We start from the raw sequence: 57,249 nt of genomic DNA on the forward strand, positions 1-57,249 counted from the left end.
GTCCGATGACCGGAAGCCGGGTCTGGCCGTACCAGACAGCACCGTGCCCAGCCTGGGCACGGAAGAAACCATCCGCATAACCAAGCCCCAGCGTGGCGATCCGTGTGGACTTCGTGGCTGTCCACCCCAACCCGTACCCGACGCGGTCTCCGGCTTGCACCGTCCGGATCTGCACGATCCGCGCATCGAGCGAGACGACCGGATTCAGGACGCGACTTCCCTCAAAAGGCGCGATCCCATACAGAGCCGCACCCGGACGGATCAGTTCAAAATGGTAGTCCGGGCCAAGGAAAATCCCCGAAGAGGCTGCCAGAGAGCGCGGCACGCCCGGAAAGCCGGCCGCCATTTCCACGAAGCGCTTCCGCTGCATCCCGTTGGCGGGATTGTCCGGCGTATCCGCGCAGGCCAGATGGCTCATCACCAGTTGCAGGTTCAGCCCTTCGAAAACCGAGCGGTCCTGAAGGTCCTCGGCAGTCAGGCCAAACCGGGACATCCCCGTATCGAACTGGAGCGCTGCGGGAAAGGCACAGCCCTTTTCCCTGCAGAGCCGCTGCCAGCTTCGAACCTGTTCAAGATCGTTGAGGACGGGAATCAGGCCATGGGCCTGCATGCTGCCTTCACAGCCGGGCATGAAACCGTGCAGCACGAAAATGCGGGCTTCGGGAAGGGTGACTCGCAGGGCGATCCCTTCGTCAAGATGTGCGACAAAGAATGTCTTTGCGCCGCGGGCCACAAGAACAGGAGCCACCCGATCCGTCCCCAGTCCATAGGCATCGGCTTTGACGACGGCCGCACATTCCGCGCCGGCGCCAAGAGCGGCAACGAGATCGTAATTCCCGGCGATAGCCTGTAGACTGACGCCCAGCCAGGCTCCGGCCCGTGCAGATGCTTCGTTTTGAAAAACTGTTTGCATGTGGCTGCCCAAAAGACTGCAATGCTTTCTTATGGCACTCCAGTCTCATGAAGCAACGGCACGGCCCTCTTTTCACACCGGGCTTTTCACATCAGGAATTCTGCGCAACAAGACGCCATGCACTGCATGCGAATGCAATCTTCAGTCACAAAAAGTGAGTTCAGATTTCCGGGGAAACGCCTATTTCTGGTGCCCAACGGAGTTAACGGCAAGACTGTCACGAAAGTTTCCATAAATTGATGTCAGACGACTCATCGTCTTCTCAGGCTGTAAGACCAGGTGGTGTCCAGCGTGTCATGAGCAATCTGGGCGTTCTTCTGGGAGGACGCGCAGTCAATGCCCCGCTGAGCCTCATCCATATCTGGATGGCGACCCACCTGCTGGGGAGCTACAGCTTCGGACTCGTCGCGATGATGTATGCCTTCGCGCGAACGATGGGCGACATCGTGGATTTCCAGTCCTGGCAGACCGTTCTGCATTATGGCCTGCGTCCCCTGACGCAGGGTGACCGTCGCGGTTTCCAGAAAATCGTCTCCTTCAGTCTGCTGCTGGACAGCTTCGGCGGTCTGCTGGGTTTTGGCGGGGGCGTCCTCATCAGCCTTCTGGCCATGAATCTTCTGGGCTGGCCGCCTGAGATCCACGTCATCGGCGTCGTCTACTGCATCTCCATCCTTTTCATGGCATCCGCCACTGCAACGGGCCTTCTGAGGGTTTTCGACCGGTACGACCTGCTGGCCGTACAGGGCACCGTGGCCACCATCGTCCGCGTGATTGGAACGGCTTCGATGGCTCTGGGCTGGGCATCGGTAACGGCGCTTGCCAGTGTCTGGATGGCCGCAGAAGTGACGGCCTGGGGTACGATCTTTTTCATGGCGGCCCGCGAGATGTATCGCCGGGACCTGATCCGCGGTCTCTTCCATGAAATGCGCGGCATCCTGCCCGAGATCCTGAGCGGACAGTTTTTCCGCACCTATCCCGGGATCTGGCGTTTCGCGCTGAACACGAACCTCAATTCCACGCTCGCCCTCGCCTTCGGCCATATCGGCACCCTCGTGGTCGGCGCCTTCGTCGGCCCGACGAGCGCCGGCTACTACCGGATTGCAAGCCAGATCGCGGCGGGGATCGCCAAGCCCGCGACCCTGATCCAGACGACCGTCTATCCCGAAATGGCCCGGCTGTGGCGCGACAGGGCCATGAACCGGCTGTATCGCCTGACGGGTCAGATTGCCCTGATGGCTGGCGGAATCGGAACGGCCCTGCTCCTGCTCACGCTGTTCGCCGGACGCCCGCTCCTGCAGCTCTATATCGGCCATAAGGGGGCGACAGAAGCCCTTCCCGTCACGCTGTGGCTGCTGGCCGCTGAAGTAGTCACCGTCTGGGGCCTGCCGCTGGAGCCGCTGCTGTTCACGACGAACCGCTCCGGCGCCGCGATCGGTGCCCGTATTCTGGAATGTACCTTCTTCCTCCCGGCCCTGGTGATGATGGTTCGTCATTACGGGCTGAGCGGCGTCGGGCCGGCGACATTATGTGGCGTCACCCTTCTGATCACGATCCAGCTTGTCTTCGTGATCCGCACGGCCCGCAGTCCGCAGGGGCTTGCGGCATGAAGGTGGCATTCCCTCTCATCGGCCAGCGTCACCAGACCCTGCACGCCCTGCCCATCGCGCTGGAAGTTTCCGCGCGCCATCCGGACGTTGCGGTCCATGTCTCGTGCCTGACCGTGAGCCATCTCGAACTGGCACGCTCGCTGGCGACGCTCTATCCGGAAGCCCGGGTGCAATTCGATCTGCTCCCGATCTCCCCCAAGCTCCGCCGCCGGATTGAACTGCACGGGCTTCGGGTGGTGGATCGTCTGATCGGGCTTTTCGCGTCCCGGCACTATTTCCGGACCTTCGATGCGATCATCGTGCCGGAAGCGACGTCCCTGCAGCTCCGCCACATGGGCGTGCGGCGTCCGAAAATGATCTGGACGGGCCATGGCGCCGGTGACCGCGCGATCGGCTTTGCCCGGCATCTCGGAAAGTTCGATTTCCTGCTGGTTCCCGGACGCAAGGTGGAGCAGCGCATGCTGGAAAAGGGCATCATCCGCCCCGGCGCCTATCATCGCGGCACCTACGCCAAGTTTGATCTCGTGCGCCGCATGGATGCGAAACGGCCGAAACTCTTCAACAACAACCGGCCGACGATCCTGTATAATCCGCATTTCCTGCGCCGCCTGTCCTCATGGCCGGAAATGGGGCATCAGATCCTGCAGTTCTTTGCCACGCAGGATCGCTACAACCTTGTTTTCGCACCGCATTTCCGTCTCTTCGACAATCATCGCGAAGAGGGGGAAGCCCTGAGGCGCCAGTATGGGCATCTGTCGCACATGCTGATCGACCCGGGAAGCCACCGGAGCATCGACATGACCTATACGATGGGGGCAGACCTCTATCTGGGGGATGTCAGCAGCCAGGTGGCCGAGTTCATGATCCGCCCGCGCCCTTGTCTCTTTCTCAACGCCCACCATGTCAAATGGCGTGGAAATCCGGACTACCAGTTCTGGACGCTGGGGCCAGTGACGGAAAATGTATCGGATCTGGGCTCCAAGATAGAGAATGCTTTCGAAACGCATCCTCGTTTTCTTGAGGCACAGCGCCAATATGTATTAGAGACATTCGAAACACTGGGCGCTGAGCCCACTGCTCCCGCTGCCGCGGATGCAATTGTCGATTTTCTGAAAAGGGCTGCCTGATGTCAGGTAATCCAAACGGAGCTAGTCCAGGTTTGACCGAGGCCAACCAGAACCCAACCGCCAATCCCGTTCCGACGCCAAGCCGCTCCGGCCTGGAAAGACGCTACGGAGATTTCCCCAGCTTTGCGGCCGCCCTTGATTACGCGGCCCAAGGCGAGAGCGGATTCAACATCTATTCCGGCCGGGGGCAGCTTCTCGAGGCATTGCCATACCGTCTGCTGCGCGAGCAGGCCCGTTCCATGGCCTGCCGCCTGCTGGGTCTGGGTCTGGTCCCGGGCGATCGCGTCGCGATCGTGGCGGAAAGCGATGGTGACTTCGCCCGGATCTTCTTCGGCTGCCAGTATGCAGGTCTGGTTCCGGCGCCGCTCCCCCTGCCGGTCGCCTTCGGCGGACGCGAGGGTTATGTGACGACGCTGCGCGGCATGATCCAGAGCGCCGCAGCCCGCGCCGTTGTGGTGCCCGACGTGATCGGAAGCTGGACGGCGGATATCGTCGATGGTCTCGACCTGGTCTTCGGCGGCTCGCCCGCTGACTTGTACCGTCACGCCGAAGCCCGTGTCGAACTGCCGGAAATTGCCCCGACAGCCCTGTCCTATCTCCAGTTTTCCTCGGGGAGCACACGCTTTCCGATGGGTGTTTCGGTCACGCAGGCGGCCGGCATGGCCAATGCCCGCGCCATCGCCCGCGACGGTCTTCACGTCTACCCGGCCAAAGACCCGCGCGATGACCGCTGCGTCTCCTGGCTGCCGCTCTATCATGACATGGGGCTGGTCGGCTTCTTCCTGACGCCTCTGACCTGCCAGCTTTCCGTCGATCTGCTGCCCACCCGCGAATTCGCGCGTCGTCCCCATGTCTGGCTGGACCTGATTTCCCGCAACCGCGGCACGATCGCCTATAGCCCGTCCTTCGGGTACGAGCTCTGCGCCCGCCGCAGCGGTCAGGCCGATCTGGACCTGTCGTGCTGGCGCATTGCCGGCATTGGCGGTGACATGATCCGCCATCATATCCTCGAAGGCTTTGCGGAGCGTTTCGCATCGAACGGCTTCCGGGCCACGTCCTTCGTCGCGAGTTACGGCATGGCTGAGGCAACTCTCGCCATCAGCTTCGCCCCGCTCAACACCGGCATCCAGACCGACACGATCGATCTGCGCCGTCTTGAGAAGGATGGCATTGCCGAGCCGTCCAATGACCCGTCCCATCCGCTGCGGACCTTCGTCCTGTGTGGTGAGGCCCTTCCCGATCATCAGATCGAAGTCCGCGACGCCGCAGGACATGATCTGGCGGACCGGCAGGTTGGCACCGTTTACGTGCGTGGACCGAGTCTTATGTGCGGCTATTTCCGCCGTCCCGATGAGACCGAAGCCGTCCTTGATGCGAATGGCTGGCTGAACACGGGTGATCTTGGCTATCACCTCAATGGCCAGATCGTCGTTACTGGCCGCGCCAAGGACCTGATCATCATCAACGGCCGCAATATCTGGCCGCAGGATCTTGAATGGTCCGCCGAAAGCGAGATCCCCACCCTGCGTTCGCGTGACGTGGCCGTCTTCTCCGTGGATGGCGACGAAGGCGAGAAGATCGTGGCACTCGTCCAGTGCCGCGCGACCGAGGATGAGAGCCGCAATCAGCTCCGCGACGAGGTCACGAGTCTGTTCCGCCGCCAGCACGGTGTGGATGTCGACGTCATTCTTGTGCCGCCCCGCACGCTTCCCCAGACCTCGTCTGGCAAGCTGACCCGCGCAAAGGCCAAGACCATGCTGCTCTCCGGTCAGTTCGAACAGCAGCCCGAAACCACGTCTTCGGTCGCCTGATCCCGAACCGGCTCCATCTGCCCTGCTGCCTGAAAAGGCAAAGGGGTGGCGAAAGGGGCCGGTTTGGAGCATAAGGCTTGCCCAAGATTGCATAGACACCGAGAGTTGAAGTCCATGACTGACAGCGTCGCCGGTATTTCCGGAATGATCATTGAGAAACTGCTTGCCAATCCGAAAGTTCCCCGGGACATCGATGGCAACAGCAAGATTGTCGAAGACCTGGCCTTTGACAGCCTGGCCGTCATGAACTTCGTCATGGAAATCGAAGACGAGCTCGACGTCTCCGTCCCGCTCGACAAGCTGGCCGATATCCGCACCATCAACGACCTTGCCGGCTGCCTGCACACGCTGAAGGTCGCCCACGCGTGACGGATATTTTCGCCAAGCACCAGGGGCTGCGCGAAGCCTATGAGGGCCTGACCGCAGCGTCGCCCCGGAACCCGTTCGAGGTCGTAATCGAGCGGCCGATCTCCGCAAGTGTCGGGATTATCGAAGGGCGCGAGACGCTGCTGTTCGGGACCAACAACTATCTTGGTCTCAGCCAGTCGAAGAAAGCCATCGAAGCAGCCGTGGAAACGGCTGAGACAATGGGGGTCGGCACGACGGGCTCCCGCATTGCGAACGGGACCTTCGGTCTGCACCGCAAGCTGGAGGCAAAGCTCGCCGAGTTCTTCCGCCGCAAGCACTGCATGGTGTTCTCGACCGGCTATCAGGCCAATCTGGGCACGATCTCAGCTCTGGTGAACAAGGACGACGTCCTGCTGCTCGATGCGGACAGCCATGCCAGCATCTATGACGGCGCCAAGCTGTCCGGCGCGCAGGTCATCCGCTTCCGCCACAACGATCCGGTCGATCTGGAAAAGCGTCTGGCACGCCTGAAGGACCACACGGGTGCCAAGCTCATCATCGCCGAGGGCATCTACTCCATGACGGGCAATGTCGCCCCGCTGGACAAGTTCGTCGACATCAAGACGCGCCACGGCGCGTATCTGATGGCTGACGAGGCCCATTCGTTCGGCGTTCTGGGCGCGCATGGCCGTGGTGTTGCGGAAATGCAGGGCTGCGAGGACGGGATCGACTTCGTGGTCGGCACCTTCTCCAAGTCCCTCGGGACGGTGGGCGGCTACTGCGTCACGAACCATGACGGCGTGGACCTGATGCGTCTGTGCTCGCGCCCCTACATGTTCACGGCGTCCCTGCCCCCGGAAATCATCGCAGCCACCATGGCGGCGCTTGAAGACATGCAGGCCCGTCCGGAACTGCGAACGAAGCTTCAGGAAAATGCAGCGCGTCTGCATTCCGGGCTTCAGAAGGCTGGCCTCAAAACTGGCGAGCACGTCTCCCCGGTTGTCGCCGTGACGCTTGAGACAGTGGAACAGGCTGTAGGCTTCTGGAACGCGCTGCTGGAAAACGGGGTCTATGTGAACCTCTCGCTCCCACCGGCCACGCCTGACAACCGGCCGCTGCTGCGCTGCTCAGTCATGGCGGCCCATTCCCCCGAGGAAATTGACCGCGCCGTTGCAGTCTTTGGCGAAGTCGCCAGACATTTCGGGCTGTAATCCATAAAAAAAGGGGGATCCACCGGATCCCCCTTTTTTTATTTCAGGCCTTCGAACGCCCCAGAAGGCCCCGCGCACGCCACAGAAGCCGGGGCAGCATCACAATCGGATGCCGGCTCTCGAAGGGCGACAGCTGCATGTCAAAACCCGTGTGGCGCTGGATCTTCCAAGCCAGATAGGACGCGCCGTTTTCAAACGTGAAGGCGGCCTTCAGCAGTCTGGCCACATTGCGTGGCCGTCCGGATGCCTGGATCAGCGCCCAGCGACGGGCCGCTTTCCGGCGAAGCTCCTCGTGGATGACGGGTTCAAGCCTGTCGCCATGAGCCGAGAACTGAAGATGTCCCCGTGCCCACCCCAGCGTCAGCAGGGCAGCGTAACGCGCCTCCTGCCCTTCAAGAATGCTGTTACCCCGTCCCTTCTTCTCGACCCGCAGTTCGGACGCATAGGTATGGGCAAAAAGGGTCTGCCAGAAGCCAAGCGCCGTCATGGACACATCGCCCAGAAGAGCCGCCCAGCACGCCGCCGTCGTCACACAGCGTGCAATCAGGGACAGGATGGCATCCGCGCTTTGCGGATCCCGCACCCAGACCAGCCGCACGGGCTGACAGAACCGCGCCCAGATTGTTGTGTCGAGCGCGCCGAGCCCCGTTCGGGCTTCGAACTGCGCCTGTGACAGTACTGCGATCTTTGCTCTCAGAACCCGGCCGTCATGACGGAATTCGGAATAACGGACATTGGGCGGCAGGACGAGATTGCCGGTCCGGGCCACCAGTCCGCCCGCAAAACCCGCGGCGTCTTCGGTAATGATATAGAAATCGAGAATACCGTCCGGATCAGCTTTACGCAGAAGCGAGCCATAGAACAGTATGCCCAGCGGCAGGAGAGGACAGGCACGGGCCAGCGCATCGGCAAAGGCGACCACACCCGGATCCACCGGCGTCGTCAGTTCACCGATCAGGCGCTGTTCGAGCGTGTCAGGCATGAAGGAACCGGAAGCGCGATGCCTGCTCCAGACGCAGGACACCGCCCGGCGCCGCACTGAAGACCTCGCCATCGAGCACGAAATCGCTTTCCGTCACCAGCATCATGTCGTCCGTCCGGCCACTGACATAATCCGGGTGACGACGCAGCCAACGCGGTGCACGTCCGCACAGAAGAGCGACTGTCGCCCGGAGCAGACTGTCCGGCCAGGCGCTTACATCCAGATAACGCAGCCCTTCGACATTGGGCTCTGCATCCCAGAAGGGCCAGATCCCGCGGGACAGGCGCGAAAGCCCTGTCGTCAGGAACATGAAGCTCTGCCCGTCATAGACATGGCCGCCGGTCTCGATCCTCAGCGGATCGCCCCGGAGCCACTCCTCGCGGCTTTTGCGAAACATGAGGCTGACAAATGTCGAGAGCAGCGTGATGCCGACCGCAAGATCATGGGGCGCGAAACGCAGGACGGTCGGCGAATGGGCAATGCGGACAGCGCGCGCATATCCCGCGCAGCCCCCGAACAGGCCAAGCACGGGCATCCGGTCGGTTCCGGGCCAGGACAGGCGGATCGGGGTTCGCACGCTGGAGCGCAGGCCGCCCTGCCGCAGACGCTGGATCGCCTCCATTCCGCGCAGGCCGAAACCGACATCCCCGGCAATAAGGTTCGTGTTGCCAGACGCCAGGACCACGATATCCGGGAGCCTGTCCGCAGGATAAGCGCGCGCGATGGCGGTCAGGGCCGTGCTGACCGTCCCGTCGCCGCCATCGATGAGGATGGTGTCGATCCCACGCTCACAAAGCTGGCGGACATGTTCGGTTGTCCCCTCCCGACTATCTGAAGGCACGAAATCCTTCCCCAGAAGGGCCTGGGCCTCGACAGCAAAACTGGAACCGTTCCGGCGGTTTTTCCGGCTACGGGCATTATGGATCAAGGCAATGCGCACTAGGTGAGGCAATCTTCGTATGGCGTTCGGCTATGCGGGCGGGTCTAGCACGGCTATGATGGAACTGCCAGAACATGGCATCCCGGCACGCCCGGATGCCGGCTTCTGACGTGGATACTGACAAGGCCCTTTTCTGATCATGACCCCTGACCTGCCCGCAGATCCCCTCTCGTCGCGGCAAACGTCCCCTGTCACCCCCACTGTCACACTGGCCCATATTTCGGACCCGCACCTGCCCCCGCCCCCGGTTCACTGGCGTGAGGCGCTCAACAAGCGCGCCCTGAGCCTTCTGTCATGGAAGAAGCACCGCCGGTACGTCCATCTCGAACAGACCTGCACAGCCCTGGTAAAAGATATCGGGCGCTCGGACGTGGACACTATCCTCGTCAGCGGGGACCTGACCAATTTCGGAACGCCCGACGAGTTTGCCGCGGCTGCACGCTGGCTCGATGCCCTGCCGGCTCCTGCGCTCGTGATTCCCGGCAATCATGACTGCATGGTCCGCCAGCCGGCCTCGGCCGGTCTGCGCCAGTGGGAGCGCTGGTCCGCGCGGCAATATCCGTATGTCCGCATCCAGAACGGGGTTGCGATCGTCGGCGTCAATTCCGGCATTCCAACAGAGCCGTTCATGGCCTACGGGCGGGTCGGCCGCAGGCAGCGGGACCGGCTTGAGGCGCTTCTGGAAGAGCTGGGCAAAGAGGGGTTGTGCCGGGTCGTGATGATCCATCATCCGCCCCGGCGTGGACTCGTACCTTGGCGCAAATCCCTGCTCGATCACCGTGAAGTCGCCGCCGTTTTCAGGCGGGCTGGCGCGGAGATCGTGCTGCACGGGCACTCCCATGACGCAACGCTGACCCATATCGCCGGAACCGACATTCCACTTCTCGGCGTGGCGTCCGCCTCCCTGACGGATGAACGCCCACACCGGCAGGCTTGCTGGAATCACCTGAGCATCCACCCATATAGGAAGGGCTGGACGATCACTCTGGCACGTCACCGGCTCAATGGCTCCGTCAGTGAACGGGCGTCATGGAACCGTTCGGGAAGGACAGAGGCGTGAAACAGCGGGCCAACATTCTGGACCGTTATCTGCTGACGCAGATGGCGCCACCATTCGCTATTGCGCTTCTGGCAATGCTGGTCGCGCTGCTGCTGGAACGCCTGCTGTCTCTGTTCGACTATCTGGCTTCAGCCGGAAGTTCGCTTGGAACATGTATCGCGCTCCTGACGGATCTTCTGCCCCATTACTTCGGCATTGCCCTGCCCGCGGCGCTGTGTATCGCGGTGTTCCTCACCATCCGGGGCATGAGCGACAACAACGAGATCGACGCGCTTCAGGCCGGGCGGGTCTCGCTGATGCGAATCAGTCGCCCTTTCATGATCGTAGGGCTGCTTCTCGGGGCGGCGAGCGTGTTCCTGTACGGCTATATCCAGCCCGTGGCCCGCTATGACTATCGCGCGGGCTTTTATTTTGCCGAGCATACCGGCTGGGCCCCGCATCTGCAGGCGGGAATGTTCGCCTCCACGTCCAGCAAGGCCGTCATGACGGCCGACAGTGTCAGCCATGCCGGCACCCGCCTCAGACGGGTCTTCATCCGGGAAGTGAATGCCAACGGTGTGGCTCACATCATCACGGCCCGGACCGGCGCGCTGACCATTTCGGAAAAGACCCGCAGTACGCGCCTCGACCTGTGGAACGGGGAAATCGTGGATGATCCGTTCCAGGCCACCAAACCCCACAAACCGACCGTGACCCATTTCGAACACGTCGTCCGCGTTATCGACCGGCCGAACAAGGAAACCTCTTTCCGCTCCCGCGGTGCCGACGAGCGCGAACTGACCCTGTTCGAACTGGCGCATGACCTGCGTTATGGCCTGCCCGGCATCGAATACCGCACACTCCGGGCGGAAATGGATTTCCGTATGGCCCGCGCAATCGCCATCCCGTTCATTCCGCCGCTGGCGGTCGCGCTGGCCATCAGCGCCCGGCGGAGAAAATCCGTCTGGGGACTGATTGCGGTAGCCGTGATCCTGATCGGCTTCGACCAGACGCTCATGTTCGGCCACAGCCTCGCCTCGACCGGACGTCTTCCGATCTGGCTGGCGATCTGGGTACCGGAACTGCTGTTCTGCGTGGGCTGTCTGGCAGCCCTGCTGCGCCGTTCCCGAGGGTCATGGCGGCGACGCAAGCTCACAAGGGCACCAGCATGAGCGACTCCACACCTGCCATGCCCCGCCATGTCCTGATCAAGGCACTCAACCGCGCCCTTCTGGGGCGGTTCGCGCTGTGCGGGGCCGTCCTCGTCTCGCTGCTGGAAATCCTGGCTCTTCTTGAAAAGACGACGCCGATCCTGAACCGGCATCTCGGCTTTCGCGGTATCCTGACCTTCGCCTTCCTGCACCTGCCTGCCCTGAGCATCGACATCCTGCCGCTCGCCTTCATGGTGGGCGCGCTGTTCCTGCTCACGCAGATGACCCTGTCGAGCGAAATCTCAGCCCTGCGGGCAGCCGGGCTTTCAACGCCCGCGCTGTACCGTCTTCTCCTGCCCGCAGTGCTGATCGCGGGGATCGGGGGAACCTGCGCCCAGTACTGGCTGGTCCCGGTCTGCGAGAACGCTCTCACGACATGGTGGAACCGCACGGACCCGCTCGCGGGGCAGGACGGGCAACCCGAGGACAATATCCTGTGGTTCCGCGCAGGCCCCACGCTGGTCCGGATCGGGCAGATCGCCCAGGGCGGCACGTTCCTGCGGGACGTGACGATCTATCACCGTGACAGCACGGGCCTGCTGACCGGCACCGAACACACGAACGTCCTGACATACCGTGACGGGCAGTGGCATCCCGATGGTGCGCAGGATCTTTCCCTGACCAATGACAAGTCGTTCGTAAATGTTACAAAGGGCGACAGCACCTTCGTCATTCCGGCCACACCCTCGGTCATAATGACGCTTTCGCAGAACGGAGCGACCGTCACGCCAGCGCAGGTCAGCGCCATTCTTCACAAGGGCGCACCCGCAAGTCTACCCCGGGCCACGTATCGTATGGCCCTCTTCAGCGGGATGATTTTACCTGTCGAAATTGCAGTAATGCTTCTATTGACGCTCCCGGTGATCTATATCCCTCCGCGTGCAGGACTTCGAAATCCACTGCCAGTTTATGTTCTGGCCGCTGGAATGGGTTTCGTCATCCTGCAGGGAATGATTTCCGCACTCGGAAACGCGGGAACGCTGCCAGCACCGCTGGCCGTCAGCGTCGGACCGCTTCTGGGCACCCTTCTCGGGCTGACCTGGCTTTTGCGGATGGAGGAACGATGAGCAACTTCAAGGCGCCCTGGCGCAACATGTCCGCCATCAGGACGGGTCGCAGCTTCGATCTGGGAAAGATGAACCTCCCGCAGTTGTGGTTCGCCTATCTGACCTATCCGACGATCCTGCTCTATTTCGCGCTGATCGCAGTGTCCGCTTGGGCCGCCCTGCATTTCTCGACAGCGCTCTGGGCGACGCTCATTCCCGTTCCCGTCGTAATCGTGGTCTATCCGCTGGCCTGGTATGCGATCCACCGCTTCATCCTTCACGGGCGGTGGCTGTACCGCAACCACTGGACCGCTTCCCTATGGAAGCGCATCCATTTCGACCACCATCAGGACCCGCATCTGCTGGACGTGCTGTTCGGCTCCCCGCTGAACACGGTACCGACCATGGCGATCATCACAATGCCCATCGGCGGACTGATCGCGGGATGGAGCGGTGCGTTCTGTGCGCTTTCGACAGCGCTGGTCATGACCTGCATCTACGAATTCTTCCACTGCATCCAGCATCTGGCCTACAAGCCGCGCTGGAAATGGGTGGCTGACATCAAGCAGCTTCACGTCCTGCATCATTTCCACGATGAGGACGGCAATTACGGCATCACGAACTACGTGCCAGACCGCCTGTTCAGCAGTTTCTACCGTGAGGCCCGTGACCGGCCCCGCAGCAAGCACGTCTTCAACCTCGGTTACGACATCGAGGAAGCCCATCGTTATCCGTGGGTCATGGACCTGACGGGCTCCCCCCCGCGAGACCGTCCCGATGGCGCACGTCCGGCATCCGCTCGTGCGGCAACCGACCGTAACCGCGCGGCATGACGCTTCCGGTTCTGGTTCTCGCCGGGTCCCGGGACGGCGAGAACGATGTGCTTGCGAAACTCGGTCAGGTTTCCCACAAGGCACTGCTTTCCGTCGCCGGTCAGCCCATGCTGGCCCGCGTGCTCGATACGATTGCCCGCACGCCTGGCCTTGGCCCCGTCACGATCAGCATCGAAAACCCGGACTGCATCAGGGATCTCGCAGGTGACGCCACGATCCTGCGTTCCGCCCCTTCTCCCAGCGAGAGCGTGGCTGAAGCTATTGCCCGGATCGGCACGCCCTGTCTGGTGACGACAGCCGATCATGCGCTTCTGCGCCCGGAATGGATTCAGGAGTTCCTCGCCAAGGCACAGGGCTGCGATCTTGCAGCCGGCGTGGCGCTGCGTGCGACGGTGGAGCGCGACGTGCCCGGCACGAAACGGACCTATATCCACCTCTCTGACATGAGCTTTTCCGGCTGCAACCTGTTTCTGATCAATACGCCGAAGGGTCGGAATGTCATTGAACTGTGGAAGCGCCTTCAGCAGAACCGCAAACGCCCGCTCCGGATGGCTCTGACACTTGGGATCGGGACCCTGCTCCGGGCCGTAACCCGTACACTCGATTCCACGGCCCTGTATCGACGCATCCGGACGCTGACGGGCGCAAATGTGCGTCTGGTGACGCTCTCGGACGGGCGCGCGGCCGTGGACGTGGACAAACCCTCGGACCTGACGCTGGCTGAAAAAATCCTGGCCCGGACGACGCCATGAAAATCGCCTACATCATCAATTCCCTCGAATGTGGCGGCGCACAGCTTCCCATTCCGGACATCGTATCCGTTCTAAAGGCCCGGGGCGGGGATGTGACCGTCTTCGCCCTGGCCCGCAAGGACGGACTCGCCATCCCGCTGATCGAAGCCGCCGGCATCCCCGTGCGAGTCCGGGAAGGCACGACGCGGGACCATATCGCGGCCTATCGCTGGCTGCGGGACGAGATGGAAGCGTTTCAGCCGGACCTGATCTGGACGTCGCTAAGCCGCGCCACGCTTCTGGGACAACTGGTAGCCCTGCGCCACAAGACCCCGACGGTTCACTGGCAGCATTGCGGGCGTCTGAAGAAGGCCAACGCGTTCCTGCTGAGGCTGTGCCGCCCCTACACGACGCTCTGGGTCGCCGACTCCCAGTCCGTCATCACCTTTGCCGCGAAGGAACTCGGCCTTACCGACAATTTCGTCGCCTGGCCCATTTTCCGCGCCAATCCGGACGCTCCTGTGGCCACGCCGTGGAAAGACGGCGAGGTCGTGCGCGTCGGGTCGCTGGGACGCCTGAACCCCGTCAAGGCGTATGACATACTGTGCGAGGCCGTGGCTCTTCTGAAAGACCATCCCGACCTGCCGCCGTTCCGCCTTCAGATCGCAGGTGATGGTCCCGAACACGCAGCGCTTCAGGCCCGCATCACGGCCGGGAATCTGCCGATCGACCTTCTGGGCTACGAATCAAAGCCGTTTGATTTTCTGAAAACACTGCATCTTTACGTCCAGTCGTCGCACTGGGAGGGCATGTGTGTCGCGGGGCATGAAGCCATGTCCTGTGGCCTTCCGGTCGTCGCCACCCCTGCGGGTGAGCTGCCATCGAGCATTCTCGACGGCGAGACGGGACGCATCGTGCCGTTCGACAATGCCCCTGCGCTCGCAGCAGCCCTGGCAGACCTGATCGGCAGACCAGCCGATCTTGCGGCGATGGGTGCCCGCTCCCGCAAACGGGTGCTGGAACGCTTCGGGCCTGAAGCGTTCGTCAGGCATGGCAATGCCGTGCTGGATCGTATCCCGGGCTTCTGAGCGCCCGGGATACGCGCTTCTCAGGCGCGGAAGATCCGGCGCTTCAGATTGAGCAGGTCCCGTCTGGGGCCAATCCCGATTTTCTTGACGTCAATCAGCGTTACCTGCCCGGCTGCGGACAGGGTGTGCATCCCGTCCGGATACCGCTTCCGCAAAGACGCCGGGATGGAAATGGACAGGCCGGGCGAGACTTTCGGCAGCCCCCGTTCCAGCCCTTCGATTTCCAGCAGCCGGATCCCGCGGCCATAGGTTCCGCGACAATCCTGTGTAGGCAGGAAGATCTTTCCATCCACAAGAACCGGCGTGCCCCCGGGACGTGCCCCTGCCCGATCGTTCAGGAAAAGCCCGAGGTTTTTCCATGGCCCCATCAGGGTGTCCGCCACGGAAATGTTCAGAAGGCTCTGCCGTTCGTCCTTGCTCCCTGCAGGCGTCCAGAACATCCACCAGCGACCGGCATACTGAAATGGCGTGGCATCGATCGCGGCTTCGGGGAAATCGAACGCCTCGACCCGCTCCCACTCACGCGGAAACGATTTTGCCCGATAGAGCGAAAGACGGCCCGAAGCGCTGGCCTCGGGCAGCATATAGACCTCGCCCTCATGCGCGAACACGAACGGGTAGGACAGATGCCAGGGCTCCTGCAGAACGGTTTCGCGCGACAGTAGGCGGCCTGTTCCATCATAGATCAGGACTTCAATCGTTCCGGAGGGGCTGCGATAATCGAAAGCCTCCGCAAAAACATGCAGCTTTCCGTCCCGCCAGAATCCGAACGGATCAGCCAAAAAACGATGATCCCCGATATCAGGCAGAGTCGTGATGGGAAAGCCGTTCAGACTGGCCGCTTCGACCACCTCAGCCAGAGGCGCGTGAACGATGGCGCATCGCCAGTGATCCGTTCGCAAAAATGGCATGAGGCACTCTCCCGTAAAAATACAGCTTCAAAAAAAGCCTGCCGGGGCAGACGTAGAGCGCAGATCGGGGCAGGATGGAACCATGAGTACGGTTCTTGCCGAAAATCCCGCTGCAACATCCTGTGGCCTGCCGGAAACGCAACTGGCCATCCGGCGCGCCGTCCTCGGATTGTGCCGGACAATGAACTGGGCCGCCATCAATGAATTCGCCCTTCCCGCCGCGGGACGCCGCGCGGACATCATGGCGCTCCTGCCCGATCATTCCCTGACCTGCATCGAGATCAAATCCGGCCTGCGCGATTTCCAGACCGATCAGAAATGGCCCGAATACCGGGACTGGTCCGACCGGCTGTTTTTTGCGGTGGATGACGGCTTTCCGCTGGATCTGATTCCGCCGGATGTGGGCCTGATCGTCGTCAGCGTCAGCGCCGTCCCTGCTGCCCTGCGCGACAGTATTCTGGCAGAATGCACGATCATTCGGGAGCCCGCTCTCCACAAGCTGGCTCCCGCACGGCGGCGCACGCTGCTGCATCTGTTTGCGACAACGTCCGCAAGCCGTCTCATGAGCCTTGAAGACCCCGCCATTACGGCATCCCTCCGCGCTGCACGGCGCACAGACTAGGACAGTTCCATGACCTTCGATCCGATTGCCGTCCGCCTCGAAGCCGCCCGCTCCGTCGTGCGGGACGCCGCCCGGCTGGCCCTCTCCCTGCGTCCCGCTCCCGGTGGGCCGACTGGGACGCTCAAGGGGCGGCAGGACTATCTGACCGAGACGGATGGCGCCGTCGAAGCCTTTGTCAGCCGCCGCATCCAGGAGCTTTTCCCCGAGGATGGTTTTCAGGGCGAAGAAAATGGTGCAACGCGTCAGGGCGGCTTCCGCTGGGTCGTGGACCCGATCGACGGCACCTCCAATTATGCGCGGGGCCGTGACCGCTGGTGCGTGTCGCTCGGTTTGCTGGACGGAGACGAACCCGTAGCTGGCGTGATCGATGCTCCGGCGCTTGGCGAAGTCTTCACGGCCCAGAAGGGCAAGGGCGCGTTCCTGAACGGCAAGCCGATCAAGGCGTCCCCCATCACGAACACGCAGGAAGCCATGATCGAAATGGGCTGGTCCGCGCGCGTGGCAACTGAAACCTTCAACCAGAAGATCGCCGCCATCATGGCGCTCGGCGCAATGCCGCGCTCCGGCGGATCGGGCGCGCTGGCCCTGGCTGATGTGGCCTGCGGGCGCTCCGACGGATATCTGGAAATCGTCATCCAGCTCTGGGATGTGGCAGCCGCACTGGTCATCCTTTCGGAAGCCGGGGCCGCAGTGTCGCCTTTTCTTCAGACAGGCGGCCTGACGGGCGGGGCAACCATTCTTGCCGCCGCGCCCGGCATTGCGAAGGCCCTGTCAGCCGCCGTTGAGGTGGAAATTTGACATCCCTTCCGCCCCGCACTCGTGATTTGGCCGCATTTGGCGCATAGTGCGGGGAAATATTCCTACGATGACTGCAGAAGGTATCCTCCATGACCCTGTCCGGTCTCCTGCGTAAGACCATGCTCGTCGCTTCGGGCTGCGCCGCCCTGTCAGCCTGTTCCGATGCTCCCCAGACCACGGCCAGCCAGCAGCAGATCATTGTCGATCGTGCCACGCTGGCGGTTCAGGATCTCTTCACGGGAACAACAGCGCAGTCCCGCTCCCAGAAGCTTCTGGCAGAAGCCAAGGCGGTCATGGTTTGCCCGTCCGTGCTGAACATGTCCTTCGGGATCGGCGGCTCGGGTGGTCGCTGCGTGCTTCTGAGCCGCGACGCCCGCGGATCATGGTCCGACCCGGCATTCTACCGTCTGGGCACGGCCTCGATGGGGCTTCAGCTTGGCGTGCAGAGCACGGAAACGATCCTCTTCATCATGTCCCAGCGCGGCATCCAGGCCATTCTGGACAGCCAGTTCAAGTTTGATGCCTCTGCGTCCGCTTCCTTCGCCAGCATCGGCTCGGGTCTGGAGGACAGCACGGCTGGCGCACACAACACCGACATCTACGCCGCCCAGAAGAACGAGGGCCTGTATGCCGGAGCTGCGCTGGGTGGTTCCAAGCTGACCGTCGATAGTGGTGCCAACCGGGCCTATTACAACCAGACCGTCGGCCCCGAGGACATCATTGTGACGATGCGTGTCAACAACCCGTCTGCCGATCCGCTGCGCCGCGCCCTGATGTCCGTGGCGAAGCTGCCCGTCAGCAGCGCAGCCACATCCCGCGTGTCACAGGCGGCCACCGCCGCGCGCACGACCGCCACGCAGGACGTCGTCGGCAACAACCCGTATCCGACAACTTACGATTCAACGCGCCCGTATTCCGCACAGGCGTCCAGCGTGCAGAGCCAGACCCTCGCCCCGCTGAAGCATTGAGGCAACCCTGCCGTCCTCTCCGGAGGACGGGAGTTCAGTTCTGGTTCTGGGGTGTCGCCGACAGATGCGCGCGATAGGCGCGGATGTTTTTATCCTGATCGGCGAGCGTCTCGGCAAAATTATGCCCGCCCGTCCCCGTCGCCACAAAATACAGCATCTTCCCGTCAGCCGGATGCGCTGCGGCGTCCAGTGAGGTCGGTCCCGGCGAACAGATGGGGCCGGGCGGCAGTCCCGCCTGAAGATAGGTGTTGTAAGTCCCCGGGGTCTGCAGATCCTCATGGGTCAGCGGCGCGTCCAGCGTTCCTGCGCCATTGCTGAGCCCGTAGATCACGCTCGGATCCGTCTGAAGCCGCATACCCAGTTTCAGGCGGTTCAGGAACACGCGTGCCACCATTGGCCGCTCGGACGGCACGGCCGTCTCACGCTCGATCAGCGATGCGAGAACCAGCAGTTCCTGTGGAGACTGGATCAGCCCGTCCAGCGCCTCGACATTGCGGCCGTCCCAGGCTGCGGCGAGCTTGGCCGCCATCATTTTTTGCAGTTTCTCGGCCAGAGTCTGCCGCGACGTCCCCCAGACGTAAGAGATTGTCTGCGGGAAGACGCTGCCCTCGGCAAGCGTGGGCAGCTCGCCGCTCAGCGCCGGAGCCTTGTTCAGAATGGCCGTAATCCTGAGGGCCGTCAGCCCCTCGGGCACCGTAATCTGATGGGAAACTGGCTTGCCGTGACGCAGGATTTCAAGGGTATGCGCGACCGAAACCCGGGCCGGAAACTGGAGTTCCGCCGCATGGATCTGGCCATCGCGATGCGTCAGGAACGCGGCAATCCGGAAAAACGTGCCAGATGCCCAGGTCGGGGAAAGGATCCCGTCGTCCTGGAGCGCCTTTGTCACACGGGCATTGTTGCCATGCGGAATGACGAAAGTCTTTTCGTCCTGCAGCGGTCCGGGATCGGTGTAGTGGCCGTAACCTGCGGCCAGTCCTGCGACGAGAAGCAGTGGCGCCCCGAAGAGCGCCAGCTTGCGGCCAGCCTTTGGCGGAAGAACAAGCTTCCGCGGTTCCTCGCCGTCCGGCTGACCTTCAGACATTGAAAACGAACCCTTCCTCAGTCCTTGAAGCGCTTGAGGATGATGCTCGCATTCGTGCCGCCAAAGCCGAAGCTGTTGGACAGGGCAACGTCGATCTTGCGCTGCTGGGCCACATGCGCCACGCGGTCGATGACGCTTTCACGCGCAGGATTGTCCAGGTTCAGCGTGGGTGGCACGATGCCGTCACGGATGGCCTGAAGGCAGAAGATGGCCTCGACCGCACCGGCCGCACCCAGAAGATGGCCAATGGCCGACTTCGTGGAAGACATGGCCAGACGCTTGGCGTCATCACCAAAGAAGCGCTCGACGGCATCAAGCTCAAGGTCATCCGCCATGGTGGAGGTGCCGTGAGCATTGACGTAGTCGATATCGGCCGTGGTCAGGCCACCGCTGTTGCGCAGCGCAGCCTTCATGGCACGGAAAGCGCCGTCATGGCCTTCGGCAGGAGCCGTGATGTGATACGCATCACCGGACATGCCGTAGCCGCCGATCTCACCATAGATCTTCGCACCGCGACGCTTGGCATGCTCGAGTTCCTCAAGAACGACCACACCCGCGCCCTCACCCATGATGAAGCCGTCACGGTCCTTGTCCCACGGGCGCGAAGCTTTCGTCGGATCATCGTTGGAGCCGGTGGAAAGCGCACGGGCCGAGCAGAAGCCGGCAATACCGAGCGAGCAGATCGCGGCTTCCGCACCGCCAGCCACCATCACGTCGGCATCGCCATACTGGATGAGGCGCGAGGCATCACCGATGGCATGAACGCCGGTCGCGCAGGCCGTCACGACAGCATGGTTCGGTCCCTTGAACCCGTAGCGGATCGAAAGGTGACCGGAAATCAGATTGATCAGGGCCGAGGGAATGAAGAACGGCGACAGACGGCGGGCCTTGCCGCTCGAAACCGTCAGGGAGCCGTCATAAATCGTCTGGAGACCGCCGATACCCGAGCCGATCATCACGCCCGTAGCGCAGCGACCGTCCTCGTCCTCAGGCTTCCAGCCTGAATCCTCGACAGCCTGGATGGCTGCGGCAAGGCCCAGATGGATGAAGCGGTCCATCTTCTTCTGGTCCTTGACCGGCACCCAGTCGGACAACGTGAGACCGCCTTCCGCCGTCGGGCCGTCCGGAACCTGTCCGGCGACCTGGGCAGGAAGTTCGGAGGGATCGAAATGCGTGATCCGGCCAATGCCGGACTGTCCTTCGATCAGCCGCTTCCATGTCAGTTCCGCGCCCACAGCCAGTGGGCTGACAACACCGATACCGGTTACGACGACACGCCGCCCGTTAGTTGCAGTCCCGCTCATCGATGCCTCTTGTCTCACGTTATGTCCGGGTCTTGCAGCCAGGCCTCAGGAAAAGGCCCGGCTGGTCTTCCGCCTCGTATGACGAGACGGGAATCCGGAGCCGGAAAACCGGCTCCAGTCAGCCTCAGGCTGCCTTCTGCTTCTCGATGTAGTCGATGGCATCCTTGACGGTTGCGATCTTCTCGGCTGCATCTTCCGGGATCTCGACGGAGAAGGCTTCTTCGAAAGCCATGACCAGCTCGACCGTGTCGAGGCTGTCAGCGCCCAGGTCGTCGATGAACGACGCGTCCGGCGTTACCTTGCTTTCGTCCACACCGAGGTGCTCGACAACGATCTTCTTTACCTTGTCAGCAATATCGCTCATCTGTTCGTTCCTTCTGCCCATCCGGGACCCTTTTGCCCGTCCGGTGCGTTACATCAAAACTCGTACTGCCATCTGCCAGTCCGGAAGCCCGGAGGTTCCTCCAGCGCAGGACCGCCCCCTTCGCAGGGGAGGCGTTGCCGCCGGAAGAACCGGACATCAGCCTTCAGCAGGCCGGGCAAAGCAGCGCGCGATTAGCATGCTTTAACCAAAAAGGCCAAGCATTCAGACCATCGCCATGCCACCATTGACGTGCAGGGTCGTACCCGTGACCCATGCCGCCTCATCGGAAGCCAGATATACTACTGCGGACGCCACGTCACCAGTATTCCCCATCCGGCCGAGCGGAATGGAGCTAACCAGCTTCTCGCGCACGGTTTCCGGCAGCACATCCGTCATCGGCGTTTCGATGAAACCGGGGGCGACGACGTTGACCGTCACGCCTCGCGGACCGGCTTCCTGCGCGAGCGACTTGCTCATGCCCACGATACCGGCCTTGGCGGCGGCATAGTTGGCCTGACCGGCGTTGCCCGTCGTCCCCACCACGGAGGCGATGGAAATGATGCGCCCCGCACGACGGCGCAGCATGCCCTTGAGCGCAGCACGTGCCAGACGGAACGGGCTTTCCAGATCCACACTCATGACCTGCGACCAGTCGCTGTCCTTCATGCGGATGGCGAGCGTATCGCGCGTCAGGCCGGCATTGTTGACCAGAATGTCCAGCGGCGCGCCCGCAACGGCTTCGGCCTTGGCAACGAGGCCATCAGCTTCGGCCGGGTCGGACAGGTTGGCGGCGGCGATATGGGCGCGCTCGCCCAGGCTGTCAGCCAGTTCCTGAAGAGCGGCTTCGCGCGTGCCGCTGAGCACGACCGTCGCACCCTGTGCATGAAGCTGACGGGCAATCGCAGCGCCAATGCCGCCGGATGCACCCGTGACGAGAGCAGTCTTGCCGGAAAGAGAGAACATGATCGGTTGTCCTTACAGGGTCTTGAGCAGGGCTTCGATTTCAGCGGGCGTCCCGGCATTGCTGGTCGCCAGTTCCGGAGCAATACGACGGGCCAGACCGCACAGGACCTTGCCTGCGCCAAGCTCGTGCATGTTCGTCACGCCCATGGCCACCATCGTCTGCACGCTCTCGCGCCAGCGTACCGTGCCCGTCACCTGCTTGACCAGCAGATCGCGGATCACGGCAGGGTCAGTCACCTTGGCAGCCGTGACGTTGGCGATGACGGGAACGGACGGAGGATTGAGGGTTGCGGTCGCCAGTGCCTCTTCCATTTCCCGCGCAGCCGGAGCCATCAGCGACGAATGGAACGGTGCGGAGACCGGAAGCTTCACGGCGCGCTTGATGCCATGCTCCTTGGCGACGACAATAGCGCGGTCAATGGCGCTCATGACACCGGAGACCACGATCTGGCCACCGCCATTATCATTGGCGATTTCAAGCGTTTCGCCTTGGGCGGCCTCGTCACAGATCGCACGAGCCTGCGACGCATCCACGCCCAGAAGAGCAGCCATACCGCCCTCCCCCGCCGGAACCGCACGCTGCATGGCCTGTCCACGCAGACGCAGCAGGCGCGCGCCTTCGGCAATTCCCAGCGTACCAGCGGCGGCAAGCGCGGAATACTCACCCAGCGAATGACCGGCCACCAGAGCCGCCTTGTCCGCCAGTTTGAAGCCACCTTCACTTTCCAGCGCACGCACGGCGGCCAGCGAGACCGCGAACAACGCCGGCTGGGCGTTCTCGGTCCGCGTCAGTTCATCCGCATCGCCGGAGAACATGAGGCGCGACAGATGATCGCCGAGCGCCTCGTCCACTTCCTGAAAAACGGCGCGGGAGGATGCAAAAGCCTCATTCAGGGCCTGACCCATCCCGACGGACTGGCTCCCCTGTCCCGGAAAGACGAACGCGTGAACCGACATGGATCCCCCTGCTGGCAGTGAAATTAAGGTTTCGGGTGATGCGTCCTTGCGGGCCATCTGTCAAATCCCGCGTCATTTTTTCCGTTTGAGCGTGAAGAACTCGTTGGTCGGCACCTTCACGCGGATCATGGAAAACGGCCGGTCGGAGCGGAATACCGTCCCGTCCTGATAGTCCTGCGGCCGAAGAATGAAGGTGTAGGGCACGGATCCCTGATTATCGACCAGAAGCCGCGCCGTCCCGTTCTCCACCGCTTCAAAACGCGCCCCCGGAGCAACATCGACCTTCAGGCGATGGGCGTCCGGGGCCAGAAAGGCGAGGATCACGCCAAAGAAGTCCCGGATGGCGGCGTTGATCTCCCCCATCCAGACCCCGGCCTGCTCTTTCGTGAAAGAGGGCGTGGGCAGAGGAGCCACCTCGATCGCCAGTTCAAGCTGGACTTTCCGATCGGGCGGCAGGGTCAGCAGAACGGGCGGATTTTCGGCCAGAAGCGCATCGGAACGGGGAAAATGCATGTCCCGGTCCTGCCCTACAAAAAGCGGAATATCGCCGCCTTTGGCATGGAGCACGACATGCGCTTCGGACGGGACGGCATGATCCGGCAGGATATCGCCCAGAAAATGTAACGACAGGTCCTTCCGCGCACGTTCGGGCAGACGGTCGAACCGGTCATAGACCCAGTGGATGCCCTTGTAGCTGCCGACGCGCATCGCATGCTGCCCTGTAACAGTCACAGTCTCCGTTGTCTGGGCAGGTGCAGCGGAGAAAGACATGAGCACAAGAGCTGTGAACAGGGCCACACCGATACTGGCTTTTCTCAAACCTCTCTCCTCACGTCCCGTCGCTTCATGACAAATGATGACTATCCGATCTTCTGCATCACGATCAGGACCTGTGGCAACCGCACGGGGTTGTCCATGTATTCAACCAGGCGGAACAGACCGCCCCAGGCCTTGATAATGTAATTGCGCGGAATGATCGCCTCGCCATAATGCGACTGGGGCTGCGGTGGTTTCGAGGACGCCGCATGCAGGAAGCGTCCGGCCTCGAATTCCGCATTGGCGCGGGCCTCGTCGATGAAACTGTCCGCGCAGACTTCATGCCAGGGGTGTTCAAGCCTGATGCCCGACGCGCGCTTGAGCCTCTGCTCGGCGCAGAAGGCGATGAACCTGCGGCTCTGCGTCGTCATGACCAGCATGCCGCCCGGCTTGAGCAGACGATGGAACTCTCGCACCCAGTGCCCGGCCAGAAATTCATCCAGATGCGAAAACACGGACCATGACGTGATCAGGTCAAAGCTTTCGGACGTCAGGAGCATCGGCGGCACCAGACTGCTCCCCAGGAAGTTGAGCGCGGGATTAGCCCGTCGCGCCGCCATAAGAAAACGGTCCGTGGTTTCCGCGCCGTACAGATTGCCCGGCCGGATATCCTTCATGAACAGCCGTGCGATGCGTCCCCAGCCACAGCCAAAATCCAGCAGCGTCGTCTCGGGGCGGACTGGTCGCCCGGCATAGGCGCAGTACGCCTTGATTTCCCGGAAGAAGACATGCGCCTCATGGATGGAAATTTCCCCGTGATGCCCATGAATTTCCCGCTGAAGGTCATCCGGCGGAAATGAGGGCATCGTCACACCCTGGATTTCGGGGATATGGACGGACGACACCAGGACCTGAAGCCATTCCTCGTCGCTGATGCCACCAAAGGTCTCAAAAACGGCGCTAATGCTGTCCGGGTGGTTCATCAAGTCCTGCCGAGGCTTCTTCGTAACGTTTATTTAACGCATCCTCGCAGGCGCGGAAACAGATGACCAGAGCAGGTTTATGAAAATTATCCTTACCCAGGACAGGCCCCGTCCCCTTTGACACAATCCTGTGTCAGGCCTGCCGAACAGGCGATTTTTTGTGGAATACGGAAAGCAAAGGGTCGATGGTTCCCGCCGTCATGCCAGTCAGCTGCCGATGACGGACAATCGAAGGATCTTTTTTCAATGTCCCTTTCTGGAAAAATCGCCGCAGTCACGGGTGCAGCCCAGGGTATCGGCAAGGCCATTGCACTTCGTCTGGCCAAGGATGGCGCGGATGTCATCCTGCTCGACGTCAAGCAGGAAACGCTTGCCGAAACCGCAAAGGAAGTTGAAGCCCTCGGCCGGCGCGCTGTGGCCCTGACGGCCGATATCAGCAACCGCGACCAGTTCCGCAGCACACTGGCCGATGCTGCGAAGACGCTCGGCGGCCTGGACATCATGGTCAACAATGCCGGGATCTGTCAGGTCAAGCCGATCCTGGACATCGAGCCTGCGGAAATCGAGAAGATCTTCAGCATCAACGTTCAGGGCGTGCTCTGGGGCATGCAGGCGGCTGCCGCCCTCTTCAAGGAGAAGGGCACCAAGGGCAAGATCATCAATGCCTGTTCGATCGCCGGGCATGAAGGCTATCCCCTTCTGGGCGCCTATTCCGCAACCAAGTTTGCCGTTCGCGCCCTGACACAGTCGGCAGCCAAGGAACTTGCCTCCTCGGGCATCACGGTCAATTCCTATTGCCCGGGCATCGTGGGCACGGACATGTGGGTCACGATCGACAAGCGCATGGCCGAAATCACCGGTACGGAAATCGGCGCGACCTACAAGAAATACGTTGAAGGAATTGCTCTTGGCCGCGTGGAGACGGCGGACGATGTGGCGGGCTTCGTTGCCTATCTGTCCAGCAGCGACGCCGATTACATGACGGGTCAGTCCGTCCTGATCGACGGTGGTCTCGTTTTCCGCTGAGATTATAAAAAAGGGGGCCGGTTTCCCGCGCCCCCTTTTTATCAGCGACCGATGAGACGGCCGCGCTGCCAGGCTTCGGCAGCCCCTTCCGGGTCCTGCCCTTCAACGGAAATGACATAGTCCAGGGCGCTCATGACCCTGTTGCCGAGCATCATTTCCGAAAGCTCGTCGAGCAGATCGCTGTCCGCCTGACGGGCCACGTCTTCACGCATGATCATCCGGGCCGACATTTCGCCGCCCAGCAGATGGGCCGGATCTTCGATCACGGTCAGCAGATCCGTATGGAAGACCGCATGAGGCTGTGTCGCCACGACCAACGGCTTCTCTCCGGCATCGCGGGCCTTTTCCAGACGCTCGATCAGCGCCCCTTCCCCGATGCTTTCAATCGGCAGTACCGACAGGGCCGGAAGCTGCTTGAGGGCTTCTTCCAGCGCCTGACGGCTGTCATCGCTGACGATGATGCGGTCTACATCCGCGGATGTCAGCGTCCCGACGGCACCCAGCGGCGACAGGGCCGCAAAACTGACGACAGGCTGGTACAGATCGCCCAGAACCCGACGACCCGGACCGGCAAATTTTTCGTCCCGCGGGAACCATGCGGAGACGAGAAGATCGACTTCCGCCCCTTCGAGAGCGTCCTCGATATCATCGGGGTCCAGATCGACATATTCGACCTCGACCTCGTAAGCCTCAAGAACGCGCGCGACCGCGCTGGCACAGCCCGCATGCAACGAGGTGTACAGATGGCCGATCGTCATTTGCGTCATGAGAATGGGTCCGTCAGGTAGAAAAAGTAAAACGTGAGACCGTGATTAGGCCCCACGTTCCGATTTGTCACGACCTTACCAGATCTTTACGCGCTGATCCGGTGCCAGATAGAGCTTCTGGCCGGGCTTCACGTCGAACGCATCATACCAGGCATCGATATTGTGAGCCGGGATGTTCACGCGCGTGATGGCCGGGGCGTGCTCGTTCGACAGCATCTGCTGACGCAGCGCATCCGGACGATCCTTTTCACGCCAGACCTGGGCCCAGCCGAGGAACACGCGCTGGTCGCCGGTCAGACCGTGCACGACCGGCGCGGGCTTGCCGTGCAGCGAGTCATGATAGGCCTGCAGACCGAGGTTCAGCCCGCCGGAATCCGCGATGTTTTCGCCCATGGTCATCTTGCCGTTCACATGCGCACCCGGCAGGACTTCCTGTGCGTCGTACTGCGCGCCCAGACGGTCGGCCAGCTTCTGGAAGGCATCCGTGGAGGCCTTGGTCCACCAGTCGCTCAGACGGCCATGCTCGTCGTAATGACGGCCCTGGTCGTCGAAACCATGGCTCATTTCGTGACCGATCACGCCACCAATGGCACCGTAATTGACGGCGACATCACCCTTCGGATCGAAGAACGGCGGCTGAAGGATCGCGGCCGGGAACACGATCTCGTTCATCGTCGGATCGTTGTAGGCGTTCACCGTCTGCGGCGTCATGCCCCATTCGTCACGGTCAACGGGCTTGTCGAGCTTGTCCAGGTCGTGCTGCCAGTTGAACGCCACGCCACGCACGGCATTGCCGTAGACGTCGCCCTTGCGGATCTCGAGCTTGCTGTAATCCCACCACTTCTTCGGATAGCCGACCTGAATGGCGAAATGATCGAGCTTGTTCAGGGCAGCCTTGCGGGTCGGCTCGTCCATCCAGCTGTTGTGTTCGAGGCGCTCGTGGAAGGAGGCCTTCACTTTCTGCACCAGATCCGTGATCTGGGCCTGTGCGGAAGGCGGGAAGTAACGCGCGACATATTCGCGGCCCAGAGCCCAGCCCAGCGCACCATTCGTCACGCGCACAGCGCGCTTCCAGCGCGGGGACTGCTGCGCCACGCCAGACAGCGTATGGCTGTTGAACTCGAAGGACGCATCATAGAACGTGCTGGACAGATAGGCCGCAGCATTGTCCCCGAGATGGAATGCGAGCCAGGCACGCAGCGTTCCAATATCCGCCCCCTTCAGCACCGTGGCCATGGCCTTGATCCCGGCCGGCTCACGCACGTCGATCTTGCGGTTTTCCAGCCCTTCGGCCGGCAGACCGGCACTGATCAGGAACGTGGCCCAGTCGAAGTCTGGCGCAAGCTTCTGAAGCTCGGAAACCGGCATCGGATTGTAGGTCTTGAGCGGATCGCGGGTCTGGTCACGCGGGACCTCGACCTTGGCCAGCGCGGTTTCAAGATCGACGACGGCCTGAGCGTTCTTCTCGGCGTCCGGCCAGCCCTCAAGCGTCAGCATCTTGGCGATATAGGCCTGATAGGCCTTCTTCTTGTCCGCCAGCTTGGGGTTTGTGTAATAGCTCGTGTCCGGCAGGCCGAGACCGCCGCCAACGCCGATGCTCATGCCCTGATCGAGCATCAGCATGTAATGCTCGGGGTCCTTCTGGTCCTGCTCCACGCCGATCTGGAATGTCGTGAAGGCCATGGATTTGAGCGATGATCCGAATGCCGCGGCCAGACCCTTGCCGTCATTGACGTTCCGGATGGTTTCAAGGTCGGTAGCAAGCGGCTTGCCACCCAGGCGGTCAACGGCCTTCTGGTCCAGGAAGCTGGCGTAATAGGTGCCGATCTTGCCCATATCGTCCGTCGGCTGGTCAGCAACCTTCTTTGCGGCTTCGTCAAGAATGGTCTTCTGACGCGACAGGGACAGCTCATAGAGGATACGGAACGGGCCGTAGCTGCTCATGTCGCCGGGGATCTTGAGGTTCCTGAGATAGGTGCCGTTGGCATACTCGAAGAAATTGTCGCCCGGCTGGACGGCGCGGTTCATCCCGGCTTCGTCAAAGCCCCAGCCCGCGTTGTACCCGGCAGCCTGCGCGCCAGAGACCATCAGTCCTGCTGCCAGGGCAAACAGGCTGGCTCCGTGTTTCAGAGCATGTCGTGACGTAAGGAATCGTTTCACATCAAACCTCATTCCAGAGTGGTGCCCCAGAATGAGGTATAAAATATCATTTCGTCAAAAGGACGGTTAGGTCAGTTCTATAATCAGCGGGAGTGACGCGTCTTTTTCGCCTTCGGATCGGCCCCGGCAGATGTAACGGCAGCCGCAACCGTATAATCGAAAGCGACAACTTTCTCGAGATACGGAGCAGCGAATTCCTTGAAGGCCTCGTGGGCCGGATCAAAAAACGCCGGGTCCGTCAAGACCGGCTTGCCGACATAATAGTTCCGGTCACCTTCGGACCGGAACGTCACGAGAAACGCCTGCTGCAGACCGGCATCAGCCCCTTCCCCGCTGCTCTGGAAACCGGTTTCAATACTGGCGACGACCGGCTTTCCGTCAGCGCGACGGCTGTCCTGCACCAGATGCAGGAAACGGCCCGACACTTCCGCGCGCTGGGCGGTGGTTGAGTCCTTGGTATAGCGGAACATCACCATGTGCCGGACCAGACCGACACGCCAGTCGGGCGCGGTGAACTGCGCGTAGCCAATCTGCTTGGCAAGCTGCTGGGCAGACAGGGTGGCAGGACTGAGCATATCGGTTTTGACCGGCCCGGATGAGGCGATCGGCAGGGAATAGGGGTCCGCCTTTGCGGCCGGAAACTGATACAGCCCGACGGCACAGAGTGCCAGGGTGGCCCCATAGACGGCACGACGGGAGAAAAGGGCGGAAACGGTCATCTCGATCTCCGGACGCAGGGTGAAAAACTGCTGCCTTTCATGGCACAACCGCCCCGTTTCGTCTCGTTTTTTCAGTATCCCAATGTTTCGTTTCCGGACTCAGGCTTCCACGGCCTTCTGGAAGACCTTCCGGCGCCACTGCATCAGACGATAGACCAGGTTTGCAGCCAGCTTCTGCCAGCGCGAATGCGGCGTGAAACCGATGGTCTTGAAGATCATCGCCGTCACCCGATCGATATGTCTGGGCTTGTAGAAGCCCATGGCCTTGGACATGTAGGCCGCGATGCAGCGCTGGTGGTCGTAAGCCATGCCCGGCGGTTCGTTGGTCGTATGATAGGCCGAGGCCAGCTCGTCGTCCTCGCTCTCGGTCACGCGGCCCAGCGCAATCCGGGTCCGTGCCCAGACGCCCAGCTTCTCGCGCTTCAGATAGCGGCGCATGTGATCGTAGAACAGCTTGAAATGCCGGTATTCGTCGGCCGCGATCTGCTTGCAGATGGCTTTGAGCAATGGCTCGTCCGTCGCATCGGCCAGAGCCGTGTAGAAAGACGACGTACCGGTCTCGACCATACAGCGTGCGATCAGTTCACCCGTGCGGGAGCCACGGATCGAGGCGTCCACATCCGCATCGATCTGGTACGACGCACGGTAGCGGTCGAACGCCTTTTCATAATCCCAGGACGGATCAGCGAGCATGGCCCAGCGACCAAGCGCATCCCCGTGCTGCACTTCCTCGACGGCCCAGTTCTCGGCCGCCTTGCTGAAATCCGGATCCCCCACGAAGACGCGACGGAGATACTGGGCGTAGTCGAGACCGTTCTTTTCCACCACGGAAGCCGCCTTCACGAGGGGGATGATCTCGGGATCGACGCGGGAAGGATCAAAGGAATTCCAGTCCATCTGATCGATATGCCAGTGTTTCATTCTGCGACCTCGTCCGTTTTCCGGCTCATCAAGAGTGACGATGAGATGACACGATGGGACAATTTTGGGTAGGTGTGATGCAGCAACCCTTGGAGATTGATCCGTGACGGCCACCACCATGACCAAGCCAGACGTCCGCCACGACTGGACCCGCGACGAAGTCGAAGCCCTTATCAGCCTGCCTTTTCCGGAGCTGATGTACCGCGCACAGACCCTGCACCGCCGGTACTTCGACCCCACGAAAGTGCAGATTTCCACGCTTCTTTCGATCAAGACGGGCGGCTGCCCGGAAGACTGCGCCTATTGTCCGCAGAGCGCGCTGCACGAAAAAAGCGTCAAGGCCGAGCGCCTGATGGCCGTGGAGTCCGTCATGAAGGAAGCACGGGCTGCCAAGAAAGCCGGTGCGGGCCGATTCTGCATGGGAGCAGCCTGGCGCACACCGAAGGATCATGACCTCGACACCGTCTGCGAAATGATCGAGGGCGTAAAATCCCTGGGGCTGGAAACCTGCGTCACACTCGGAATGCTCGACGCGCAGCAGACCGAACGTCTCAAGAATGCGGGGCTGGACTACTACAACCACAACCTCGACACGTCCGAAGAGTTTTACGGCTCCATCATTTCCACCCGCACCTACCAGCAGCGCCTCGATACGCTCTCGAACGTGCGGGACGCGGGCATCAATGTCTGCTGCGGCGGAATCGTGGGCATGGGCGAGGACCTGTCCGACCGTGCCGGCCTGCTCATGACGCTCGCCAACCTGCCCAAGCACCCCGAAAGCGTGCCGATCAACCTGCTCGTCCGCGTCGAAGGCACCCCGCTGGGTGAGGCCGAAGCCGTCGATCCGATCACCTTCGTCCGCATCATCGCCACGGCCCGCATCATGATGCCGGAAAGCCATGTCCGCCTCGCCGCAGGCCGCGAGAACATGACGGATGAAGCCCATGCGCTGTGCTTCCTGGCGGGGGCGAACTCGATCTTCTGTGGCGAAAAGCTCCTGACCACGCCGAACCCGGCCGAACACCGCGACCGGCAGCTCCTGTCCGCGCTCGGCATGTCGCCCATGGTGCAGTCCGAAGCCGAGATGGGCACGATGCGCCCGGCCGTGACGGAAGAAGCCGTCTGCGAGATGGCCGTCTCCTGATCTTCGGTCCACGCCTGAAAGGGGAAGCGTTCGAAAGGGCGCTTCCCCTTTTTTATGCTTGGCCTTTGCCCGCTTCTTCCCTAAACCCACGCCCTTTGCCCAAACCGGAAGAAAGCAGAACCAATGACGGCGCCCGGACACAACCAGACCAAAATCCGCGTCGGAATTGACTTCGGCACCACCAACAGCGTGGTCGTGATCGCCGATGAAAACGGTAACACACACCCTGCCCGCTTCGTGTTCACGGACCACCCCACCAGCGAAACCTGTCGCACACTGCTCTGCCTGTGGATGGATCAGGAAGAGCGACGCCGCGTCATGAAGGATGCGATCGGGCTGGATGCCATCGAGGCCTATCTGGACGATCCGGCCGAGAGCCGCCTCATCATGTCCATGAAGACCTATCTTGCGCAGGGGTCTTTCCGCGAGACGCGGGTTTTCAGCAGCGTCATGACGCTCGAAGCGCTGATCGCGCGCTTTCTGACGTCGCTCATGGACAAAGCCGGACTGAACCCGAGCGATGTGAGTGCTACGATCGGCCGTCCCGTGCGCTTTGCGGGCGAGCTGGCTGATGACACACTTGGTGTGGCTCGGCTGTGCGAAAGCTTTCTGGAAGCAGGCTTTCCCGAGCCCAATATCGTCCTCGAACCCGAAGGCGCAGGCTGGCGCTTCATGCAGCGTCTGGACAGCCCGGCAACCGTTCTCGTCGGCGATTTCGGCGGCGGTACCAGCGATTTCTCGGTCATGCGCTTCGACCCGCAGGGCAGCCCACGCGTCACCACACTCGGCCATTCAGGTGTCGGCATCGCCGGAGACCAGTTCGACTACCGCATCATCAGCCATGCAGTCGCCCCGGCTCTGGGGCGCGATGCGACCTATCGCGTCATGGGCGGCCAGCCCCTGCCCGTCCCTGCCGAATGGTTCGCAAGCCTCGGCCGCTGGCACCGCCTGTCCCTGATGCGCACGCCCCAGACCCTGCGGGACATCGCCGACGTGGCCAAGACATCGTCCGAGCCGGAAAAACTTCGCAGTCTGCTGCGCCTGATCGAGGATCAGGAAGGACAGAATCTCTATCGCGCGGTCGGACAGGCCAAAAGTGACCTGTCGCGTCAGGACAGCACCATCCTGCGCTTCATTCACCGCGATCTGAAGATCGAAGAAACCATCACCCGCGCGGATTTCGAAAGCTGGATTGCGCCTGATCTGGCGCGGCTGGACGACGCCATCGAAGACGCCATGGTTCAGGCCGGGCTTGGGCCGGACGATATCGACCGGGTCTTCCTGACCGGGGGCACGTCCTTCGTGCCTGCTGTCCGCGATCTGTTCGACCGCCGTTTCGGGGCGGAGCGTGTGGACGGCGGATCAGAATTCGTCTCGGTCGCCGAAGGCCTGGCCCTCATCGAGCGTGAGCGCCATCAGGCCTGAACAGGTCCTGATCCAGTCAACAGCATCCTGAATCCGTACCAATTCGGTCTTCGGAAAAGTTGTTTCAGCCATCCTTTAAGTTGCGAAACAGCCGCGTAAATTCCCGACAATAAATTATACTTTTTTATTTAGTGAAGAAAATTCCGGATTATGTGATTGGGAATTTTCTTCATTAAGGACTTTATCTTTCCATGAAACGCTACAAACACACCCTGCACGTTCATTTTTCTTTCTGTTTTCGTGCACTATATTTAAAATAATACTCTATATTTACTATGATCTCAGGAAAGAATACCAAAATGTCTTGTAAGTATTTTTTAAAAATATTCCTGCAGATTAATATTCTTTCAGCTATTGGCACCCTTCCACTGACCGTTCATGCTCAGGATACAGCAGCGACTGCTCCACAGAACGTTCTCCCTGCGACGCCCCGCCAGTTGCCCTCCACGGCATCGGCTGTCGCGCTACCACCAGCCCAGAAAGCCCTAGCCCACCATCCGCATCCGCCCGCGCCATCCGCCGACCATCTGGGCGCAATTTTCGACACGGAGAGCATCTCGTCGCTACTCAACCGCAATGATGATGCCCTGCGGCGCAGCGATCTTACGGCCGGTTATTACGTGCCAGCAGAAGCCTTCGGTCATATTGCGCCCCAGCTTTCGCCCTACCGGAACTGGCTTGCTGAGCGTGGCTTCAGCTTCGAGTTCTCCTACAAGGGAGAAGCCATGGCGAATGTGGGCGGCGGCATCAGCAAGGGCATGTCCTACGCCCATGAACTGACCTTCAATACGCGATGGGATCTGGGGCGGCTGCTCGGACTGGATGGCTGGATCCTGCATGCGGTAATGATGGAGCGCGCGGGCCGCGAAGTGTCCTACGACCATGTCGGGGATCACCATATCCTGCTGAGCGAGGTCTACAGCCTCTCGGGTCATGCGGCGGCCCATCTGGCGGACATCTATCTTGAAAAATCGTTTTTCAACAACCGCCTCAACATCAATATCGGCCGCATCACGCTGACGCATACCTATGCGACGTCCGTGCTGCTCTGCACGTTCATGGTTCAATGCTCCGCGCCCCCCGCCATCAAGGCCGATGAGGGCTGGAGCGTCTATCCGAAAGCCAACTGGGGCGGCACTGTGCGTTTCAAACCCACACGGGACCTGACCCTGCGAACCGGCGTCTACAGGGTCGGCGCACTGACGGAAAATCCCAGCGGCTGGGCCTGGGGCAGTGAAAAATCGACGGGCATCATGCTTCCGATCGAACTGACCTGGGAGCCCTTTATCGGTCCAGATAACCTGCCAGGCCATTACAAGCTCGGCTTCGCGCACGACACATCCCCTTATGCGGATCGGCTCGGGACCATTCCGGCGATGTTCGCGAAGGAGGTCTTCCATGACGCCACCAAACCGCGCGACACGTTCTATATCGAGGCAGACCAGATGGTGTATCGCAAGGGCGGACAGCACCAGATGGCTGGCGGATACATCCTCGCCGGTTATGTACACAACACGCCCAGCGTTTCGACATTCTCGGATCAGGTCTATGTCGGCGCATCCCTGCTCGGCATTATCCCCCACAGACCGTTCGACCGTTTCGGCGTGATGTATTCCTATTATCAAATGAGCCCCGCCATCACGCTCGGCCAGCGCCTGAGACAGCTTGCGGGCATGTCCATGGGAGCGTTCGTCAACGGCCCACAAACCCATTCCGCCATTCTGGAAGCCTATTATGGCGTGCCCATCCGGCCGGGTCTCGTGTTGCAGCCGGAATTTGAATACATGATGCGCCCCGGCCAGACCTCGGTCATTCCGAACGCAACACTGGTCGGCCTCAAGGTCCTCGGAAACCTGTAAAACAAAGTCACCGATGACAGATCCGTTACTTGTGATTTAACAGAAACGTTATTCCACAATTCAGAAATTACCCGTTCGTGATTTGAGTATAAATATTCATTTACATAACCTGAAAGCCCACAAGGATTACAGCCAAGGGACTTTCCGCATGAAAACGATGCTTGCTTCTTTTTTCGTTCTTGGACTTCTGGGCGGCACAGCCCTCGCGCAGGAGCCCAAGGTTGAAAATGCCGTCGCCAGCACGACTTCAGGCGAGAAAACCCAGGTCACACAGGCAGCAGACCGCACGAACAGCGAGACCTGCAATCAGGTCTGGGTCAACACCGCGACGCATGTCTATCACGTTCAGGGCAGCTTCTGGTACGGCGCTACGGCCCATGGGACGTATATGTGTGAAGAGGATGCCAAGCGTGCAGGCAATACCCGCGGACAGTTCTGACAGACGTTACCAACAGGCGTCAGGCCCCATGGACTATGAGTTCTGACGCCTGTGCTCATTCAGTTGGATGCGCCGAGACCTGACTGATCGACCGGAGTTCCACGAACCTGCACCGTAACCTTTCCGGGTGCCGGTTTTTCAGACGCACTATCCTTGGGCGCGGCCCCATCGTCTCCAGCCTGCTTTGCCGCCACCTGCTCGCTGATTTTTTCCTGCTGGCGAAGGGCTGCAGCCTGTGGCTGATGCCCCGTCGCCTCGGCCGCATCCGCCGCCAGGGTGAGCGCACGGCGCATCCCGCGATAATCCAGCGCATCACGGCGGCTTTTCACAACCGACAGCGCCTCGCTGCTGGCCAGTTCAGGCTGACCGCGCAGCAGGTTCAGACGGGCCGTCAGTTCCTGCCGGTCAACCTGCGCGCTGGTTTCACGAAATGCCGCCAGATCATTCACGCGCTGGGCCAGAACCGTATCCTGCCTCAGATCCGCTGCGATCAGACCTGACAGGTAAAGCGCCCGTTCACGGATTCCCATATCCGGAGACTGAAGCGCGCGGCCCACCGCCTGCGAGGCGAACACCGTGTCACGAAGCCTGTACAAGGCGGCCGCGCGGATCACGGCCAGGTCGGATGTATCCGAAACACCACGCAGACTGAGCGCGGCTTCGGTCTCGCCAAGACTTTGCAGGGCTTTCTGCGGCTCGTCTTCTGCCAGCAGGACTGTCGCCAGATTGAAACCGGCCTCATGAATGGACGCCGCATCATCGCGCATCAGAGCACGGTCCATCGCGGTCCGGTACTGGGCCTCGGCCTGTGTGGCCTGACCGATGCCATAGACGCTCTTGCCGGTATCCATAGCGTCTTCATAAGACTGATCGGGCTTTGGCCCCTTCGTCTCGGTCGAAGACGAGCAGCCGCCCAGCGTCAGGACCATCAGGCCCGTACAGGCCAGAAGAACGCGCCTCATGGCCGCACCGCCTGCGCCGGCAGACGACGCGAGGGCTCCTGCTTGCTGCCCCCACCGCCCAGCAGCCACAACCCGCGCAGCTGATCCGTCAGCTTGCGCAGACTGCTCGCACTCGCCTCCGCCTGAGCCAGAAGGGCTGGAAGCTGCGCGGTGGCCGTATTGGCATGGGCCACGGTCTGCTGCACCTGCGGCATGCTCTGACGCAGGCTGGCCGTAGCGGCCCTGGCATTGGCCATCGTTCCATCCACCTTCGTCATGACGCCGCCTGCCTGTTTTTCAATGGGTCTGAGATCCGCGATGACAGCATCGAGATGAGCCAGCGCAGCATTGGCCTTGTCGAGCACGTCATCCTTGACCAGCAGTCCGCCGATCGTGCCCTGCCCTTTTCGCATGTCGGTCAGCATATCGTTGACCTGGGTGGTAATGAGCTGGACGTTGTTCATGGCCGGTACGAGCTTGTTGCGCAGATCCATGACGGTCTGGGTGATCACATCCGCCGGGTTGGCCTCGACCGTCGCCTGAAGGACCGCATAATCCCAGTCGAGCGGCTTGCCCTTGCCACGGCCCAGCTCAATGTAACTTGCGCCCGCCACGATCAGGCGATGGCGGATGATAGCCGTGCTGTCCTGCCGGATGAAGTTGGCGAACTGCGGGTCCAGATCCCCTTCCGCATACATCCGGCCCGTCTCATTGAGCTTGAGGCGCCGGATTTCACCTGCATGAACCCCCATGACCTCGATATCATTGCCGATCGCAAGTCCGGCCACGCCGCTTTCGGGCAGGACGAAATGCAGTTTCTTTTCCGGCGTCAGCCACTGGCGCAGGAAACCGGCCTCCACGACAGCGACCGAGAACATGACGATCGCGGCAAGGACAAGCAGCCCGACCCATTCATCCGCATAGCGGTTCTGAAAGAGCGGACGGGCGGTTTCGGTCTGGCGTACGCGAAACATCAGGAACCTCGCATCGAAAACAGTCCGTCATCATAAAGGCGCAGGCGGATGGTGGCGTCGGACGCATAATCCCCCCACCCGCTTTCATCCGGAGCCATCCACACAACCGCACATCCCCGGTCCCGCAGATCAGTCACGAGAGACAGGAACGCATCCATCAGACTGACCGAGGCCCCTTCCATCGGATGCTCCAGCAGCAGAAGCGCCGGCTCGCCCATCATGGCCCGCACACAGGCCGCACGCTGGCGGTCCATGGCCGACAGGCGGTTCGGCGGGATCACCGGAAGACCCGGCAGCCCGAGCCGGACGGCAAGATGCACGGCCTGCGACTGAAGCCTGTCGATCGGGATACGTGTATGGTGCAGTTGTGGCCACAGGATGTTCATATGGGTCCCGTACAGGTCCACCCATCCACCCGTCATCACGACCCGCCCGATCCGGCCCCGCAGCGCGTTGCTGCGCCGTTCATCAAGATCGGCCCAGTCCAGCCCCATGCAGCGGACATGACCATCGCCCAGCGGAATGAGACCAACGCACATATCGGCAAACAGTGCCGCCTGTCCCATATCCCGGCACTCGATCAAGGCACATTCGCCAGCGTTGAGACGCAGGTTGTAGCGGCTCGACACCAGACCGCTCTCATCGAACTGCGGCTTGGCGTCCAGCAACTCCAGCCGGGCATCCAGGGAGTTGGGGAAAACGTCGTCAGTCTCAGCCATCGAAGCACACGCTGAAAACGACGTTGATGACCATGATGGACAGCATCCCGCGCGCAAACCCGCGCGGCAGCATGCTCGACAGGTCGTCCTCGGTGGTGACATCCATGCCGGACAGGCACGAGCATACGCCCACGGCATAACCGCTGAAAATGAACTTGGCCGGGATCACAAAATAGTCGATCGGCTTCACGCTGCTGACCACCTGATCCAGAAACGCCCAGATCGGCATCGTGATCGCATCCTCGACACGACAGACGGCATAGCCGACCAGAAGGGCCGTCATGCTGAAAATAACACCAAGCGTGAAGCCGCTGATCGTCATGGCGAGGCTGCGCGGCACCAGGAACGAGATGAACGGATCGATCCCCATCCCCGTCATGGCACGCATCTGCCCACCCGTCGTGAGCGTGCCGAGTTCGGTCAGCATCAGCATCCCCGACCGGCCCAGCAGGATCACACCCACCAGAACCGGGGCGATCTCACGCACCAGAACCGTGGAGAGGATGGAGCCCGTCATCTGTGCCATGCCCGCAAAGCCGAGCCAGTAGACAGTCTGCGCCACGATGCCGAAACCCGTCAGCGCCGCCGTCACCAGCGTGCTGAGAATGCCGCCGCCCACGGCCTGATGCAGGGAGGCCCAGAATTCGATCCGCACCGTCCGCCGCCAGGTCGTCAGCCGCGTCGCCTCGCGCATGATGCCCCAGCCAGCACCGATCATCATGAGCGTAAAGCGCATCTGCGTGCGGGAGAAATATCCCAGATGCACCAGCATGCTCCGGACCATCGTGATCCGGTCGAGATTGCGCAGCACTTTCATCGACGGCCCGCCAGAATGAAGCTGCGGGTAATTCCGCTATGGGGCAGGTAGAACATTCCCCTCTCACGGAAGAGGAAATGTTCCCGCAGGATCATATAAGCCTGTTCGGACACCTGGATCGTCCCCGCATCCGGTGCGCTTCCGGTCAGCAACTCGGCACCATTGAGCGCATCGCCCCAGATATTGAAGACCGAAGGCCCTTCTCCGAGCTCCGATGCCATGACCGAACCGACATCCATGCCGATCCGGAACACGGGGTCCAGATCCGCCGCGGCCAGCGAGGACAGGCAGGCCTCGCGGATCGAGACCGCCGCGTCCGCCAGCCGGACAGCCGCGGACGGGTCCGGCGTCTGCGAACAGCCGCCCACGAGGACAAGCCGGTTGCTCACGACCTGAACGGAGAACAGCCCGCTGTCACGCGCGATTTTCTGGATTTCCAGACTGAGTGTGCGGATGACGTTCATGGCGCGCGCGATGCTGTCACGGTCCGGCGCATAAGGGTCCACGAAGGAAATGACCATAACCGGAACCTGCGGATACACACCCGCCGCAACCGGCTCACCGGCCGTGGCCGAAGGCTCCAGAAGAAAGCCCTCGTCGAACCGCGTATCATGCTTTTCGGTCGGTATCGCCAGACCGGAACCACCCTCGCCCTCCGCCGCATCGAACGGCTTGGCAAAGCGCAGGGCCACGATGGAGCCCACGATGGCGATAATGTGCTCCATCGTCTCCGGTTGCCCCGGATCTTCCAGCACGATCACGCCAACGGTCTTGTGCGCGTTGCGGACCGGCTGGAACAGCAGCGTGTTCGCCCCCACGGCCCGCATGATGACACGCTGGAAGTTCTGGGTGCGCTCGTCCTGCGAAGCATCCGCGATCGACAGGGTATGCCCCTCGTCCAGAGCCTCGAACAGCTTACCATTGTCCCGCCGGCTGATCTCGACGCCCGTGCTATGCACGTCACGCGACGGATCAAAAGCATCCTCGCAGAGCAGACGGTCCCCATCCGGCAGCAGGCGCCACAGACTGGCACGCCGCGCGCTGGTCCGCGCCGTCAGGGCCTCGGTCAGGATCGGCACTTCATGCGCGGGATCGAACAGGTCCGGCGTGCTGGCAATTTCCAGAAGCGAGGCATTCTCCGCCTTGACCTGATCCCGCCCCCGCTGGAGCCGCTTTCTCAGACGTTCCACATGCCGCCCCTGCGCGACCAGCGCGAGCGCCAGCACCGAGGCCAGTCCGACGACCAGCAGCGAAAACCCGATATTCTGCCGCCGGGCCGTCTGGGCAAAATCGGCAAAATCACTTTCCGGCGCATTCAGCAGCAGCACCCAGTGCCGGTGCACAAACGGCAGTTCGGAGGCGATGGTGACGTAATTCTTGCCCCGCGCCTGCACCACGCCCGTGCCCGGCCCCTTGATACGGAAACGGTTGAGCGCATGGATAAAGACGGGCTGCGTCTTGGGATCAAGGAACACATTCCCCGGATCGAAGGTCTTCGGATCCTGGCCGGCCGCGACATTGTGCCCGGCGATGATCTGGCCGTGCATGTCCACGATCACCGCCTGTCCGCTGCGCCCGACCTGAAGTTTATTGAGGAACGAGGTCAGCTGGTTCAGCGAAATGTTGATCGCAAAGACCGATTTGTGCCCGTCATGTCCATCAAAGGCGAGCGAAGCCGTGATGATGAACTGATGCGTCGAAATATAGGCGTAGGGGTCGGTCCAGTGGAGCTGCCGTTCCGGGTCGTTCTGATGCTTGACGGCTTTTGCGAACCACGGGCGCGTGACGACATTATAGCCCTCTGCCGGATCCGAGCTCTCGCCCGTAACGTTGCCGTCCTTGTCTGTATAGACGTGATGATAGACCTGCTTGCCGTCATCGGTCTGGAAATGGGTCTGCTCGAACCCGTCCTGACCGTGGCGCGTGATCATCCAGAACTGGCCCTGATCGTTCGCGATATAGAAGCTGTCCACCTGCGGCGTATGCGTCAGGATGGAGCGTCCGTAGAGCATGAACGTGTCAGGCGTGACGTTGGTCAGCGGATCGCGGAACATGTCCTGCGCGATCAGGGCACCAATGGAGGCCGGGGCCAGATAGTCGCTGACCTCCTGCGTCACGTAGCGCTGCTGGCTGCGCAGAAGATCGTTGGAGAGCGAAATCGCGCCCTTGCGGGTCGTCTGGTAATTGTGAAGGCTGATGCCCGTAATCGCCGCGATGACCAGAAGCACGCCCACGAGAGGACCCAGGATCTGGAAGATCCGGCGGCGGTCGCTGGCAGGGCTCTGGGTGGGGTCCACGATTTCTGCGGCTGACAACGTTCTTTCACTCCGGACAGAGACGGGTTCGCGGAACAGGGCCATACTACCGCGATAAAACAATATCCTCCGACTATTACCAGACTGCAACCCGCAGCCACGAACTGAAACATGCCCTCACATCAGAAATTTACCATTTTCACATAATCCGTGGGAGGGCTTCCCAGTCATTCCGTCCCGACGCAGAGATGGCGGATGACGGATTTGCCCGCTATGGTCGGGCGCTTTTCCAGCAGGGTGGTTTTGCTGGAAGCTGTCGGAACAGCGGTGTCTCATATGCACGAATATCTTTCTCACCGCGCCGTCCTGTCATTTACGGGAACGGACCGCGCCAGCTTTCTTCAGGGGCTCGTCACCAATGACGTCCAGCACCTGACGGACACGACAGCCGTCTGGAGCGCCCTGCTCACGCCACAGGGGCGCTGGCTGAGCGAATTCTTCCTGTATGCCACGCCTGACCGCATCCTGATGGACTGTCCGGCCGATCACGCGGAAATGCTCGCCAAGCGCCTCTCCCGCTTCCGTCTGCGCGCGGACGTGCAGATTGAGAACACGCCGTTGCAGATCATCACGGGCGCTGAAGGCCGCGCGGTTCCGGAAACCGTCCTCACGAGTGCCCCAGACCCGCGATGCGAGGGGGCTGGATGGCGGGCGGTCGTGACGGAACCCGCTCAGGGGGGTGAAACGCCCGCCGCATTTCTGGAACGACGTCTGACGCTGGGTCTGCCGGACGTCATGGATTTCGAGAGCGAGCAGACACTGGCACTCGAAGCCGACATGGATCTGCTGCACGGCGTGTCCTGGAAAAAGGGCTGCTATATGGGGCAGGAACTCACCGCCCGCACCCATTACCGCGGCCTCGTCAAACGCCGCCTGCTGCCCGTCGCCCTGTCGGAGGGCACCTTCCCCGACGAAGGCGGCATCGTCGTTTCCGGTGAGCGTGAAGTGGGCGACATCCGCTCCCGCAGCGGTAATCGGGCGCTCGCCATGCTGCGACGTGACGCCTGGTCCGCATCGGACCTGACATGCAATGGGCAGCCGCTTTCTGTAGTCTGGCCCGTCTGGTTTCCTGAGGAGATGCGTTCGTGACCTATGTTCCCCCCACCCCGTCCATTGTCGATGACATCATCGCGCAGGTGAAGTTCGACGCGAACGGCCTGATTTCCGCGCTCGCGCAGGCGCCGGATGGCGTGGTACTGATGCTGGCCTGGATGAATGCGGATGCCCTGCGCGAGACACTCCTGACGGGCCGTGTCTGTTACTGGTCGCGCAGCCGCCAGAAGCTGTGGCGCAAGGGGGAGACCTCGGGCCAACAGCAGAAGCTTATCGAAGCCCGGCTCGACTGCGACATGGATGCCGTTCTCATGATTGTCGACCAGACCGGCGTAGCCTGCCACACCGGTCGGCGGAGCTGTTTCTATCACGGGGTAACGCCGGACGGGCTGCGCGATACCTCGCAGCCCGAAATCAGCGCCGAAGAGCTTTACGGCCGCTGATCAGCCGCAGACGGCGCCGTCCAGCCCGGCACGAGGAATGTGGCCGGGCAGCCGTTCTGGTCGTCCGGTGAGGACAGATAGGCGCCTTCATAGGGGAAACGCGACAGCTTCTTCGGGTCCAGCGTGAACCAGAGCTGCGTCAGCACCATCTGGCCGTTATGGGCCGGTTCGCAGCGGATCTGAAGCGCCCGGCTGTCACGAACATTCATCAGACGCACGAAGGTAGCCAGCATGTCATCGCGGTTGACCTGAAATCCGGACTGTTGCGCCAGCCACAACCCGAAGGCCGAAGCCGCAAACCGGTCGCGCATTTCCATGGACGTGATGAAGAAGCGGTCCGCATCATAGCCAAAGCAGCGCGCATGCTTGGTGTATTCATGCACGTAAAGCGGCTTCTTCAGATGCGGCACGACGCCACGCAGCGCCTCAACCGTTGTCGGCAGAAGCTGCGGCGGCGTGTCATTATGATCGTAGAGATCACAGCCCTTGGACCACCATTCCTGCACCGGCACGCCCTGTGCTTCCAGAGCATGCGGCTCAGAGGCCCAAAGCCCGTGCAGACCGATCGAGATGCGATGTGTCTGGTCCCATTCACATCCACCGCCCGAAGCGCAGAACCCCGGCTGCCAAGTCAGGGCGAGCGTGTCATGCCGGAAATCGGTATGGGCCGTGGGCGTGATCGAAGGGCCGGTCGGAACCTGCGAGACGCAGCCCCCCAGCAGGAAAAGAGCGGCAAGAACGGAACGCTTCACGCAGAGAGCCCTTTGGCATGGTGGATCAGATGGTCCGCGATGAAACTCTGCACGAACCAGTAGGAATGATCATACGCGGCATGACGGCGGAGTTCGAGGGACTGTCCGCCTTCCTTTGCGGCCCCCTCCAGCGCATCCGGGCACAGATCCGCCAGATACTGGTCCATCAGCCCCTGATCCACGAGAATGGTGGACGGATGGGTATGCTTCGCGCGCAACAGAAGTGTCGGGTCGCAACTCTGCCATTTCGCCGGATCGCCGCCGAAATACGCATCGAAGGCCTTCTGCCCCCAGGGCACAATGCTTGGATGGCAGATCGGCGCAAAAGCCGAGACGGTCTTCCAGCGATCGGGATATTTCAGAGCCTGAAGCAGCGCCCCCATCCCGCCCATGGAATGTCCCATGATGCCGCGCCGGGTGCCGTCCAACGGATAGAGCCGCTCCGTCAGAGCGGGCAGTTCCTCGCCGACATAGGTCTCCATCCGGTAGTGATGGCTCCAGGGTTCGGACGTGGCGTCGATATAGAAGCCAGCACCCGATCCCAGATCGTAACTGTCATCCTCGCCCTTGATACCCGTATGGCGCGGGGACGTATCCGGGGCGACGAGTGCAATGCCATGTTCGGCGGCGAAGCGGATGGCGTTGGCCTTGATGAGGAATGTCTCCTGCGTCGCGGTCAGCCCGGCCAGCAGATGAATGACGGGGACTTTCTGCCCTGCCAGAGCCTCTTTGGGCAGGAAAACCCCGAACGTCGCAGGAACGCCCAGAGCCTCCGAATTGTGCCGGATGAACCGAACGGAGCCATCAAAACAGGCGTGATGCGCCAGAACCTCGATATCCGCCATGCTCAGTACTCCACGACAGTACGGATGCTCTCACCGCGGCTCATCATGTCGAAGCCCAGATTGATGTCCGCGAGCTTGAGCTTGTGGGTGATGAGATCGTCGATATCGATCCGGCCTTCCATGTACCAGTCCACGATCTTCGGCACGTCCGTCCGCCCGCGCGCGCCACCGAATGCCGAGCCGATCCAGCGGCGTCCCGTCACGAGCTGGAACGGACGTGTGCTGATTTCCTGTCCCGCCCCGGCCACACCGATGACACAGGACACGCCCCAGCCACGATGCGCGCTCTCCAGCGCCTGACGCATCAGGGTCGGATTGCCGACACACTCGAATGTGTAGTCCAGGCCACCACCAGTCATCTCGATCAGATGCCCGACGAGATCCCCGTCCGGCCCCAGGTCCTTCGGGTTCACGAAATCCGTCATGCCGAACTTGCGGGCAATCGCCTCGCGCTCGGGATTGATGTCGATGCCGATGATCCGGTTGGCGCCGACCATCTTTGCGCCCTGAATGACGTTGAGGCCGATGCCACCCAGCCCGAACACCGCAACGGTCGATCCCGGCTCAACCTTGGCGGTGAACAGCACGGCGCCAATGCCGGTCGTCACGCCGCAGCCGATATAGCAGACCTTATCGAACGGCGCGTCGGAGCGGATCTTCGCCAGTGCGATTTCCGGCAGAACCGTAAAATTCGCGAAGGTCGAGCAGCCCATATAGTGATGGATCGGCTGACCTTTATAAGAGAAGCGGGATGTGCCATCCGGCATCACGCCCTTGCCCTGCGTGCTGCGGATGGCCGTACACAGATTGGTCTTGCGCGACAGGCAGGACGGACATTCCCGACACTCCGGCGTATAGAGCGGAATGACGTGATCGCCGGGCTTGAGATGCTTGACCCCGGCCCCGACTTCCCGGACGATGCCCGCACCCTCATGCCCGAGAATGGCCGGAAACAGCCCTTCAGGGTCCTGACCCGAGAGCGTGTACTTGTCGGTATGGCACAGCCCGGTCGCCATGATCTCGACCAGCACTTCTCCGTCGCGGGGGCCTTCAAGCTGAACCGTGTCGATTTCCAGCGGTCTGCCGGCTTCAAACGCAATGGCGGCGGTCACGTCCATAACATCACTCTCCTCTGAAACGGTCCGGACAGGGTGTCGTATTAAACGGCATGGCGGCAAGAGGCCGCTGCAAAAGAAAGTAAAGTGACAGACACCCTTTGGTGTTGGCCGGAGACTGACTTCGCCGCTACGCTCGTCCGCAATGTCCCAGCATATCCCGTCATCCGAGGAGACAGCCGTTTGATCGTCAACCGTCCACATGGACTGGCCATTCTTTTCCGGGAATCCCTTCCCCCCCTGATCATCCTGACCCTGTGGGACTTCGTCGTGGTCGTCCTGTTCCAGATCTTTCACCAGGACTGGATGGAGCAGCCGGCACTTCCGATTTCCCTGATGGGCTCGGCGCTCGCGATCTTTCTGAGCATGCGCAACAACGCCGCCTATAACCGCTGGTGGGAAGGCCGGACCCTGTGGGGCGCGATCACCAACAACTGCCGCTCCTTCGGCCGTGAAGCCGCGACCCTTCTGGGCGGACGTCCGGATCTGGCCCGCGCCATGGCCGCCTATCCGCATGTCCTGCGCGCGGCGCTGAGGGGCGATCCGCCCAACGAGGACACCAGGAGACTGCTGACGCCTGAGATGTACGAGAAGGTCTTTTCCTGCTCGAACACGGCCAACATGCTGCTCTACCAGATCGGCCTGGGGGTACGGGACGAAGTCGAACGCAAGGGAATCGACGGCGCGGTGCATGGCACCGTGGACCGCATCCTGTCCGACATCGCCAACGCACAGGGCGGCCTGGAGCGGATCAGGAACACCCCGCTTCCCGCGCAGTATTCCCTCCTGCCCGAGATCGCGACGCATCTGTTCTGCATCATCCTGCCGCTCTCGGCCGTACAGACGCTTGGCTGGATCACGCCACTGGGCTCCAGCATCATCGGCATGCTGTTCCAGATGCTCGACCGCAGCGGACGCGACCTTCAGGAGCCGTTCACGAAGAGCGTCCACGCCCTGCCCATGCTGACCATGGCCCGCACGATCGAGCGCGATCTCCTGCAACCGATCGGGGATATCCCGCCCGATCCCATCCAGGCCATACACGGCGTTCAGCCCTGACGGACACAGGAGCCCCGGGCTGCCCCCTTGCGATCAGACAAGACAGCAGGGGGTTTTTCTGCTATAAGCCAAGGCTATGAACACGTTCAAAAGCCCCCAGAAGGGCGGCATGACCGATGAAATGGCTCGTGTCGCAGCCAACAACACTGCCCGTCAGACCGATCCGGAACACGATGCGGACCCGTTCCGCGAAGGTGACTCCATTGTCTACGCCGCGCATGGCGTCGGACGCGTGGACAAGATCGGCATGGTCGATGTCGCCGATACCGTTATCGAGATGATCCAGATCTCGTTCCCCGGCAACCAGATGACACTGCGCATCCCGCTGGCCAAGGCCCGCAAGGCCGGCCTGCGCAAGATCGTCACGCGCGACATCGTTGACAAGGCGATGACCGTCATCAAGGGCAAGCCGCATGTCAGCAAGGGCATGTGGGCCCGCCGCGCCGTCGCCTATCAGGAAAAGATCAACTCCGGTGATCTGATCCAGATCGCCGAGGTTCTGCGTGACCTGCGCCGCAATGTCGACAGCCTCGATGGCAGCTTCTCCGAACGCAAGCTGTTCGAAGCCGCGCAGGAGCGTTTCGTGGCCGAGGTCGCCGTTCTCGAAAACGTTGATCCCGCACAGGTTCTCGAAAACCTGACCAAGACCATGAAGGCCGCCTGAAGCGCGGTCAGGAGCGCAGTTTGAAAAGGCTGCGCTTCTCCAATATGAATCAGGCTGTGGTTTTCTTCGCATCCCGGACGGGGTCTCTCGCGTTGGCGACACGAGAGATCTTTTCCGTGAGGCGTTTTCAGTCACGGTTTCAAACCTGCATTCACAAGGAGAGGTGAGGCCAGATGCCTGCCCCTTACAAAGACCGTTTCGCCGGCAAGAAAGTCCTCGTCACCGGGGCGTCCCAGGGAATTGGCGAGGCCACCGCGCTTCGTTTTGCCGAAGAAGGCGCGCAGGTCGCCCTCAACGGCCGCAAGGAAGACAAGCTGATCGCCGTCCGCGAGAAGCTGCCCAAGGTCTCCGGCGGAGAGCACCCGATCGCGACGGGTGACATTTCCAAAGAAGATGACGTCAAGCGTCTGGTCGCCGAGAGCATCAAGGACATGGGCGGTCTCGACGTTCTGGTCTGCAATGCGGGCTATCAGATCCCCTCCCCGTCAGAAGACATCAAGCTCGAAGATTTTGAAGGCGTGATGGCCGTCAACGTCACGGGCGTGATGCTGCCGTGCCGCGAGGTCCTGCGCTACTGGCTGGAAAACGGCATCAAGGGCACGATCATCGTGAACTCCTCCGTTCACCAGATCATCCCCAAGCCGCATTATCTGGGCTATTCCGCGTCCAAGGGTGCCGTTGGCAACATCGTCCGCACACTGGCACTGGAATATGCCAGCCGCGGCATCCGGGTGAATGCCGTGGCGCCCGGCGCCATCGTGACGCCGATCAACATGTCCTGGATCAACGATCCCGAACAGTACAAGGCCGTCTCAAGCCACATCCCGATGAAGCGCCCTGGCGAAAGCCGCGAAATCGCGGATGCCATCACTTTCCTTGCCGCCGAGGACAGCACCTACATCACGGGTCAGACCCTGTATGTCGATGGTGGCCTGACGCTCTATGGCGATTTCGAAAACAACTGGTCCTCGTAACTCTTTATGGCCCCTTCCCTTACCGTTCTGCTGATCGAGGATGATTTCCTCATCCGGACCTGCCTGGCGGAGTTCCTGCTCGACAGCGGCCTGACGGTCAGGGAAGCGGACAACTGTGCCGAAGCCCGCGCCATCATCGGCGCGGAGCCGAAGCTCGATGCCCTCGTGGCGGACATGACCCTCCCGGACGGGGATGGCATGACCCTTGTCCAGCCGGCCCGTGAACGCTGGCCCGATCTTCCGGTCATCTATATCAGCGGCCATGGCGACCTGCGGCGTGACGAGACCTCCGGTGATCCCGCGCGGGACCGTTTCATCTCGAAGCCTTATACGCTAGCAAGCATTCTGGAGGCCCTTCTGGAAATGACATCGGCGGCCTCGGACTAGGAGATCCGCATGTCTGCCAGTCTGGACAGACCAGCCCCTGAAGATCCGGCCCCAGCGACCGAAAACGACCAGGCCAGCCCCTCCGCTCGCCTGACCTGGGCACAGCATGCCCTCGCCCGTAAAGACGCCGAAGAAGCGCTGGCCATCGCGGGCGCCTCCACGGACGATACGACTGAAATCCCGGCCTTGCATTATGTCCGGGCGCGCGCACTGTTTCACCTTTACCGCTACGCCGAATGCGCGGAAGAGCTTGAAAAAGCCAGTGCCAATGTCGGCCCGCATGCCATTGCGCTGCTGCTGGACGAAGCCGTTTCCATGCGGCGGCGGGACGATCTGCTGCCGCTGCTGGAAATCTGCCGCAGGCGCAAACCCGATGATGCCCGGCTGATGGATGCCGAAGCGACGGTTCTGATCCAGCTTGCACGCTTCGACGAGGCGGAACTCCTTCTGCGCCGGAGTCTGCGCCACCGTCCCGGCAACCGCGGCACGCTCAACCTGCTCGCCCTTCTCCTGACGGAAACCGGCCGTTTCGAGGATGCACTCGCAGTCATGCACGATCTGCGCGAGAGCGATCCGCAGGACTGGGAACCGATCTGCAACATGGCCTGCATCCTCAGCAGCCTCGGGCGGATGGAAGAAGCAGCCAATCTGTACCGGCAGGCGGTTCCCATGGCGCCCAAAGACCCGCGCCTGCGTCTGAACCATTCCATCACCATGCTCAAGAGCGGACGCATGGCGCAGGGCTGGGTGGAGCATGAATGGCGCTTCGGGCTGCCGGGCCATACCAGCATGCCGCTGGACCGGCTCCTACCCAACATTTCCCCATCGCTCGACCTTAAGGGCAAGCGCGTCCTCGTCACGCAGGAGGAGGGGTTGGGCGATACGCTCATGTATCTGCGCTACATCCCGCCCCTCGCCCGGACAGGCGCCATCGTCCACATCTGGGGCACCGAGACACTGGCGGCGATCTGCGAACGTGTCGCTGGGGTTGCGGAAGTGCAGTTTGGCGGCGAAACGCCGGAATACGACTATCACTGCCCGTTCATCAGCCTGCCCCGCGCCTTTTCCGGCACGCCCGACGCGATGGGCGCCCCTGTGCCCTATCTCAGCGCGGATCGCCGGAAAGCCGAGACATGGCGCCAGCGCCTTCAGGACGATCGCAAGTTCAGGATCGGCCTCGTCTGGGCTGGGGCCGCGCGTCCCGAGGATACGGCGGCCCTGATGGTGGATCGCCAGCGTTCCATGCCGCTTTCCGCACTTGCATCTCTGGCCGGCATCGAGGGCGCAAGTTTCTATTCCCTGCAAAAGGATCGCCCGGCCGAACAGATCCCGGATTTTCCTGGCGAACTGATCAATCTCATGCCCGAATGTCACACGATGGACGACACGGCGGCGCTGATGGTGAACCTCGACATCATCGTCTCGGTCGATACGTCAGCCGTTCATCTGGCAGGCGGCCTGGGCAAGCCTGTCATCATGATGGACCGCGTCAATAACTGCTGGCGCTGGCTGCATGGGCGTGAGGATACGCCTTGGTATCCGCAGATGACGATCGTCCGTCAGACCCGTTTCGGGGACTGGTCGGACGTCGTGGAGCGCGTGAAACGGCGCCTCGAAGACGCCGTTTCCGCCCACTAAAGCTCAGTAGCTGTAGCCGTAGGACAGGCCGATGCTCGATCCCGGATCGTTTTCCGGCGTCGTAAAGCCCGTGACCTGACCGCCCGTGCCGACCGTCGTGTTGAACTTCAGCCGCTTCGTCAGGTCGATCTGGACCTGTGCCTGCGTGCCGGAGCCGGATGTCGCCTGCTTGGCGCCGACATAGACGCCCTTCATGACGTATTTCCCGGCCTCGACACTGGTGCCGCCATTGTCCACGCCGCTGCCACCGCCTACGGCCAGACGGTCCAGCCCCAGGAGGTTGCGAACCTTGCTCAGCGGATCGAAGGCCGAGCCACCCGCAAGCTGCACCACGGCCGCACCAAGTTCAGCAAGCTGCGTCGTGGAGAGCGAATGACTGTCGGTGCCGAACAGCAGGATGGACAGGACCTGATCGCGCGGCAGGCTTGGCGTGGAAGCGAAGTCGATCTTCGGCGCGCTGGCATAGCCCGTCACCAGAAGGCTCGCGAGTGTCCCGCTGGCGTTGCGATCGGCGCGGAAATCCAGCGTCGGATCAAGCTTGTGGTTCACGCCCGAGCCATTGAACGCCACACGCCCGTTGGTGAAGTTGAGGTTGATGCCGCCCAGATTGAAATTGCCCCGCTTGAGATCAAAGCCACCGCTGACCGCAGGTTCCGCGCTTGTCCCGCGCACGCGCAGACGGCCCTGCATTTCCGCGAAGACGCCATGACCGCGCACGAAGAACTCGCCCGGCGAAATCACATCCACGCCCAGCCCGATGATCAGGCTCGAGCTGGAACTGGACGGCGGTTTCTGCCCCGGACGGATAACATCGAGCTGCGGGACGGAGGCCGGCATGGAGTCCGGAATGTTGATCGTGGCGTTGGGAATATTGACTTTCCCGTCCACATCCAGCCGCGTCGTGGCCTGCCCGTGGATATGCAGATCGGTGTTGATCGTCGCGGTCAGCAGGTCGCTTGAAACCGGCCGGGCTTTTTCGGACGTGATGTGCAGATCAACCGGAAGATCAGGCCGGAAGGCTCCGACTGTTCCTTCCAGCACGATCGTTCCCGGCCCCGCATGGGCAACGATATGATTGACGGCGATGCTATCCCCCGACGCGACAAGCGCGCCATCGATGTGATTAAGATGCACGCCCTGGGCGTAGTGATCGAAGGAGGCATTTTCCAGCGTCACCTGACCCGTTGCCCGCGGCTGCGCGGCCGTTCCGGCGACATTGAGGTTGATGCCGACCTTGCCAGCCACTCCCATGCCACTGGCGCCCAGGACGGCATTGCCCACGGACAGGTCAACATGCCCCGTGGTCGCAAGCGCCATCGCACCCGTGCTGGAAAGCGGCGCTGTGCCCCGTACGGCCAGCGCGACGGACGGACCGGCGCCCAGAGTCGCATCAACCTTCGCGGAGCTGCCGGCGAGACCCACATTGGCCAGGATCTGCGCGGCCGGAAGGGACGCCGCAGGCCCGGTCCGCATCCGCAGGTCACGCCCGGTCAGCGAGACAGTGCCCGTCGGCGCGGCCAGCGTTCCACCGAGTTTGGCATTAAGCGAAATCGCGCCCGTGGCCGACAGATCGGGCGCGAAAGGTTTGGCGATTGCAGGCGTGATGTGATCCAGACGCGCCGTGAGCGAGAGCGCCGGTTTCAGCGTTCCCGCCACATCGATCGTTGCAGGCGCGACACCCTGCGGGGCCACCGTCGCCAGAAGATGATCCACACCCATCGTCTTGCCGAAGGATACCACCGCAGGCCTGCTCAGACGCAGGCTCTCGCCCTTGGCCAGAGCCGTCAATTGCCCGAGGCGCACCGTCTTTTCGGGCACGTTCAGCACAAGTGCGGTGTCGATATTGGCCGGGGCATCCATCACGTTCTGGAAGGCTGCGTTCAGCGCAATGGCCATCGCGGTCTGCGGGCCCTTGATCGTGGCATGGGCCTTGCCCGTCATGGCCTGATAGCGCATCCCGGCCAGATCCAGCACCAGCGCGGGTTCGGGTGCGTCGATCGGATTGGTGATGGTGCCGCTGACCTTCAGGGACTGGACGGCGGCCTGCGCCATCGACAGCATCCCGTCGAGCCCGAGCTTTACCACAGGCGGAGCGCCTTCGGCTTCCGTCGTGTGCAGGCCCAGCGCCAGATGACCTGAAATCGCCTGCCCGATCAGACGCTGGAAATCGCCCAGATTGCGGATCGAGACGTCCAGATCCCCGAGCGGAACTTTTGCCCCCTTGGGCAGACGTAGCTTGCCCTTCCCGGTCAGGCTGTTCCAGCCCAGCGTGTTGAGATCCAGATGATACGCGCCCGCATCATCCTGCTGAAGCACCGTATCGAGCACGAGTGGCGCGTGATCCAGGGTGCCTTTGGCCGTCAGCGTCCCATCCGGATGGGAGGGCAGATGCTGGAAGTCCGCGTGCAGTTCCACGGGCCCTTTCGCGACTTCTTTTGTGCCAAAATCCCCCTTCAGGTCGGCCTTGACCGCGAGATCATCCGTCGGGCCATCGGCCGTGGCGGTCAGCGTCGTATTGCCGAGAATGGCAGGGCTGGCCTTTGCGAGATCGGGCAACTGGACGGAGGCTTTCGTCTGCATCCGGTTGCCATGCGCCATATCGATGACGGACGATACCAGCATGTGCAGGGCCGCGCCATCCAGTCCGAAGCTTTTCAGCGTCAGGACATTGGCGGGCGATTTCGTCAGATCCAGCGAGAACGTGCCCGTCTTGCCGATCAGGTTCACGGCCTGTGCCTGACCGCCCGTGATCGCGAGCGTCCCCGTGCTTTTCAGCGTCAGATCGTCCTGCTTCGTGACGGGCATGGCGAAATCGGCATGCAGCCCGGCGCTCCCCTTGAGGTCCGTGCTGCCCATCGCCGCCAGCGGATGCAGATCCGGCAGATCAAGATCCAGATGCCCTTTCGCAGCCGGCTTCAGATCCGCCGTCGCCGTGGCATGAAGCAGCGGATGATCCAGCTTCGCCACGATCGGCGCGGACGGTGCCAGCGGGTGTGCCAGAACATCCAGCGTCAGGGGAGCTGCGGCCAGAAGCGTGGGCTGGGAGCCCGGGATTCTCAGTCCGTCCAGAGAAGCGGTCAGATGGCCCGTCGCATCATCAGGCTGATCGCTCTCGACGCCCTCGAACTGCGCGTGCAGATGCCCGATCCCGGCACCCACCGCCGTCAGCGAGTCGATATCCAGAACACCCTGCCCGTTCGGCGCCGTCAGCGGCCCATGTAGATCCGTATCGAGCGCGATGGCATTCCACGCGATCCCGGGGCGCAGCGTCATGGAAGGCGCGTTGGCCTTCACATGCAGGTCCCCGACACGCGTCAGCTGGTTCATCGTACCAGTGGCCGAAGCCTTGATGGGGCCTGCGCCCAGGCCGAAATCCAGCACGGACGCCGTACGTGGCCCGTTGAGGTTCAGGTGCAGATCCAGCGGGTCAAGTTGCGGCATCTGGCCCAGCGTCGTGGCAAAACCGTTGTCGCCTTCCTGAAACCGGATCCCGACTGCAATGCGCTTCTTCGGCGTCTGGACGTTCAGCGTCAGACTGCCCGGCTGATCGAGCCGTTTCAGGGCCAGCGCCACATCCATGACCGGCAGCGTCTTCACCGTCACGCCATCCAGAAACGGCGCGATGCTGTGGATATGGGCGTGACCGTCCAGCGAGAAAGCCGTCGGCGTGACGGTATAGTCCGGCCCGATTTCCAGCCGCCCGACATGCAGCGATGCCAGATCGACACGCAGATGCAGCTTCGAGGGTGCCGTGCTGGTCGTCGTGGGCTTTGCAGGCGTCGTTTCCGGACCGGAGACCATCTTGCGCAGGACGGCGACCCGCGAGGCGCTCAGATTGGTGATCTTCGCATCCAGATGCAGCAGGGACAGCGGCGACCAGCGCAAGTCGGCATTATCCAGCTCGATCCAGGGGCCTTTCGTATCCTTGATGAGCAGTTTCGCCACCGCCAGATGATGCGGCAGGAAGCCCGAAAGTCCGGAAATTTCGACCATGCCACCCGTCAGCGGGCCGATCTTGCGCTCGATCAGGCGCTGGCCGGGCGAGATGTTGATCCCGACCAGAACGCCCGTAACTGCCACGGCCACAAGCCCCACGGGCACGATGACCAGACCGGCTGCGACACGGAGAAGAATCCTGCGAACACGCATCAGAACGTCTCCCCGAGGCCGAAATACAGTTCCCATTTATCGCCGTAAGCCGGACGGTTCATCGGCAGCGCCACATCCACGCGGATCGGGCCGATCGGCGTGAAATAGCGCACGCCACCACCATAACCGACCCGCAGCGTGCCCTGCCCCGGCCGTGAACCCGTGCCCACCTGACCGGCATCCACAAACCCGGCGAAACCCAGATTCATCGGCAGGCGCTGGCGGAACTCGACACTGCCTGCATCCATGGACGTGCCGCCGATGCCGTATTTCGTCTTGCCGTATTGCGGCCCGACACCCTGATAGCGGAACCCGCGCACGGTCGCCGGGCCACCGGCATAGAGCCGCTGATCGGGCGGGATCTGGTAGGTGGACGCACCCTGCACCGAGCCTACGATGCCACGCACGGCAATCACACTGCGTCCAGGGCGGGAAATGCCCAGATGCTTCAGATCGAAATAGGTCGAGACCTGCGCCGACAGCAGCGTGAAAAACGACGATCCGCTCTCAAGCGATTCAGAGGGCGTCACCGAAAGCGAAGCGCGGACGCCATGCGTCGCCGGGTCGATCGGGTTGGAAAGCTGGGTGTTGTCGAATGTGGCGTTCAGAGGGGCGGCGATAATGAAGTAGCTTCGCGTATCGCCGAACTGCTGGATCTGTTCCTGCTCCCCCATCACGCCGCCCGAGACGTTCCAGTATTTTCCGACATGCCGGTTCAGCCCCGCGCGGCCGATGATGGCGGTCTGATGATAGGAATAAAGAAGCTGGCGGATGCCTTCGAGACGCACGCTCAGGTTCTGCCCCTTGGACAGGAAGTCCGGCTTCATGAAATCCGCGTAGACGTCATAACCCAGCCCCTGCTGGGCGGAGCCGCCAAGCCCCGTGATCAGGGCGGTCAGGCGCAGCTGCTCGGCATTGCCCAGCAGGTTGTGATGCGTCCAGCTCACACCGACACGCCCGCCCAGATCGGTCGAATATCCGATTTCGGCAGACAGGGTCCGCCGCTTGGCTTCCTTGAACCCGAATTCGATCGGCATGGCCTGCAGGATGCCCGGCATGAGAGTGCGCGAGGGCGGAAGGGTAATGATCGGCGGAGCATTACGGACCTGAACGGACGCGAAGACGCCTGTGCTAGCCAGATCCTGCCGCGCGGCCTCGATCCGGGAGGGGCGGTAAAGCTCGCCTTCCTTCAGTTCCAGCCGGTTCATGAGATAGCGCTGTTTGGTATGCGCCAGCCCCGTCATACTGATGGGGCCGATCACGACCTTTGGTCCGCGGTTCACCCGGAACACGATATCCAGCTTATGCGTCTGAGGCTTCAGATAGGCCAGAGGGCTCGAGACACTCGCCGTAGCGTAGCCTTCTTCCTGAAGCTGGTTGAGCAGGCTGTTCTGTGCGGCCAGAACGTCCGCCGCCACGGCAGGCTGCCCTGAAGACAGGCCGAATGCCTTGCGCTCTTCGGGCAGAAGGATGACCGGCTGGGCCTGTGCGATCGCCTGCTCCGAGGTCGCCGCCACCGCCGCAGCGGGCGGCGGGGTCGGGACGGATTTTCCGTCAGAGGACGCTTTCCCCGATGATGTTTTAGCAGCCACCTTTGCCGCCGGTGCCTTGGCGGTCGGGTCCTTCATGGCAGGCGCCGTCGCCGTGGGAGTCGTTGGCGTGGGTGCTGGAACGGATGCGGCGGGGGCTTCCTGTGGCGGCGTGGTCAGCGCCACGTTTCCCAGACTGAACCTCGGTCCGATCGTGGCCGAAATCGTGATCGCGACCTTCTGGTTTTTGCCGAGCGCCTTGAGAATATCCGGCAGGGACGGATCCTTGCCATCCACGGTCCGTGCGCCCGCCTTGACGCTGATCTTCACCGAGCCCGCATAATATCCCTGCGATTCAAGGGCGCTGTTGACGCGATCATAATCGCTGCGGATCCGCCCGGCGAGTGCATAGGCCCCGACGGTGTGGGACGTCTGAAGGGATTTGAGCTGCGAGGATGCGGCGATCGCTGCGTCCAGATCCGCCTGTTTCGTCGGCGTCAGCGTTACGGCATAGGGAATGGCAGGATCGGACGTGCCATCCGTCACCGGCTTTGCGTTTGCCGCCGCTTTCGACGCCTTCGCTTCCGCCGGCAAGGGCGCGCAGAACACCGTCACGATGCCCAGAATGCAGGACATCGAAGCAACTGACACAGAAAAAGAAACGGGGCTGCGGCCTGACTTCACCGTGCGTCCTGAAATCCGTCTTGAGGGCATTTCCGGCCTTGGGAAAACCGGAACACGAGAGCGCAGACCGAACAAGGCGGCTGCTACCATCCGAGGAACCTTGCACGGCGCTCCCTGTCAAGTCCTCCCGGACAGGAGCGGTCCGGAAAACTGCCCTGCACCGGCGGCACCCGACAGACAACCCGAGAGGCAGGCCGATAAACAAGCCAACAAACAAGATTGTGTCCCCCCCGCGAAAACCGTATCACTCAGCACCCATGTCCCATCGTGATGCCAAGACCCCGAACGGCCGGCGCGGTCACAACCGTCCTGTCCTGGAGGGAAATCCCGACTTTCCGGCCTCCCAGCCGACAACGTCGACCACCCTGTACAGCCGCCTGCGCTGCATCAGGCGGCTGTCGCTTGTCCTGATCTGGGCATTCTGGGTGTGCTGCATCCAGGCCATCCTCATCCGTCTTCCCGGACGCCTGAAGATCTTGATGCCGCAGTTGCTCTGGAAAGGCGTGTGCCTGATCATGGGAATCAGGACCACCGTCATCGGCCAGAGCGCTGGCGGCGTGCGGAGTGCAAAGGATGTCCGCAGCGGGCAGCGTCCGGTCGTGTTCGTGGCCAATCACTGCTCCTGGCTCGACATCATCATCATCGGCAGCGCCCTGCCCGGCGTGTTCGTCGCCAAGGGCGAAGTCGGGAAATGGCCTCTCATCGGCACGGCCTCGCGACTGGGCCGGACGATTTTCGTCAGCCGCAACCGTCAGGACACCGGCCGCGAACTGCAGGACATGGCGGCACGCCTGTGGGACGGAGACGACATCGTCCTGTTTCCGGAAGGCACATCCTCCGACGGCTCGCGGGTCCTTCCGTTCCTGTCATCGTTCTTTGCCGTCGCAAAACCCGGCCGGCTGGAACAGGCTGGGCTTCCCAAGGCCCCTCCGGTCCTGATCCAGCCCGTCTCAGTGGTCTATGACCGCCTTGAAGGCCTGCCGGTCGGGCGCAGCCGTCGGAATGTCTTTTCATGGTACGGGGACATGGACCTTGCCCCCCATCTCTGGTCGTTCGGGCAATGGCGTTCGATGGGCGCCTCGCTGATGCTACATGATCCCATCAATCCCGAGGATTACCGCTCCCGCAAGGAAC

At 61.9% G+C, this 57,249-nt stretch carries 52 protein-coding genes (2 of these 52 cut by a window edge); 27 read left to right on the forward strand and 25 right to left on the reverse strand.

Annotation, left to right across the window (positions count from 1 at the left end; all coding sequences use genetic code 11):
• Positions 1–913, reverse strand: the 5' portion of a protein-coding gene (gene alr, locus HKD27_RS11400) for an alanine racemase (protein WP_194689635.1). The gene continues 191 nt to the left of window position 1, outside the view; only the first 913 of its 1,104 coding nucleotides appear in the window; its start codon is at positions 911–913; its stop codon lies beyond the left edge, outside the window.
• A 296-nt stretch (positions 914–1,209) separates the two neighbouring features.
• On the opposite strand from alr, the gene HKD27_RS11405 reads away from it, so the two are divergent.
• From HKD27_RS11405 to spt, 5 genes are all read left to right on the forward strand, one after another.
• The gene (locus HKD27_RS11405; protein ID WP_228518489.1) at positions 1,210–2,520 is read left to right on the forward strand and encodes a lipopolysaccharide biosynthesis protein; all 1,311 of its coding nucleotides are present in this window, start codon (positions 1,210–1,212) and stop codon (positions 2,518–2,520) included.
• A complete protein-coding gene (locus HKD27_RS11410; RefSeq protein WP_194689633.1) occupies positions 2,517–3,647 on the forward strand; it encodes a sensor domain-containing protein in 1,131 nt (376 codons plus the stop codon). The genes HKD27_RS11405 and HKD27_RS11410 overlap by 4 nt, the downstream gene beginning before the upstream one ends.
• Positions 3,647–5,458 (forward strand): fatty acyl-AMP ligase, encoded by a 1,812-nt coding sequence (locus HKD27_RS11415; protein ID WP_194689632.1) that lies wholly within the window; start codon positions 3,647–3,649, stop codon positions 5,456–5,458. The genes HKD27_RS11410 and HKD27_RS11415 overlap by 1 nt, the downstream gene beginning before the upstream one ends.
• Before the next feature lie 114 nt (positions 5,459–5,572).
• Entirely contained in the window at positions 5,573–5,827 is a 255-nt protein-coding gene (locus HKD27_RS11420) for an acyl carrier protein (protein WP_011253570.1), read from the forward strand.
• On the forward strand, positions 5,824–7,017 hold the full coding sequence (gene spt / locus HKD27_RS11425; protein WP_194689631.1) for a serine palmitoyltransferase: 1,194 nt from the start codon (positions 5,824–5,826) through the stop codon (positions 7,015–7,017). Before HKD27_RS11420 ends, spt begins: the two co-directional genes overlap by 4 nt.
• Before the next feature lie 43 nt (positions 7,018–7,060).
• Here the strand turns inward: spt and HKD27_RS11430 are convergent, their stop codons facing one another.
• Positions 7,061–7,999: a hypothetical protein gene (locus HKD27_RS11430; RefSeq protein ID WP_194689630.1), complete on the reverse strand. Its 939-nt coding sequence runs from the start codon at positions 7,997–7,999 to the stop codon at positions 7,061–7,063.
• Complete coding sequence (locus HKD27_RS11435; RefSeq protein WP_194689629.1) at positions 7,992–8,939, reverse strand: diacylglycerol kinase family protein; 948 nt, start codon at positions 8,937–8,939, stop codon at positions 7,992–7,994. Before HKD27_RS11435 ends, HKD27_RS11430 begins: the two co-directional genes overlap by 8 nt.
• A 139-nt stretch (positions 8,940–9,078) precedes the next feature.
• On the opposite strand from HKD27_RS11435, the gene HKD27_RS11440 reads away from it, so the two are divergent.
• From HKD27_RS11440 to HKD27_RS11465, 6 genes are read left to right on the forward strand one after another with little or no spacing between them, the layout of a single operon-like run.
• A complete protein-coding gene (locus HKD27_RS11440; protein ID WP_194689628.1) occupies positions 9,079–9,999 on the forward strand; it encodes a metallophosphoesterase in 921 nt (306 codons plus the stop codon).
• The gene (locus tag HKD27_RS11445; RefSeq protein ID WP_194689627.1) at positions 9,996–11,150 is read left to right on the forward strand and encodes an LptF/LptG family permease; all 1,155 of its coding nucleotides are present in this window, start codon (positions 9,996–9,998) and stop codon (positions 11,148–11,150) included. Before HKD27_RS11440 ends, HKD27_RS11445 begins: the two co-directional genes overlap by 4 nt.
• A complete protein-coding gene (locus HKD27_RS11450) occupies positions 11,147–12,256 on the forward strand; it encodes an LptF/LptG family permease (RefSeq protein WP_228518487.1) in 1,110 nt (369 codons plus the stop codon). Before HKD27_RS11445 ends, HKD27_RS11450 begins: the two co-directional genes overlap by 4 nt.
• On the forward strand, positions 12,253–13,068 hold the full coding sequence (locus tag HKD27_RS11455; RefSeq protein WP_194689625.1) for a sterol desaturase family protein: 816 nt from the start codon (positions 12,253–12,255) through the stop codon (positions 13,066–13,068). The genes HKD27_RS11450 and HKD27_RS11455 overlap by 4 nt, the downstream gene beginning before the upstream one ends.
• A complete protein-coding gene (locus HKD27_RS11460) occupies positions 13,065–13,820 on the forward strand; it encodes a nucleotidyltransferase family protein (RefSeq protein ID WP_194689624.1) in 756 nt (251 codons plus the stop codon). The genes HKD27_RS11455 and HKD27_RS11460 overlap by 4 nt, the downstream gene beginning before the upstream one ends.
• Positions 13,817–14,887, forward strand: a complete 1,071-nt coding sequence (locus tag HKD27_RS11465; protein WP_194689623.1) for a glycosyltransferase — start codon at positions 13,817–13,819, stop codon at positions 14,885–14,887. The genes HKD27_RS11460 and HKD27_RS11465 overlap by 4 nt, the downstream gene beginning before the upstream one ends.
• Positions 14,888–14,907: 20 nt before the next feature.
• Here the strand turns inward: HKD27_RS11465 and HKD27_RS11470 are convergent, their stop codons facing one another.
• Entirely contained in the window at positions 14,908–15,798 is an 891-nt protein-coding gene (locus tag HKD27_RS11470) for a hypothetical protein (RefSeq protein ID WP_194689622.1), read from the reverse strand.
• 82 nt (positions 15,799–15,880) lie between these two features.
• Here HKD27_RS11470 and HKD27_RS11475 point away from each other — a divergent pair, with 82 nt between their 5' ends.
• From HKD27_RS11475 to HKD27_RS11485, 3 genes are all read left to right on the forward strand, one after another.
• Positions 15,881–16,420 carry an MmcB family DNA repair protein gene (locus HKD27_RS11475; protein ID WP_194689621.1) on the forward strand — a complete coding sequence of 180 codons (540 nt, stop codon included), beginning with the start codon at positions 15,881–15,883 and terminating at the stop codon, positions 16,418–16,420.
• Positions 16,421–16,429: 9 nt separating this feature from the next.
• On the forward strand, positions 16,430–17,218 hold the full coding sequence (locus HKD27_RS11480) for an inositol monophosphatase family protein (RefSeq protein ID WP_194689620.1): 789 nt from the start codon (positions 16,430–16,432) through the stop codon (positions 17,216–17,218).
• Positions 17,219–17,307: 89 nt separating this feature from the next.
• Positions 17,308–18,186 carry a lipid-binding SYLF domain-containing protein gene (locus HKD27_RS11485; protein WP_062496750.1) on the forward strand — a complete coding sequence of 293 codons (879 nt, stop codon included), beginning with the start codon at positions 17,308–17,310 and terminating at the stop codon, positions 18,184–18,186.
• Positions 18,187–18,220: 34 nt separating this feature from the next.
• Here HKD27_RS11485 and mltG read toward each other — a convergent pair whose 3' ends face one another.
• The 7 genes from mltG to HKD27_RS11520 all read right to left on the reverse strand — a co-directional run bounded on the left by mltG (position 18,221) and on the right by HKD27_RS11520 (position 24,597).
• Positions 18,221–19,270: an endolytic transglycosylase MltG gene (mltG, locus tag HKD27_RS11490; protein WP_194689619.1), complete on the reverse strand. Its 1,050-nt coding sequence runs from the start codon at positions 19,268–19,270 to the stop codon at positions 18,221–18,223.
• A 17-nt stretch (positions 19,271–19,287) separates the two neighbouring features.
• Entirely contained in the window at positions 19,288–20,574 is a 1,287-nt protein-coding gene (gene fabF / locus HKD27_RS11495) for a beta-ketoacyl-ACP synthase II (RefSeq protein ID WP_194689618.1), read from the reverse strand.
• A gap of 124 nt (positions 20,575–20,698) precedes the next feature.
• Positions 20,699–20,938 carry an acyl carrier protein gene (locus HKD27_RS11500; RefSeq protein WP_011253554.1) on the reverse strand — a complete coding sequence of 80 codons (240 nt, stop codon included), beginning with the start codon at positions 20,936–20,938 and terminating at the stop codon, positions 20,699–20,701.
• A gap of 222 nt (positions 20,939–21,160) precedes the next feature.
• Positions 21,161–21,901 (reverse strand): 3-oxoacyl-[acyl-carrier-protein] reductase, encoded by a 741-nt coding sequence (fabG, locus tag HKD27_RS11505; protein WP_194689617.1) that lies wholly within the window; start codon positions 21,899–21,901, stop codon positions 21,161–21,163.
• Between the two features lie 12 nt (positions 21,902–21,913).
• Positions 21,914–22,858 carry an ACP S-malonyltransferase gene (gene fabD, locus HKD27_RS11510; protein WP_194689616.1) on the reverse strand — a complete coding sequence of 315 codons (945 nt, stop codon included), beginning with the start codon at positions 22,856–22,858 and terminating at the stop codon, positions 21,914–21,916.
• A gap of 72 nt (positions 22,859–22,930) precedes the next feature.
• The gene (locus HKD27_RS11515) at positions 22,931–23,677 is read right to left on the reverse strand and encodes a hypothetical protein (protein ID WP_194689615.1); all 747 of its coding nucleotides are present in this window, start codon (positions 23,675–23,677) and stop codon (positions 22,931–22,933) included.
• Positions 23,678–23,718: 41 nt separating this feature from the next.
• Complete coding sequence (locus HKD27_RS11520; protein ID WP_062496760.1) at positions 23,719–24,597, reverse strand: bifunctional 2-polyprenyl-6-hydroxyphenol methylase/3-demethylubiquinol 3-O-methyltransferase UbiG; 879 nt, start codon at positions 24,595–24,597, stop codon at positions 23,719–23,721.
• Positions 24,598–24,843: 246 nt separating this feature from the next.
• On the opposite strand from HKD27_RS11520, the gene HKD27_RS11525 reads away from it, so the two are divergent.
• The gene (locus tag HKD27_RS11525; RefSeq protein ID WP_194689614.1) at positions 24,844–25,623 is read left to right on the forward strand and encodes an acetoin reductase; all 780 of its coding nucleotides are present in this window, start codon (positions 24,844–24,846) and stop codon (positions 25,621–25,623) included.
• Positions 25,624–25,664: 41 nt separating this feature from the next.
• On the opposite strand, the gene HKD27_RS11530 is transcribed toward HKD27_RS11525, so the two are convergent.
• From HKD27_RS11530 to HKD27_RS11545, 4 genes are all read right to left on the reverse strand, one after another.
• Entirely contained in the window at positions 25,665–26,390 is a 726-nt protein-coding gene (locus HKD27_RS11530) for a glycine betaine ABC transporter substrate-binding protein (protein ID WP_062496762.1), read from the reverse strand.
• A 75-nt stretch (positions 26,391–26,465) separates the two neighbouring features.
• Positions 26,466–28,562 carry a M13 family metallopeptidase gene (locus HKD27_RS11535; RefSeq protein WP_194689613.1) on the reverse strand — a complete coding sequence of 699 codons (2,097 nt, stop codon included), beginning with the start codon at positions 28,560–28,562 and terminating at the stop codon, positions 26,466–26,468.
• A 71-nt stretch (positions 28,563–28,633) separates the two neighbouring features.
• Positions 28,634–29,269 (reverse strand): Dabb family protein, encoded by a 636-nt coding sequence (locus tag HKD27_RS11540; protein WP_194689612.1) that lies wholly within the window; start codon positions 29,267–29,269, stop codon positions 28,634–28,636.
• A gap of 99 nt (positions 29,270–29,368) precedes the next feature.
• Positions 29,369–30,190 (reverse strand): acyl-ACP desaturase, encoded by an 822-nt coding sequence (locus HKD27_RS11545; RefSeq protein WP_194689611.1) that lies wholly within the window; start codon positions 30,188–30,190, stop codon positions 29,369–29,371.
• Positions 30,191–30,293: 103 nt separating this feature from the next.
• On the opposite strand from HKD27_RS11545, the gene bioB reads away from it, so the two are divergent.
• The 4 genes from bioB to HKD27_RS11565 all read left to right on the forward strand — a co-directional run bounded on the left by bioB (position 30,294) and on the right by HKD27_RS11565 (position 35,057).
• Entirely contained in the window at positions 30,294–31,334 is a 1,041-nt protein-coding gene (gene bioB / locus HKD27_RS11550) for a biotin synthase BioB (RefSeq protein WP_194689610.1), read from the forward strand.
• A gap of 123 nt (positions 31,335–31,457) precedes the next feature.
• On the forward strand, positions 31,458–32,759 hold the full coding sequence (locus tag HKD27_RS11555; protein ID WP_194689609.1) for an Hsp70 family protein: 1,302 nt from the start codon (positions 31,458–31,460) through the stop codon (positions 32,757–32,759).
• A gap of 275 nt (positions 32,760–33,034) precedes the next feature.
• On the forward strand, positions 33,035–34,618 hold the full coding sequence (locus tag HKD27_RS11560; RefSeq protein WP_194689608.1) for a carbohydrate porin: 1,584 nt from the start codon (positions 33,035–33,037) through the stop codon (positions 34,616–34,618).
• Positions 34,619–34,775: 157 nt separating this feature from the next.
• The gene (locus HKD27_RS11565) at positions 34,776–35,057 is read left to right on the forward strand and encodes a hypothetical protein (protein ID WP_228120317.1); all 282 of its coding nucleotides are present in this window, start codon (positions 34,776–34,778) and stop codon (positions 35,055–35,057) included.
• Between the two features lie 59 nt (positions 35,058–35,116).
• Here the strand turns inward: HKD27_RS11565 and HKD27_RS11570 are convergent, their stop codons facing one another.
• From HKD27_RS11570 to HKD27_RS11590, 5 genes are read right to left on the reverse strand one after another with little or no spacing between them, the layout of a single operon-like run.
• A complete protein-coding gene (locus HKD27_RS11570) occupies positions 35,117–36,019 on the reverse strand; it encodes a hypothetical protein (protein ID WP_194689607.1) in 903 nt (300 codons plus the stop codon).
• Positions 36,016–36,972, reverse strand: coding sequence for an MlaD family protein (locus HKD27_RS11575; RefSeq protein WP_011253539.1), 957 nt, complete (start codon positions 36,970–36,972; stop codon positions 36,016–36,018). Before HKD27_RS11575 ends, HKD27_RS11570 begins: the two co-directional genes overlap by 4 nt.
• Positions 36,972–37,691: a hypothetical protein gene (locus HKD27_RS11580; RefSeq protein WP_062496774.1), complete on the reverse strand. Its 720-nt coding sequence runs from the start codon at positions 37,689–37,691 to the stop codon at positions 36,972–36,974. Before HKD27_RS11580 ends, HKD27_RS11575 begins: the two co-directional genes overlap by 1 nt.
• On the reverse strand, positions 37,684–38,508 hold the full coding sequence (locus tag HKD27_RS11585; RefSeq protein WP_062496776.1) for an ABC transporter permease: 825 nt from the start codon (positions 38,506–38,508) through the stop codon (positions 37,684–37,686). Before HKD27_RS11585 ends, HKD27_RS11580 begins: the two co-directional genes overlap by 8 nt.
• Positions 38,505–40,823: a cache domain-containing protein gene (locus HKD27_RS11590; protein WP_194689606.1), complete on the reverse strand. Its 2,319-nt coding sequence runs from the start codon at positions 40,821–40,823 to the stop codon at positions 38,505–38,507. The genes HKD27_RS11585 and HKD27_RS11590 overlap by 4 nt, the downstream gene beginning before the upstream one ends.
• Before the next feature lie 276 nt (positions 40,824–41,099).
• On the opposite strand from HKD27_RS11590, the gene HKD27_RS11595 reads away from it, so the two are divergent.
• Positions 41,100–41,912: a folate-binding protein YgfZ gene (locus HKD27_RS11595; RefSeq protein WP_194689605.1), complete on the forward strand. Its 813-nt coding sequence runs from the start codon at positions 41,100–41,102 to the stop codon at positions 41,910–41,912.
• A complete protein-coding gene (hisI, locus tag HKD27_RS11600; protein ID WP_194689604.1) occupies positions 41,909–42,319 on the forward strand; it encodes a phosphoribosyl-AMP cyclohydrolase in 411 nt (136 codons plus the stop codon). The genes HKD27_RS11595 and hisI overlap by 4 nt, the downstream gene beginning before the upstream one ends.
• On the opposite strand, the gene HKD27_RS11605 is transcribed toward hisI, so the two are convergent.
• The 3 genes from HKD27_RS11605 to HKD27_RS11615 are packed head-to-tail and all read right to left on the reverse strand — an operon-like array spanning position 42,307 to position 45,034.
• Positions 42,307–43,071 carry a ribonuclease T2 family protein gene (locus tag HKD27_RS11605; protein ID WP_062496780.1) on the reverse strand — a complete coding sequence of 255 codons (765 nt, stop codon included), beginning with the start codon at positions 43,069–43,071 and terminating at the stop codon, positions 42,307–42,309. The genes hisI and HKD27_RS11605 overlap by 13 nt on opposite strands.
• Positions 43,068–43,916, reverse strand: coding sequence for an S-formylglutathione hydrolase (gene fghA / locus HKD27_RS11610; RefSeq protein ID WP_194689603.1), 849 nt, complete (start codon positions 43,914–43,916; stop codon positions 43,068–43,070). The genes HKD27_RS11605 and fghA overlap by 4 nt, the downstream gene beginning before the upstream one ends.
• A 2-nt stretch (positions 43,917–43,918) precedes the next feature.
• Entirely contained in the window at positions 43,919–45,034 is a 1,116-nt protein-coding gene (locus HKD27_RS11615; RefSeq protein WP_194689602.1) for an S-(hydroxymethyl)glutathione dehydrogenase/class III alcohol dehydrogenase, read from the reverse strand.
• Positions 45,035–45,214: 180 nt separating this feature from the next.
• Between HKD27_RS11615 and HKD27_RS11620 the strand changes: the two genes are divergently transcribed.
• From HKD27_RS11620 to HKD27_RS11640, 5 genes are all read left to right on the forward strand, one after another.
• Positions 45,215–46,090 carry a bestrophin family protein gene (locus HKD27_RS11620; RefSeq protein WP_194689601.1) on the forward strand — a complete coding sequence of 292 codons (876 nt, stop codon included), beginning with the start codon at positions 45,215–45,217 and terminating at the stop codon, positions 46,088–46,090.
• 76 nt (positions 46,091–46,166) lie between these two features.
• On the forward strand, positions 46,167–46,754 hold the full coding sequence (locus tag HKD27_RS11625; RefSeq protein ID WP_062496786.1) for a CarD family transcriptional regulator: 588 nt from the start codon (positions 46,167–46,169) through the stop codon (positions 46,752–46,754).
• Between the two features lie 173 nt (positions 46,755–46,927).
• On the forward strand, positions 46,928–47,728 hold the full coding sequence (locus tag HKD27_RS11630; RefSeq protein ID WP_194689600.1) for an SDR family NAD(P)-dependent oxidoreductase: 801 nt from the start codon (positions 46,928–46,930) through the stop codon (positions 47,726–47,728).
• A gap of 6 nt (positions 47,729–47,734) precedes the next feature.
• Positions 47,735–48,115 carry a response regulator gene (locus HKD27_RS11635; RefSeq protein WP_011253527.1) on the forward strand — a complete coding sequence of 127 codons (381 nt, stop codon included), beginning with the start codon at positions 47,735–47,737 and terminating at the stop codon, positions 48,113–48,115.
• Positions 48,116–48,124: 9 nt separating this feature from the next.
• Complete coding sequence (locus HKD27_RS11640) at positions 48,125–49,753, forward strand: tetratricopeptide repeat protein (RefSeq protein WP_194689599.1); 1,629 nt, start codon at positions 48,125–48,127, stop codon at positions 49,751–49,753.
• 3 nt (positions 49,754–49,756) lie between these two features.
• Here the strand turns inward: HKD27_RS11640 and HKD27_RS11645 are convergent, their stop codons facing one another.
• Together HKD27_RS11645 and HKD27_RS11650 are read right to left on the reverse strand one after the other, a co-directional pair.
• Positions 49,757–53,902 (reverse strand): translocation/assembly module TamB domain-containing protein, encoded by a 4,146-nt coding sequence (locus HKD27_RS11645; protein WP_194689598.1) that lies wholly within the window; start codon positions 53,900–53,902, stop codon positions 49,757–49,759.
• The gene (locus tag HKD27_RS11650) at positions 53,902–56,067 is read right to left on the reverse strand and encodes an autotransporter assembly complex family protein (RefSeq protein ID WP_228518486.1); all 2,166 of its coding nucleotides are present in this window, start codon (positions 56,065–56,067) and stop codon (positions 53,902–53,904) included. The genes HKD27_RS11645 and HKD27_RS11650 overlap by 1 nt, the downstream gene beginning before the upstream one ends.
• Before the next feature lie 305 nt (positions 56,068–56,372).
• Between HKD27_RS11650 and HKD27_RS11655 the strand changes: the two genes are divergently transcribed.
• A protein-coding gene (locus tag HKD27_RS11655; RefSeq protein ID WP_194689596.1) for a 1-acyl-sn-glycerol-3-phosphate acyltransferase crosses the window boundary here: on the forward strand, positions 56,373–57,249 show its 5' portion. It continues 80 nt past the right edge of the window; the window shows 877 of its 957 coding nt (coding positions 1–877); it begins with the start codon at positions 56,373–56,375; its stop codon lies beyond the right edge, outside the window.

It is taken from the genome of Gluconobacter sp. R75690 (assembly GCF_015244525.1).
Taxonomy (GTDB): Bacteria; Pseudomonadota; Alphaproteobacteria; order Acetobacterales; family Acetobacteraceae; genus Gluconobacter; species Gluconobacter potus.

Excerpts from the sequence above, each read along its gene's own strand:
- HKD27_RS11560 (WP_194689608.1), top strand. The coding sequence starts at position 33,035 with ATGATCTCAGGAAAGAATACCAAAATGTCTTGTAAGTATTTTTTAAAA.
- HKD27_RS11485 (WP_062496750.1), top strand. The coding sequence starts at position 17,308 with ATGACCCTGTCCGGTCTCCTGCGTAAGACCATGCTCGTCGCTTCGGGC.
- HKD27_RS11415 (WP_194689632.1), top strand. The coding sequence starts at position 3,647 with ATGTCAGGTAATCCAAACGGAGCTAGTCCAGGTTTGACCGAGGCCAAC.
- HKD27_RS11640 (WP_194689599.1), top strand. The coding sequence starts at position 48,125 with ATGTCTGCCAGTCTGGACAGACCAGCCCCTGAAGATCCGGCCCCAGCG.
- HKD27_RS11535 (WP_194689613.1), bottom strand. The coding sequence starts at position 28,562 with ATGAGGTTTGATGTGAAACGATTCCTTACGTCACGACATGCTCTGAAA.
- HKD27_RS11645 (WP_194689598.1), bottom strand. The coding sequence starts at position 53,902 with ATGCGTGTTCGCAGGATTCTTCTCCGTGTCGCAGCCGGTCTGGTCATC.
- HKD27_RS11440 (WP_194689628.1), top strand. The coding sequence starts at position 9,079 with ATGACCCCTGACCTGCCCGCAGATCCCCTCTCGTCGCGGCAAACGTCC.
- HKD27_RS11450 (WP_228518487.1), top strand. The coding sequence starts at position 11,147 with ATGAGCGACTCCACACCTGCCATGCCCCGCCATGTCCTGATCAAGGCA.
- mltG (WP_194689619.1), bottom strand. The coding sequence starts at position 19,270 with ATGTCTGAAGGTCAGCCGGACGGCGAGGAACCGCGGAAGCTTGTTCTT.
- HKD27_RS11475 (WP_194689621.1), top strand. The coding sequence starts at position 15,881 with ATGAGTACGGTTCTTGCCGAAAATCCCGCTGCAACATCCTGTGGCCTG.
- HKD27_RS11430 (WP_194689630.1), bottom strand. The coding sequence starts at position 7,999 with ATGCCTGACACGCTCGAACAGCGCCTGATCGGTGAACTGACGACGCCG.
- HKD27_RS11555 (WP_194689609.1), top strand. The coding sequence starts at position 31,458 with ATGACGGCGCCCGGACACAACCAGACCAAAATCCGCGTCGGAATTGAC.
- HKD27_RS11525 (WP_194689614.1), top strand. The coding sequence starts at position 24,844 with ATGTCCCTTTCTGGAAAAATCGCCGCAGTCACGGGTGCAGCCCAGGGT.
- HKD27_RS11470 (WP_194689622.1), bottom strand. The coding sequence starts at position 15,798 with ATGCCATTTTTGCGAACGGATCACTGGCGATGCGCCATCGTTCACGCG.
- fghA (WP_194689603.1), bottom strand. The coding sequence starts at position 43,916 with ATGGCGGATATCGAGGTTCTGGCGCATCACGCCTGTTTTGATGGCTCC.
- HKD27_RS11520 (WP_062496760.1), bottom strand. The coding sequence starts at position 24,597 with ATGAACCACCCGGACAGCATTAGCGCCGTTTTTGAGACCTTTGGTGGC.
- HKD27_RS11545 (WP_194689611.1), bottom strand. The coding sequence starts at position 30,190 with ATGAAACACTGGCATATCGATCAGATGGACTGGAATTCCTTTGATCCT.
- HKD27_RS11500 (WP_011253554.1), bottom strand. The coding sequence starts at position 20,938 with ATGAGCGATATTGCTGACAAGGTAAAGAAGATCGTTGTCGAGCACCTC.
- HKD27_RS11565 (WP_228120317.1), top strand. The coding sequence starts at position 34,776 with ATGCTTGCTTCTTTTTTCGTTCTTGGACTTCTGGGCGGCACAGCCCTC.
- HKD27_RS11585 (WP_062496776.1), bottom strand. The coding sequence starts at position 38,508 with ATGAAAGTGCTGCGCAATCTCGACCGGATCACGATGGTCCGGAGCATG.
- HKD27_RS11650 (WP_228518486.1), bottom strand. The coding sequence starts at position 56,067 with ATGTCCTGCATTCTGGGCATCGTGACGGTGTTCTGCGCGCCCTTGCCG.
- HKD27_RS11630 (WP_194689600.1), top strand. The coding sequence starts at position 46,928 with ATGCCTGCCCCTTACAAAGACCGTTTCGCCGGCAAGAAAGTCCTCGTC.
- HKD27_RS11625 (WP_062496786.1), top strand. The coding sequence starts at position 46,167 with ATGAACACGTTCAAAAGCCCCCAGAAGGGCGGCATGACCGATGAAATG.
- HKD27_RS11635 (WP_011253527.1), top strand. The coding sequence starts at position 47,735 with ATGGCCCCTTCCCTTACCGTTCTGCTGATCGAGGATGATTTCCTCATC.
- HKD27_RS11575 (WP_011253539.1), bottom strand. The coding sequence starts at position 36,972 with ATGTTTCGCGTACGCCAGACCGAAACCGCCCGTCCGCTCTTTCAGAAC.
- fabG (WP_194689617.1), bottom strand. The coding sequence starts at position 21,901 with ATGTTCTCTCTTTCCGGCAAGACTGCTCTCGTCACGGGTGCATCCGGC.
- HKD27_RS11480 (WP_194689620.1), top strand. The coding sequence starts at position 16,430 with ATGACCTTCGATCCGATTGCCGTCCGCCTCGAAGCCGCCCGCTCCGTC.
- HKD27_RS11405 (WP_228518489.1), top strand. The coding sequence starts at position 1,210 with ATGAGCAATCTGGGCGTTCTTCTGGGAGGACGCGCAGTCAATGCCCCG.
- HKD27_RS11595 (WP_194689605.1), top strand. The coding sequence starts at position 41,100 with ATGCACGAATATCTTTCTCACCGCGCCGTCCTGTCATTTACGGGAACG.
- fabD (WP_194689616.1), bottom strand. The coding sequence starts at position 22,858 with ATGTCGGTTCACGCGTTCGTCTTTCCGGGACAGGGGAGCCAGTCCGTC.
- HKD27_RS11615 (WP_194689602.1), bottom strand. The coding sequence starts at position 45,034 with ATGGACGTGACCGCCGCCATTGCGTTTGAAGCCGGCAGACCGCTGGAA.
- fabF (WP_194689618.1), bottom strand. The coding sequence starts at position 20,574 with ATGAGCGGGACTGCAACTAACGGGCGGCGTGTCGTCGTAACCGGTATC.
- HKD27_RS11570 (WP_194689607.1), bottom strand. The coding sequence starts at position 36,019 with ATGAGGCGCGTTCTTCTGGCCTGTACGGGCCTGATGGTCCTGACGCTG.
- HKD27_RS11530 (WP_062496762.1), bottom strand. The coding sequence starts at position 26,390 with ATGACGCAAATGACGATCGGCCATCTGTACACCTCGTTGCATGCGGGC.
- HKD27_RS11455 (WP_194689625.1), top strand. The coding sequence starts at position 12,253 with ATGAGCAACTTCAAGGCGCCCTGGCGCAACATGTCCGCCATCAGGACG.
- HKD27_RS11580 (WP_062496774.1), bottom strand. The coding sequence starts at position 37,691 with ATGGCTGAGACTGACGACGTTTTCCCCAACTCCCTGGATGCCCGGCTG.
- HKD27_RS11465 (WP_194689623.1), top strand. The coding sequence starts at position 13,817 with ATGAAAATCGCCTACATCATCAATTCCCTCGAATGTGGCGGCGCACAG.
- HKD27_RS11420 (WP_011253570.1), top strand. The coding sequence starts at position 5,573 with ATGACTGACAGCGTCGCCGGTATTTCCGGAATGATCATTGAGAAACTG.
- HKD27_RS11410 (WP_194689633.1), top strand. The coding sequence starts at position 2,517 with ATGAAGGTGGCATTCCCTCTCATCGGCCAGCGTCACCAGACCCTGCAC.
- HKD27_RS11540 (WP_194689612.1), bottom strand. The coding sequence starts at position 29,269 with ATGACCGTTTCCGCCCTTTTCTCCCGTCGTGCCGTCTATGGGGCCACC.
- HKD27_RS11460 (WP_194689624.1), top strand. The coding sequence starts at position 13,065 with ATGACGCTTCCGGTTCTGGTTCTCGCCGGGTCCCGGGACGGCGAGAAC.